Annotated in this window: 47 protein-coding genes and 1 other RNA gene (1 of these 48 running past the window's edge); 22 read left to right on the top strand and 26 right to left on the bottom strand. The window is 55.3% G+C overall.

From position 1 onward, the window contains the following. Positions 1-1,128, bottom strand: the 5' portion of a protein-coding gene (locus tag AC559G_RS22055; RefSeq protein ID WP_498914711.1) for a penicillin-binding protein activator. The gene continues 885 nt to the left of window position 1, outside the view; the window shows 1,128 of its 2,013 coding nt (coding positions 1-1,128); it begins with the start codon at positions 1,126-1,128; its stop codon lies beyond the left edge, outside the window. Positions 1,129-1,190: 62 nt separating this feature from the next. On the opposite strand from AC559G_RS22055, the gene rsmI reads away from it, so the two are divergent. Together rsmI and rnpB are read left to right on the top strand one after the other, a co-directional pair. Next, positions 1,191-2,057, top strand: coding sequence for a 16S rRNA (cytidine(1402)-2'-O)-methyltransferase (rsmI, locus tag AC559G_RS22050; RefSeq protein ID WP_095847117.1), 867 nt, complete (start codon positions 1,191-1,193; stop codon positions 2,055-2,057). 68 nt (positions 2,058-2,125) lie between these two features. Next, positions 2,126-2,503: RNase P RNA component class A (rnpB, locus tag AC559G_RS22045), an RNA gene on the top strand. A 70-nt stretch (positions 2,504-2,573) separates the two neighbouring features. Here rnpB and AC559G_RS22040 read toward each other — a convergent pair. Continuing rightward, positions 2,574-3,275, bottom strand: a complete 702-nt coding sequence (locus tag AC559G_RS22040) for a pirin family protein (protein ID WP_498914709.1) — start codon at positions 3,273-3,275, stop codon at positions 2,574-2,576. Positions 3,276-3,382: 107 nt separating this feature from the next. Between AC559G_RS22040 and AC559G_RS22035 the strand changes: the two genes are divergently transcribed. Further along, complete coding sequence (locus tag AC559G_RS22035) at positions 3,383-4,285, top strand: LysR family transcriptional regulator (protein WP_498914707.1); 903 nt, start codon at positions 3,383-3,385, stop codon at positions 4,283-4,285. An 11-nt stretch (positions 4,286-4,296) separates the two neighbouring features. Here AC559G_RS22035 and AC559G_RS22030 read toward each other — a convergent pair whose 3' ends face one another. The 9 genes from AC559G_RS22030 to AC559G_RS21990 all read right to left on the bottom strand — a co-directional run bounded on the left by AC559G_RS22030 (position 4,297) and on the right by AC559G_RS21990 (position 9,348). Continuing rightward, positions 4,297-5,283, bottom strand: a complete 987-nt coding sequence (locus AC559G_RS22030) for a glutathione S-transferase family protein (RefSeq protein ID WP_498914706.1) — start codon at positions 5,281-5,283, stop codon at positions 4,297-4,299. Positions 5,284-5,342: 59 nt separating this feature from the next. Beyond that, the gene (locus AC559G_RS22025; RefSeq protein ID WP_095847126.1) at positions 5,343-5,738 is read right to left on the bottom strand and encodes a DoxX family protein; all 396 of its coding nucleotides are present in this window, start codon (positions 5,736-5,738) and stop codon (positions 5,343-5,345) included. Positions 5,739-6,012: 274 nt separating this feature from the next. Then, positions 6,013-6,300: a YqjK-like family protein gene (locus AC559G_RS22020; RefSeq protein ID WP_438599028.1), complete on the bottom strand. Its 288-nt coding sequence runs from the start codon at positions 6,298-6,300 to the stop codon at positions 6,013-6,015. Next, a complete protein-coding gene (locus AC559G_RS22015) occupies positions 6,297-6,701 on the bottom strand; it encodes a phage holin family protein (protein WP_438599027.1) in 405 nt (134 codons plus the stop codon). The genes AC559G_RS22020 and AC559G_RS22015 overlap by 4 nt, the downstream gene beginning before the upstream one ends. Next, entirely contained in the window at positions 6,701-7,006 is a 306-nt protein-coding gene (locus tag AC559G_RS22010; RefSeq protein ID WP_095847129.1) for an ElaB/YgaM/YqjD family protein, read from the bottom strand. Before AC559G_RS22010 ends, AC559G_RS22015 begins: the two co-directional genes overlap by 1 nt. A gap of 160 nt (positions 7,007-7,166) precedes the next feature. Then, positions 7,167-7,541: a DUF1090 domain-containing protein gene (locus AC559G_RS22005; RefSeq protein WP_438599026.1), complete on the bottom strand. Its 375-nt coding sequence runs from the start codon at positions 7,539-7,541 to the stop codon at positions 7,167-7,169. Between the two features lie 176 nt (positions 7,542-7,717). Further along, positions 7,718-8,089, bottom strand: coding sequence for an EnvZ/OmpR regulon moderator MzrA (gene mzrA, locus AC559G_RS22000; protein ID WP_438599047.1), 372 nt, complete (start codon positions 8,087-8,089; stop codon positions 7,718-7,720). After that, positions 8,089-8,763 (bottom strand): DedA family protein, encoded by a 675-nt coding sequence (locus tag AC559G_RS21995; protein WP_438599025.1) that lies wholly within the window; start codon positions 8,761-8,763, stop codon positions 8,089-8,091. The genes mzrA and AC559G_RS21995 overlap by 1 nt, the downstream gene beginning before the upstream one ends. 135 nt (positions 8,764-8,898) lie before the next feature. Next, positions 8,899-9,348: a hypothetical protein gene (locus AC559G_RS21990; protein ID WP_498914702.1), complete on the bottom strand. Its 450-nt coding sequence runs from the start codon at positions 9,346-9,348 to the stop codon at positions 8,899-8,901. A 303-nt stretch (positions 9,349-9,651) separates the two neighbouring features. On the opposite strand from AC559G_RS21990, the gene AC559G_RS21985 reads away from it, so the two are divergent. After that, positions 9,652-10,209 (top strand): YgjV family protein, encoded by a 558-nt coding sequence (locus AC559G_RS21985; protein WP_438599022.1) that lies wholly within the window; start codon positions 9,652-9,654, stop codon positions 10,207-10,209. 3 nt (positions 10,210-10,212) lie between these two features. Here AC559G_RS21985 and sstT read toward each other — a convergent pair whose 3' ends face one another. The 5 genes from sstT to AC559G_RS21960 form a co-directional block, all read right to left on the bottom strand. After that, complete coding sequence (sstT, locus tag AC559G_RS21980) at positions 10,213-11,448, bottom strand: serine/threonine transporter SstT (protein WP_498914700.1); 1,236 nt, start codon at positions 11,446-11,448, stop codon at positions 10,213-10,215. A gap of 255 nt (positions 11,449-11,703) precedes the next feature. Beyond that, on the bottom strand, positions 11,704-12,669 hold the full coding sequence (locus AC559G_RS21975; protein ID WP_498914698.1) for a TerC family protein: 966 nt from the start codon (positions 12,667-12,669) through the stop codon (positions 11,704-11,706). A 243-nt stretch (positions 12,670-12,912) separates the two neighbouring features. Continuing rightward, positions 12,913-13,638, bottom strand: a complete 726-nt coding sequence (locus AC559G_RS21970; RefSeq protein WP_498914697.1) for a type 1 glutamine amidotransferase family protein — start codon at positions 13,636-13,638, stop codon at positions 12,913-12,915. After that, positions 13,635-14,621 carry a Gfo/Idh/MocA family protein gene (locus AC559G_RS21965; protein WP_498914695.1) on the bottom strand — a complete coding sequence of 329 codons (987 nt, stop codon included), beginning with the start codon at positions 14,619-14,621 and terminating at the stop codon, positions 13,635-13,637. Before AC559G_RS21965 ends, AC559G_RS21970 begins: the two co-directional genes overlap by 4 nt. 82 nt (positions 14,622-14,703) lie before the next feature. Beyond that, complete coding sequence (locus AC559G_RS21960; RefSeq protein ID WP_462614524.1) at positions 14,704-15,210, bottom strand: M48 metallopeptidase family protein; 507 nt, start codon at positions 15,208-15,210, stop codon at positions 14,704-14,706. A gap of 193 nt (positions 15,211-15,403) precedes the next feature. On the opposite strand from AC559G_RS21960, the gene rlmG reads away from it, so the two are divergent. Further along, positions 15,404-16,546 carry a 23S rRNA (guanine(1835)-N(2))-methyltransferase RlmG gene (gene rlmG / locus AC559G_RS21955; protein ID WP_498914693.1) on the top strand — a complete coding sequence of 381 codons (1,143 nt, stop codon included), beginning with the start codon at positions 15,404-15,406 and terminating at the stop codon, positions 16,544-16,546. Between the two features lies 1 nt (position 16,547). On the opposite strand, the gene AC559G_RS21950 is transcribed toward rlmG, so the two are convergent. Both AC559G_RS21950 and pdxR read right to left on the bottom strand, forming a co-directional pair. Further along, positions 16,548-18,569 (bottom strand): 2,4-dienoyl-CoA reductase FMN-binding domain-containing protein, encoded by a 2,022-nt coding sequence (locus AC559G_RS21950; protein WP_498914691.1) that lies wholly within the window; start codon positions 18,567-18,569, stop codon positions 16,548-16,550. A gap of 162 nt (positions 18,570-18,731) precedes the next feature. After that, entirely contained in the window at positions 18,732-20,198 is a 1,467-nt protein-coding gene (gene pdxR, locus AC559G_RS21945; RefSeq protein WP_498914689.1) for an aminotransferase-like domain-containing protein, read from the bottom strand. A gap of 121 nt (positions 20,199-20,319) precedes the next feature. On the opposite strand from pdxR, the gene AC559G_RS21940 reads away from it, so the two are divergent. Both AC559G_RS21940 and AC559G_RS21935 read left to right on the top strand, forming a co-directional pair. Next, positions 20,320-21,585: an aspartate aminotransferase family protein gene (locus AC559G_RS21940; protein ID WP_498914687.1), complete on the top strand. Its 1,266-nt coding sequence runs from the start codon at positions 20,320-20,322 to the stop codon at positions 21,583-21,585. 12 nt (positions 21,586-21,597) lie between these two features. Beyond that, the gene (locus AC559G_RS21935; protein ID WP_498914685.1) at positions 21,598-23,052 is read left to right on the top strand and encodes an NAD-dependent succinate-semialdehyde dehydrogenase; all 1,455 of its coding nucleotides are present in this window, start codon (positions 21,598-21,600) and stop codon (positions 23,050-23,052) included. A 75-nt stretch (positions 23,053-23,127) separates the two neighbouring features. Here the strand turns inward: AC559G_RS21935 and AC559G_RS21930 are convergent, their stop codons facing one another. Then, a complete protein-coding gene (locus AC559G_RS21930) occupies positions 23,128-23,622 on the bottom strand; it encodes a GNAT family protein (protein WP_498914683.1) in 495 nt (164 codons plus the stop codon). Positions 23,623-23,727: 105 nt separating this feature from the next. On the opposite strand from AC559G_RS21930, the gene AC559G_RS21925 reads away from it, so the two are divergent. Next, complete coding sequence (locus AC559G_RS21925; protein ID WP_498914681.1) at positions 23,728-25,359, top strand: sensor histidine kinase; 1,632 nt, start codon at positions 23,728-23,730, stop codon at positions 25,357-25,359. Further along, the gene (gene dcuR / locus AC559G_RS21920) at positions 25,356-26,075 is read left to right on the top strand and encodes a two-component system response regulator DcuR (RefSeq protein ID WP_095847144.1); all 720 of its coding nucleotides are present in this window, start codon (positions 25,356-25,358) and stop codon (positions 26,073-26,075) included. The genes AC559G_RS21925 and dcuR overlap by 4 nt, the downstream gene beginning before the upstream one ends. Positions 26,076-26,172: 97 nt before the next feature. Here the strand turns inward: dcuR and AC559G_RS21915 are convergent, their stop codons facing one another. Together AC559G_RS21915 and AC559G_RS21910 are read right to left on the bottom strand one after the other, a co-directional pair. Then, positions 26,173-27,138 carry an FAD:protein FMN transferase gene (locus AC559G_RS21915; RefSeq protein WP_498914679.1) on the bottom strand — a complete coding sequence of 322 codons (966 nt, stop codon included), beginning with the start codon at positions 27,136-27,138 and terminating at the stop codon, positions 26,173-26,175. 101 nt (positions 27,139-27,239) lie between these two features. Continuing rightward, complete coding sequence (locus AC559G_RS21910; RefSeq protein WP_498914872.1) at positions 27,240-30,011, bottom strand: flavocytochrome c; 2,772 nt, start codon at positions 30,009-30,011, stop codon at positions 27,240-27,242. 755 nt (positions 30,012-30,766) lie between these two features. On the opposite strand from AC559G_RS21910, the gene AC559G_RS21905 reads away from it, so the two are divergent. The 6 genes from AC559G_RS21905 (at position 30,767) to AC559G_RS21880 (ending at position 39,481) form a co-directional block, all read left to right on the top strand. Further along, positions 30,767-32,278: an anion permease gene (locus tag AC559G_RS21905; RefSeq protein ID WP_498914870.1), complete on the top strand. Its 1,512-nt coding sequence runs from the start codon at positions 30,767-30,769 to the stop codon at positions 32,276-32,278. Positions 32,279-32,398: 120 nt separating this feature from the next. After that, entirely contained in the window at positions 32,399-34,048 is a 1,650-nt protein-coding gene (gene fumA / locus AC559G_RS21900) for a fumarate hydratase (RefSeq protein WP_498914678.1), read from the top strand. Between the two features lie 554 nt (positions 34,049-34,602). Then, positions 34,603-35,124, top strand: coding sequence for a fimbrial protein (locus AC559G_RS21895; protein ID WP_346081468.1), 522 nt, complete (start codon positions 34,603-34,605; stop codon positions 35,122-35,124). A 100-nt stretch (positions 35,125-35,224) separates the two neighbouring features. Next, on the top strand, positions 35,225-35,905 hold the full coding sequence (locus tag AC559G_RS21890) for a fimbrial biogenesis chaperone (RefSeq protein ID WP_498914676.1): 681 nt from the start codon (positions 35,225-35,227) through the stop codon (positions 35,903-35,905). A 32-nt stretch (positions 35,906-35,937) separates the two neighbouring features. After that, on the top strand, positions 35,938-38,490 hold the full coding sequence (locus tag AC559G_RS21885) for a fimbria/pilus outer membrane usher protein (RefSeq protein ID WP_498914674.1): 2,553 nt from the start codon (positions 35,938-35,940) through the stop codon (positions 38,488-38,490). Between the two features lie 10 nt (positions 38,491-38,500). Then, a complete protein-coding gene (locus tag AC559G_RS21880) occupies positions 38,501-39,481 on the top strand; it encodes a fimbrial protein (RefSeq protein ID WP_498914672.1) in 981 nt (326 codons plus the stop codon). Between the two features lie 38 nt (positions 39,482-39,519). Here AC559G_RS21880 and AC559G_RS21875 read toward each other — a convergent pair whose 3' ends face one another. From AC559G_RS21875 to yjjJ, 5 genes are all read right to left on the bottom strand, one after another. Continuing rightward, a complete protein-coding gene (locus tag AC559G_RS21875) occupies positions 39,520-40,542 on the bottom strand; it encodes a FecCD family ABC transporter permease (RefSeq protein WP_498914670.1) in 1,023 nt (340 codons plus the stop codon). 1 nt (position 40,543) lies between these two features. After that, positions 40,544-41,293, bottom strand: a complete 750-nt coding sequence (locus tag AC559G_RS21870) for a class I SAM-dependent methyltransferase (protein WP_498914668.1) — start codon at positions 41,291-41,293, stop codon at positions 40,544-40,546. Then, positions 41,274-42,266 (bottom strand): TroA family protein, encoded by a 993-nt coding sequence (locus tag AC559G_RS21865; RefSeq protein ID WP_498914667.1) that lies wholly within the window; start codon positions 42,264-42,266, stop codon positions 41,274-41,276. Before AC559G_RS21865 ends, AC559G_RS21870 begins: the two co-directional genes overlap by 20 nt. Then, positions 42,266-44,278 (bottom strand): TonB-dependent receptor, encoded by a 2,013-nt coding sequence (locus AC559G_RS21860; RefSeq protein ID WP_498914665.1) that lies wholly within the window; start codon positions 44,276-44,278, stop codon positions 42,266-42,268. Before AC559G_RS21860 ends, AC559G_RS21865 begins: the two co-directional genes overlap by 1 nt. 994 nt (positions 44,279-45,272) lie before the next feature. Beyond that, positions 45,273-46,577 carry a type II toxin-antitoxin system HipA family toxin YjjJ gene (gene yjjJ / locus AC559G_RS21855; protein WP_498914868.1) on the bottom strand — a complete coding sequence of 435 codons (1,305 nt, stop codon included), beginning with the start codon at positions 46,575-46,577 and terminating at the stop codon, positions 45,273-45,275. Positions 46,578-46,812: 235 nt separating this feature from the next. Between yjjJ and AC559G_RS21850 the strand changes: the two genes are divergently transcribed. Genes AC559G_RS21850 through AC559G_RS21820 form a run of 7 tightly spaced genes read left to right on the top strand, consistent with a single transcriptional unit; the run spans position 46,813 to position 57,492 of the window. Then, entirely contained in the window at positions 46,813-49,173 is a 2,361-nt protein-coding gene (locus AC559G_RS21850) for a type I restriction-modification system subunit M (protein ID WP_498914663.1), read from the top strand. Further along, on the top strand, positions 49,173-50,540 hold the full coding sequence (locus AC559G_RS21845; RefSeq protein ID WP_498914662.1) for a restriction endonuclease subunit S: 1,368 nt from the start codon (positions 49,173-49,175) through the stop codon (positions 50,538-50,540). Before AC559G_RS21850 ends, AC559G_RS21845 begins: the two co-directional genes overlap by 1 nt. After that, entirely contained in the window at positions 50,537-53,785 is a 3,249-nt protein-coding gene (locus AC559G_RS21840) for a type I restriction endonuclease subunit R (protein ID WP_498914661.1), read from the top strand. The genes AC559G_RS21845 and AC559G_RS21840 overlap by 4 nt, the downstream gene beginning before the upstream one ends. A gap of 29 nt (positions 53,786-53,814) precedes the next feature. Next, positions 53,815-54,900, top strand: a complete 1,086-nt coding sequence (locus AC559G_RS21835; RefSeq protein ID WP_498914659.1) for a DUF8426 domain-containing protein — start codon at positions 53,815-53,817, stop codon at positions 54,898-54,900. Then, positions 54,875-55,798 (top strand): AAA family ATPase, encoded by a 924-nt coding sequence (locus AC559G_RS21830; protein WP_498914658.1) that lies wholly within the window; start codon positions 54,875-54,877, stop codon positions 55,796-55,798. The genes AC559G_RS21835 and AC559G_RS21830 overlap by 26 nt, the downstream gene beginning before the upstream one ends. After that, complete coding sequence (locus AC559G_RS21825) at positions 55,795-57,159, top strand: McrC family protein (RefSeq protein WP_498914657.1); 1,365 nt, start codon at positions 55,795-55,797, stop codon at positions 57,157-57,159. Before AC559G_RS21830 ends, AC559G_RS21825 begins: the two co-directional genes overlap by 4 nt. 24 nt (positions 57,160-57,183) lie before the next feature. Next, the gene (locus AC559G_RS21820) at positions 57,184-57,492 is read left to right on the top strand and encodes a hypothetical protein (protein ID WP_498914655.1); all 309 of its coding nucleotides are present in this window, start codon (positions 57,184-57,186) and stop codon (positions 57,490-57,492) included. Positions 57,493-57,671 lie beyond the last annotated feature (179 nt).

The raw sequence follows: 57,671 nt of genomic DNA, 5'->3' as shown, positions 1-57,671 counted from the left end.
CGTGGCGCCGTCTTGCTGCGCCTGAGCCAGCAAGGCAGGCAGCGGCTGGCTAGTGGTGTCGTATACTTTCACCTGGGCATTGGCGGCCTGCGGCGGTGTGATTGGCGCTGGGGCGGCGGCCGGTTGGGCCACCGGCGCGGCGGCGTTATCCACCGCCGGCGCAGAAGGGCTCACCGCGCCGTCGGCATTGGCATCGGCCGTGCTGCCCGTCGCCGCCTGCGGGGTTGCCGCCGGCTGTGGCTGTGGTTGGGCCGGCGCAGAAAGGGCCACGCCGTTTTTCCCGTCCTCAAACCCTTGCTGAATGGCGTCGGCAAACACTTTGGCCTGGCCGTTCAGCGGCAGCAGCAGGGCGATTTTTGCCGTTGATGCCTGCGAGAAGTTCATCGCCTGGGTTAATGCGGTCGGCAGGCTCTTTGCCGCCGGGTTTTGCGGATAGCGGTTTTGCCAGTCTTTTATGGCGGCCTTCAGCAGATCCGGATCTTGCCGGTTGTCCTGATAGACGTGCAGCAGATCCAGCCAGCCTTGCAGCACGTTTTCGTCAGCATTGATCACCAGGTTGTTCATCTCTTGCGTGCTTAGCCCCAGCAGCGCCTGCCAGGTTTGATCCAGGTTGTCCTGGTGGGCTTTGTCAGCCAGCAGCGGTTCCTGCGCGATATAGGCGCGGATCAGCGGCAGCGAGGCTTTACCCTGGTTGGCGGCAATCTGCGCCTGATAAAAACGCACGCGCTGGTTGGGGGATAACTTGCTGCTGTCGATGCCGCCCAGCGTGGCGATAGCGGCGGCCTGATCTTTATTGGCCAACTGCAGTTCGGCGGTCAGTAACTGGCGTTCGGTTTGCTGTGAGGCGCTAAGATTTTGCGGCAATGCGCCCAGTTGCGCGTTGGCCTGGGGCAGTTTGCCTTCGCGTAACAATGCGCGAATCGCGAGTAATTGCCAGTCAGCCTTGTTATCATCACTGCTTTGCTGCAGCTGTTGCAGATAATAATCAGAGCTGGCGCTCGCGGCGTCCTGGATATTGGCGGGCGGCGACTGCGGGGCCTGGCCCGGGCAGCCGGCCAGTAAGAAGGCTGCCACGATAACAGGCACAAAACGCCCTGCTTTGGTACGAACGAATGTTGATGAAAGCATACTGTATCCAGTGATGTTTTTTTCAAGATGCTCAATATTAAATCGGCAATCCGGATGAAACAATGAATCAACACCAACAATCAGTCATTTCTGCATCAACGCTGTACGTGGTACCCACGCCCATCGGCAATCTGGGGGATATCACCCATCGTGCATTAGAGGTGCTGAAAAGCGTTGATCTGATTGCGGCGGAAGATACGCGCCACACCGGTTTGTTGCTGCAACATTTCGCGATTAACGCGCGGTTGTTTGCCCTGCACGATCATAATGAACAACAAAAGGCGGATCAGTTACTGGCCAAGCTGCAGCAGGGCCAGAGCATTGCGCTGGTTTCCGATGCCGGCACGCCGCTGATTAACGATCCTGGTTATCACCTGGTGCGGCGCTGCCGTGAGGCCGGCGTGCGCGTGGTGCCGCTGCCGGGTGCCTGCGCGGCGACAACCGCACTGTGCGCCGCCGGGGTGCCTTCCGATCGCTTCTGCTATGAAGGCTTCCTGCCGGCGAAGACCAAGGGGCGCAAGGATACTCTGCTGGCGCTGGCAGAGGAACCTCGCACCCTGATTTTCTATGAATCCACCCATCGCCTGCTGGAAAGTTTACAGGACATGGTCACCGTCTGGGGGCCAGAACGCTACGTGGTGCTGGCGCGTGAGCTGACCAAAACCTGGGAGTCGATCCACGGCGCGCCGGTGGGGGAACTGCTGGCCTGGGTGCAGGAAGATGAAATGCGCCGCCGCGGCGAGATGGTGCTGATTGTTGAAGGCCACAAGGCGGCGGAAGATCAACTGCCGCCGGAGGCGCTGCGCACGCTGGCGCTGTTGCAGCAGGAGCTGCCGTTGAAGAAAGCGGCCCAACTGGCGGCCGAGATCCATGGCGTGAAGAAAAATGCCTTATATAAGCACGCGTTAGCGCAGCAGCCGGATAATTAATCGGCAGACGGCCACAATGCGATAGCGGCAGGTATACAAGCCGCGCCAAACCGCCTATAATCCGCGCCGGAGTTGACCAGACAGTCGCCGCTTCACTGCCGTCCCTTTGGGGGAGACAGGTGGAGGGGAGGAAAGTCCGGGCTCCATAGGGCAGGGTGCCAGGTAACGCCTGGGGGGCGCAAGCCCACGACTAGTGCAACAGAGAGCAAACCGCCGATGGCCCGCGCAAGCGGGATCAGGTAAGGGTGAAAGGGTGCGGTAAGAGCGCACCGCGCGGCTGGCAACAGTTCGTGGCACGGTAAACTCCACCCGGAGCAAGGCCAAATAGGGGTTCACATGGTACGGCCCGTACTGAACCCGGGTAGGCTGCTTGAGCCAGTGAGCGATTGCTGGCCTAGAGGAATGACTGTCCACGACAGAACCCGGCTTACCGGTCAACTCCCTCTATATATAAGTAACCCCGCACGGTTTGCGCCGCGCGGGGTTTTCTTTTTTCAGCGCCGCCGGCAGGCGGTATTACACCGGCAAATCGATCAGCAGCGCGCGCAGGGCGGTTTGTGCATGCAGGGTCAGGCGCGGTTCCTCGCGGATAAATGCCCCGTCGCCGCAGGTCAGGCGGTGGCTGCCATCGCGCGCGCCGGTGGCCTGGATCGTGCCGTGGATCGATTGCAGATAGGCCCGTGGCCCATGCAGCGGCAGCGTGAGTTGTTCGTCCGCCTGCAGCATCAGATGGTGGATCCACACCTGCTGGCGCAGTTGCAGGCTGCCCTGTTCGCTATCCGGCGAGGCCAGCAGCGTGTACCGCCGCTCCCCCAATGACAAGCGCTGGATGCGTTCGTTGCTGCGTTCCGGGCAGGCATCAAGCCACAGCTGCAGCCGCGTCAGCGGCGTTTCGCTGCCTATATTCTGTTCGCTATAGCTAAGCCCCGGTTGGGTGCTCAACAGCAGGGCTTCACCGGCTTTGGCTCGTGTGGCCTCGCCGTTGCTGTCGCGATATTCCGCTTCGCCCTGCAAGATCAGATTGAGGATATCCACGTTGGGATAGGTGCGCGGCTGGAAAGCGGCGCCCGGCGCCAACACTTCCTGGTTCAGCACCCGCAGCGAGGCGTAGCCCATCAGTTTGGGATCAAAATAATGGCCAAAGGAAAAGGTATAGCGAGCCTGCAGCCAGCCGAAGTCAGCTTGCCCGCATTGTTGTGCTGTTCTGCATGTAATCATGGCGATCGGCTCTCTAAAAGGGTGAAGTTAATGGTAAGCATCTGGACGGCGGATTGTTAGCCAGTTAATCTGGTTGGCATATTCAAATTTCCTGACAGAGAGACGCGATGGCCAGAGATCGGGCATTAACGCTGGAAGCATTAAGGGTAATGGACGCCATCGATCGGCGTGGCAGTTTTGCAGCGGCGGCTGACGAGTTGGGGCGTGTGCCCTCGGCGCTCAGCTACACCATGCAAAAATTGGAAGAAGAACTGGACGTGGTGTTGTTCGATCGTTCCGGGCATCGCACCAAATTCACTAACGTTGGCCGCATGTTGCTGGAGCGTGGGCGTGTGCTGCTGGAGGCGGCGGATAAGCTGACGACTGATGCCGAAGCGCTGGCGCGTGGCTGGGAACCGCACCTGACCATCGTTTGTGAGGCGCTGTCGCCGGCCAGCAAGCTGTTTCCGTTAATCGATAAGCTGGCGCAGAAAGCCAATACTCAAGTGTCGATTCTGACCGAAGTGCTGGCCGGCGCCTGGGAACGGCTGGAGCAAGGGAGGGCCGATATCGTGATTGCACCTGATATGCATTTTCGCTCCTCGTCCGAGGTTAACACCCGCAAACTGTATAAGGTGATGAACGTGTATGTCGCGGCGCCGGATCACCCCATCCATCAAGAAGCGGAGCCGTTGTCGGAAACCACGCGCGTGAAGTACCGCGGTATTGCGGTGGCGGACACCGCGCGCGAACGGCCGGTGCTGACGGTGCAACTGTTGGATAAACAGCAGCGCCTGACGGTCAGCAGCATTGAGGATAAACGCCTGGCGCTGTTGGCGGGGCTTGGCGTGGCGACCATGCCGTATGCCATGGTGGAGCAGGATATTGCGCAGGGGCGCCTGCGCGTAGTGAGCCCGGAATACAGCAGCGAAGCCGATATCATCATGGCCTGGCGGCGCGACAGCATGGGCGAAGCCAAGGCCTGGTTTCTGCGTGAAATCCCACGCTTGCTGGCCCGCCAGGAAAGGTAAGCGCCTGCGGTTCAGCGGAAGCGCTGGTCGCGGCCGTGCGGTTCATCCAGGTTTTGGGCCGGCCCAATCGAGATAATCCCGTGCGGGTTGATGGTGCTGTGGCTGCGGTAATAGTGATTGCGGATATGCGCCATATTGACGGTTTCCGCGATACCCGGCATCTGGTAAATATCGCGCAGGAAGCCATACAGGTTCGGGTAATCGCTGATGCGGCGCCGATCGCATTTGAAATGGGTGACGTACACTGGATCAAAACGTACCAGCGTGGTCCACAGCCGCAGATCGGCCTCGGTCAGTTGCGCCCCGGTCAGGTAGCGTTGGCGGTTGAGGATCTGCTCCAGCCGCGCCAGCGCCTCAAATACCCCATTGACCGCTTCGTCATAGGCTTCCTGGCTGGTGGCGAAGCCGGCTTTATATACCCCATTGTTCAGCTTGCTGTAAATCCAGCCGTTGAGTTCTTCGATCTCGCCGCGTAAGGCGCTGGGATAGTAATCGCCGGCGCGTGCGCCCAGGGCGTCGAAGGCGCTGTTGAACATGCGGATAATGTCTGCAGACTCGTTGCTGACGATGGTTTGCTGCTGTTTATCCCACAGCACGGGCACGGTGACGCGGCCGCTGTATTGGCTATCGGCACGCAGATAGATCTGGTAAAGAAAGTCCGCGTGGTACAACGGATCGCCGGTTGCCGCCGGGAAATCACTGGCGAATGTCCAGCCGTTTTCCAGCATCAGCGGGTGCACGACAGAAACCGGGATCAGGTGCTCCAACCCTTTCAGCTTACGCATCAGCAGCGTCCGGTGCGCCCACGGGCAGGCGAGGGAGACGTACAGATGATAACGGTCTTTTTCTGCCTTAAAGCCCCCGGCGCCGTGCTCACCGGGTTGCCCGTCGGCGGTCACCCAGTTACGGAACTGTGCTGTGGAGCGTTTGAAACGGCCCCCGGTTGATTTGGTGTCGTACCATGTGTTTTTCCAAACGCCATCCACTAACTGTCCCATTGGTTCTCCTTCGTCACGTAGGTACTACTACCACGCGTTGTCAGTCATCTGAGTGTAGCTTACCATTTTTTATTCAGCAGCCGATCAAGGCTGAATGCGCCGGGGCCGGCAACCGCCAGCACGATATAGCCGCCGGCAATGGTCAGGTTTTTCATGAACATCAACTGATTAGCACCTTCGGCAAAGTTGGTGTGGAACAACAGCGCGGTCAGCACGGTGAAGCCTGCGGTGAACAGCGCCGTCGTGCGGGTCAGGAAGCCAAAAAGGATGGCAAAGCCGCCGCCAAACTCCAGCAGAATGGTCAGCGGCAGCAAGAATCCCGGCACGCCCATCGACTGCATATATTGCTGGGTGCCGGCATAGGCATCGCCCATTTTGCCGTAACCGGCAACGATAAACAGGATCGGCATCAGAATACGTGCGACCAGCAGGCCGGTATCTTCTAATTTTTTCATCATTCACTCCAAATGTGCTAAGGACTGTTGGTACGGCAATATGCCGTTATTTCCGCCCGATAATGGCTGCGGTTGGTTGATGGAGTGAATGTTAAACGGCAATGTGTTGAGTTGTTAGCAAGTAAAACTGTTGTATTTCTTCAAAAAAAATGGACATGTAGTCTGCTAATGATAATGGCGGCAATCACAGGGGGAATACAGGAGAGGAAGCGGGAACCACCGGCGGCAGGGGGAAAAGCGAAAAGGGCCGGCCATCTGCGACCTGGCCGGCACGTTATTTCGTGGAAAGGGTTTTACGCAGCAGGCGAAGCGTGCCCCAGGCACCGAACGCACGGCGTGACCACAGGATCAGCTTGCTGGGGTGGCGGATACCATAGATAGCCACCACACTGGCGCCGATGGCCATAAATTTGCGCATGCCAAACAAGGCTTGCCAACCGCGATCAATCCGTTCGGTTTTTTCCAGTAGCACGGCGGTGTTCTGCGCCAGATCCACGCGCTGTTGCTGGATCTGGCTCAGCAGCCTTTGCTTTCGCCATTCGCGATACTGGCGGTTGTTCATTCTGCTTTACCTTCAAGCTTGGCGCGATCGAGCTCCAACTGTTTGCGCGTATTGCTCAACAGCGTGGTGCGGCGTGCCTTGACCAAGGTCCAGATAAGACCAACCAAGGCCAGGAACAGCAGCACGGCGGTGGTGGTGCCTAACGCAATCAGGCGGTATTCCGGCTCAACGGCCCAGAATATCAGGATCAGCAGGCTCATCAGGCCAAACGCGGTAAATAACAGGGTTAAGCCCGCCATCAAAATCAACTGGATGAGATTTGCTTTTTCCTCTTCCAGCTCGACGGCGACCAGGCGTAACCGCGTTTCTACCATGCTGACCAGAATGGTAATGATACGCTGGCCAGCGTCCAGGAGCCCTTTAGCGGGCCCCTGAGCACGTTCTTGTGGATACTCAGCCATTAGCGGCGCGCCAGCAGCACACCCAACACCACCCCGACGGCAGCACCGATACCAATGCCCGTCCACGGGTTTTCACGCACGTATTCATCAGCCTGGCCGGCGATCTGTTTGGTTTGATAAGCGATTTTGTCGCTGGCATCGCCCAGACGCGCGCGCGTTTCTTTTAGCGCGCCTTCTGCTTTTGAACGCAGCTTATCAAGCTCAGCTTTCGGTTTATCGGTGGAGGAGTTCAACACTTCTTCCAACGTATCGGCTAAGGATTTCAGTTCAGCGCGTAAGTTTTCTGCATTTGAATCATGTGCCATGTTCGATAACTCCTTTAACTGAGACAGACTTTCAACATAGCGGATTTTATTCGGCGGGGCAAAGGCGTGAGGTGGTTGATCTCTCTAATCAGCCCTTTTATTTTCCCTGAAAATCCCGTGAAATGGGGTTCTCATCGATAAATCCGCTGGAGTAAAAAAATTATTTCGCCTGTGCCTGTTGCAGTTCTTCTTGCGCTTCGGCCAGCTTCTTCTGTTTCTTGGCGATTTTGTCTTTATCGCCCTTTTGCTCCGCTTCTGCCAGCTCACGTTGGCGCTCGCTTACCTTATGCTGTTTGTCTTTGATGTCTTGCTGACGCTCAGCCTGCAAGCCGCTTTCGGTACAGTGAGCCTGCACTTCGCCCAACGCCGTTTTCAGGCCGGCGACGCGATGGGTATTGCCGTGCTGGTTCGCATAATCGATTTGTGTCTGAATGTCCTGCGCTTTCTTGGCACAGCCGCCTTCCAGTGCGGCAAATGACAGAGAAGAGCAGGCAAGTAAAGGGAGCGCTAACAACAGGGAATGACGCAACTGCATGATTTTATTTCCTTATTAAAAAGGTGTGAAACACACACCGGGTTCCTACTGCCATTAGGCAGGGTAGTAAAACTTAGCTCATCGGCCAGGCTAAATTCAGCATAGCCATAAATAGCGCAGACGCCAGCATTTTCATTCTGAATGAGGCGCAGCTTGCAAAATATTGCCGCTGCTTCTTAGCCCAGATTCAGCGGTGCCCGAGCAAACTCGCGCACCCACAGCGGCGGCACCGGCGATTTGCTCAAGGCAATGGTGTAGCCGGGGGGCAGGACGGCCTGCAGTGTTTCACGGGCCAACCCCTGTTGTTCCGGGGAATCCAGGCGCACCACCAGCCCATCCCCCTCCGGCGTAATGCTTTTGATGCGAATGCCGCGTTCGTCCAGGCGCTGATAGACAAAAAAACCATCCGGCAAAGACAGCCCCTGATGGTTGGCGCGAATGTGCAGTTCGCTTTCGGTACGCATCATGCGCGGCAACAGGAAGCCGGCCAGCAGCACCAGGGCTAACGAGATAATCAGCACGTGTTTCCAGCGTGGGCGTTGGCTTATCACACGCCTTTCCCCTGGCTGGCCGCCCGTTTCTTGCGCCACAGCACGAACAGCGAGCCGACCAGGCCGGCTACCAGCAACACCAGCGGCAGCAGCATCAGGCCAAACATCAGTTGATCTTCATACTTGCGGAACATCGGGGTTTTACCCAGCGCAAAACCGCATGAGGTCAGGATCAGAACCCACAGCAGGCCGCTCATCCAGTTGAAGAACTGAAAACGCAGGTTGTCCAGCCCGGAAAGCCCGGCGATGGTCGGCAATAGAGTGCGCACAAACGCCAGGAAGCGGCCGATCAACAGGGCGGAGAGCCCATGGCGATGAAACAATTGGTGCGCCCGCTGGTGGTAGTGGGCTGGCAGGTGAGAGAGCCAGCCCTGCACCGTTCGCGTATTCCCCAGCCATTTCCCCTGTATATAACTGACCCAGCACCCGGTGCTGGCGGCCACGGTTAAAATGAAAATGGTCAACGGGAAGTTCATGGTGCCCTTGGCAACCAGTACGCCAACCAGAATCAGCAGGCTATCGCCGGGCAGGAAGGCCGCGGGCAGCAAGCCGTTTTCCAGAAACAGGATCATGAACAAAATGGCGTAGAGGGTCCACACCAGTGAGGGGTTTGCCAGCGTTTCAAAGTCCTGCTGCCATAAGGCATCCAACAATTGTTTGATGATGTCCATCGGGTGTTCCTAAAACGTCATTATTGGGTCTTTCCCCAGCGAGAACGCGAATGGTCGCAGGCCAAGCGGGTTTTCCAAATTGCTGGGAATGAAGCGTCGGTGTTGTTTTCTAATGGTTCTGTTAGTGCGACACCGTCATGAGTGATACGTCAGCATTCCCCGGTACAGTGTATTACTTTCTTTCCAACCGCCGAGCCTGTTGTTCTGATTGCCGATATGCAGCGTCCAGTCGGCCAGGGCCAACCGGCTGGGCGCCGGGGCGATCTGGCGCGGCACGGCGCCGCACAGGCCCAACTCTGCCGTCAGGCAATAGGCCGGCGTTCGGAACCCGGAAGCGGACAGAGAACTGGGGTAGGAGTGAACCCGTGGTAATAGCAGCGGCAGTTTGCCAGGCGCCTTACGGCGCAAATCCGTATGCGGCGATCGGTAGGCCGGATCGAATGGGGAAAACCCTGCCTCGTTGGCCGCCAGTAAAATACCCAATGCGGCAGGCGCCTGTTTGGTTTGCGTGGTGCATAGCGTTTTGCCGGAAGCCGAACCGGCCCAGCAAAAAACAGCTATTAGCATGGCAAACAACAAACGCATCTATCCGTGTTCCGCCCTAAAGCTAAAAAGGGTAAAAAAAGTGGCCTAACTGTATCAAAATTGCTTGTTTTGCAACAGGGAAATATCAGCGGCCGCCGCAGGAATATTACACGGCAACCGGCGATCCGGGCAGGGATTGCGCCGTTTTTACATTACCTGACATTGGCCGTGGTTTCTTGACCGTTTTTTTTGCACTGGCTGATTTTTATGCGCTGGATCACATTGTAAAGATCTGTGAGCAGGAGTAGCATAAAACGTCCATTCTGTTTCACTTTATTTCCATTTTCCGTTCCAGGGTCGTTCATGGCGTTCTATTGGTTTGCGCAGTCTATTGGCGTGCTGGCCTTTCTGGTGGGCATCACCAGTTTCTTCAATCGTGATGATCGGCGCTTTAAGCTGCAGCTTTCCGCCTATAGCCTGATTATCGGCATCCATTATTTTCTGATGGGCGCCAGCGCCGCCGGTAGCAGCGCCGTGCTTAGCGCCTGCCGCAACCTGGTAGCCATTCGCACCTGCAGCCTGTGGGTAATGTGGATTTTCCTGGCGTTAACGCTGGTGATGGGGCTGTCGCGTTTTCACCACTGGATCGAACTGTTGCCGATTTTCGGCACCTCGATCAGTACCTGGGCGCTCTTTCGTACCCGTGGGCTGACGACGCGTTGCGTGATGTGGTGTTCAACGGCCTGCTGGGTGACCCATAATATTTGGCTGGGTTCCATCGGTGGTTCATTGATTGAGGGCAGTTTCCTGGTGATGAACGCATTTAATATTTTGCGTTTTCGCCGCCTGTTGCGCCGCGGCATCGATCCGTTCGCGATAGAAAAACAGGCGCCGAAGCGGCGCCTGGTATCTGAAAACTAAGCGTTAATTGTTCCGCAGCGGCTCGCGGTTCGCCAGGCGCTGCTCTTCCGCCTGGCAGACGGCCGCCGTGAACACCACGTCGGTGGACGAGTTCAGGGCCGTTTCCGCCGAATCCTGCAACACGCCGATGATAAAGCCAATCGCCACTACCTGCATCGCCACGTCGTTAGGGATACCGAACATGCCGCAGGCCAGCGGGATCAGCAGCAGCGATCCTCCAGCCACGCCCGAAGCCCCGCAGGCGCACAGTGACGCCACCACGCTTAACAACAGCGCAGTAGGAATATCCACCGGGATACCCAACGTATTGACCGCCGCCAGCGTCAGCACGGTGATGGTGATCGCTGCGCCTGCCATGTTGATGGTCGCGCCCAGCGGGATAGACACCGAATAAGTATCTTCATCCAGGCCGAGCTTTTTGCACAATTGCATGTTCACCGGAATATTCGCCGCCGAACTGCGGGTGAAGAACGCGGTAATGCCGCTTTCACGCAGGCAGGTGAATACCAACGGGTAGGGGTTGCGGCGAATTTTCCAATACACCAGCAGTGGGTTGAGCAGCAGCGTGACCAGCAGCATGCCGCCAATCAGCACCATAAGCAGGTGAGCAAAGCCCCAAAGCGCGCCAAAGCCGGTTTCCGCCAGCGTTGAGGCGACCAGGCCGAAAATGCCGATTGGCGCACAGCGGATCACCGCGCGCACGATCAGCGTCACGGCGTTTGAGACGTCGTTGACCAGCACTTTGGTGCTTTCCGCCGCCTGCCGCAGCGCTATCCCTAACCCGACAGCCCAGGCCAGAATGCCGATGTAATTGGCATTAATCAGCGCATGGAAGGGGTTCGCCACCACGCTCATCAGCAACCCTTCCAACACCTCAACAATGCCGCCCGGCGGGTTGACATCCACGCCGCTGCTCGCCAGCGCCAGCGTGGAGGGGAAAATAAAGCTGATAATCACCGCCACCAGCGCTGCGGAAAAGGTGCCCAGCAGATAGAGCAGCAGAATCGGGCGAATATTGGTTTTCTGGCCGTGTTTATGGTTAGTGATGGAGGCGGTAACCAGCACCAGAACCAGCAGCGGTGCGACGGCTTTCAATGCGCCGACGAACAGCGTGCCCAGTAGGCCGGCCGCGCTGGCGGCGGCGGGGGATAACCAAGCCAGTACGATCCCGCAGGCCAAGCCGATGATGATTTGCTTTACCAGGCTGCCCTGGGAAATCCGTTTGAGTAATTTTTGCATAATACTTTCCGGTGATGTTGTGCATTAATCCCGTATTCCCGGCAGAAACGCCGGCGGATGTTTTTATGGTGATTTGTAACTAAATATTTTTCCGGGCAAGTATTCAGCAAATGGGAAAGCTTGGAAAGAGGGGCGAGAAAATTTTGCGCTCTGTCGGCGGCATCAACGGTGAGTCACGGGGGATTTTGTGATCGTGCTAACAGAGCGCCGGGAGAGTGGGGCGGCGTGAACCGCCCCGGCATACGTTGGCTGTGCTTATTGGTTCAGGCGGGCATTACGCTGGTTTACCCAGGCATTCACCAGCAGCGTGATCGCCAGGATACCGCCGACCACGCCCAGTGAAATGGCGATGGGAATATGGAAGAAATCCATAATCAGCATCTTGACGCCGATAAATACCAGGATCACCGACAGGCCGTATTTCAGCATTGAGAAACGTTCCGCAACGCTGGCCAGCAGGAAGTACATGGCGCGCAGCCCCATGATGGCGAACAGGTTGGAGGTCAGGACGATGAACGGATCTGTGGTGATGGCAAAAATCGCCGGGATACTGTCAACGGCGAAGATAACGTCGCTCAATTCCACCAGGATCAAGACTAAAACCAGCGGGGTGGCGAACAGTATGCCGTTGCGGCGCACGAAGAAACGCTCGCCTTCCAGGTTGTCGGTCATGCGCAAGTGCCCACGCAGCCACTTCACTAACGGCTTATCGCCGATAGCCGCATCGTCTTCCTTCGCCAGCGCCATTTTGATACCGGTGAACAGCAGGAATGCGCCGAACAGGTACAACAGCCAGTCGAACTGGGTAACCAGCCAACTGCCGGCGAAGATCATGATGGTACGCAGCACAATCGCGCCCAACACGCCGAAGATCAGCACGCGACGCTGCAGATTGGCCGGCACGGCGAAGTAGCTGAACAGCATCAGCCAGACAAAAACGTTATCCACCGCCAGGGCTTTTTCAATCAAATAGCCGGTGAGGAAGGCGAGCGCCTGGGTATCGGCCACCGCCCGCCCGGCGGTTTCATTCAGGTAGTACCAGAAGCCGAGGTTAAACAACAGCGCCAGGCTAACCCACACCAGCGACCAACAGGCGGCTTGTTTCAGCGTCATGGTCTGCGCGCCGCGGCGGCCCTGCAACAGTAAATCAATGGCGAGCATCACAACGATAATGGCGGCAAAGCTGCCCCACAACCACGGCGTGCCTACGGTATTCATCATCAGTGTATCCTTAAAAAACAAAAACGGCCGGCGTCGGAAGACGCGAGCCGCTATGTGACGCTGCAAGCAAACCTCGCCTTCCGGCAAGGTCTCACTTACAACATTGATGAAGGTAGACACCTTGAACACCAAGTTGCCCGGTAACCGGGTGCCTAAGCACCGTAATGACGATTAACCGGCAATGAAGTTACTCCCCTTTGCTTAACAGAAAGTAATGCAAAATATGTCGGCGGTCAACTTTTGCTAACACTTAAGCTGCGCGCCCAACCCGGCGACAAACCCCTGCAGCAACTGCTGGCTAAAGGGGGTATCACCGGCCTGGCGTAGCTTGTGCTGATATGCTGCCTGGCGCTGCGGATGGCTTTCCGCCAGCAAGTTGAGGTAGCTCTGCATGGTGGCGCCGTCGAACTCGGGGTGGAATTGGGTGGTTAACGCATAGGGCCCGTAACGCAGGATCTGGTAGGGATCCTGCGCCGAGTGCGCCAGCACCTCCGCGCTGTCTGGCGGCTCCAACACGCTTTGCGAATGAATCAGGTTGGCTTTAAAACGCGTCGGCAGGCCCGCCAGGCGCGGATCGTGGGCGGCGGCTGGCAGCAACGTGACGTCCAGCGTGCCGACTTCCATCCCTTGCGGGTGATAGTCCACTTTGCCGCCCAGTGCATGGGCCAGCAGCTGGTGGCCGTAGCACACGCCGAAAATCGGCAGGGAAATGCGCATCGCCTGGCGCAGCCATTCGGCCGCCTGTTCACTCCACGGCAAGCGTTCAGAGACCATGGCCTCCGAGCCGGTGATGATCACGCCGCAGTATGCTTCGGGCGGCAGCGGTTGCTCGCCAGCGGGCAGAAAAACCGTTTGCAGGCGCTCGGTGGCGATATGGCCTTGTTGTACAAACATCTGCGTGAAGTTAGCGCGTTCACGCTGAACGGCTTCCGGCGCATCGCCGGTTTGCATCAGTAACAGTGGCTTCATGCTATTTCCTTGTCGGCAGGGAATGCGACGCCGGTCTGGCGGCGGATCTCCGTCAGCAGCGTGGCAACTATCCGTGAATGATCAAGCCAGGCGTGTTCTACCTGGCGCTGTTCCACCAGGCTGGCGAAGACTTCCGCTTCGTACAGCATGGTATTGATATGCTGCGGTTGAGCCAGATCCTGTTTATTCCCGCCGCGCGGCGCCAGCACCACCCCTTGGCACTCGGCGATTTTATCAATAATCAGGTTGCCTGCCTCACCCTGGATTTCGCTTGGGATCGCCGAATCGCTAACTTTGGAATGGCTGATGATCACGTCGAAATCGCCGTAGTTGAGGCCGGCGGTGCCATGTGCGTCTACGCCGCTGGCGAGCAATGTCGCACTGGCGATCACCGACTGCGGGGCGCCAAACAGCGCGACGGCGCTGGCGACGCAGTAATAACCGATGTCCATGATCGAGCCATTGGAAAACTGCGGGTTGAAGGTGTTGGGGTTTTCACCGGCCAGGTAGCGCGGGTAACGCGAGGAATACTGGCAATAGTTGATAAAGGCTTTGCGCAGTTGGCCCACCTTTGGCAACGCTTGCTGCAGCGCTAAAAAATTGGGCAAGTGGGCGCTTTTGAACGCCTCGAACAGCACCACCTGGTTTTCCCGCGCGCAGGCCAGGAGTTGTTCCACCTCGTTCAGATTGGAGGCCAGCGGTTTCTCGCAGATAACGTGTTTTTTATGGCGCAGAAACAACAGGGACTGGCTGCAGTGCAGGGCGTTGGGGCTGGCGATATACACGGCGTCGATCGTGTCGGATTGCGCCAGCGCCGCCAGCGAGTCGAAACACGCAGCGCCGGGGTAATTGGCGCCGAACGCCTGCGCCTGTTCCAGCCGGCGTGAATAGATGGCCGTCAGTTTCATTTTGCCGCACTCGTGGGCGGCGTCGATAAAGCGTTCCGTGATCCAATTGGTGCCGACAACGGCAAAGCGAATCATAGATAACTCCGGTTCCCAAGCCATGAAGATAGCAGATTATCATGCGATGGCCGCCAGGCGAACCGTGATGAGAACGTGGTTGTTATATATAGAGTTCGCCGAACAGCGACAGGTGCGTCAGGTACAGGCGCGTGTCGAACTCCAACTGGTGATAGCTGGGCTCCATGTGGCAGCACAGGCTGTAAAACGCCTTGTTGTGCTCTTTCTCTTTCAAGTGCGCCAGCTCATGCACCACGATCATCCGCAGAAAGTCTTCCGGCGCGTTTTTGAACACCGTCGCCACGCGGATTTCCGCTTTGGCTTTCAGTTTGCCCCCCTGCACGCGTGAGATAGCGGTATGCAGCCCCAACGCATGTTTCATCACCTGGATCTTGCCGTCATAGGCGACTTTGCTCAGCGGCTGGGCGTTGCGCAGATACTGGTTTTTCAGTTCGACGGTGAACTGGTAGAGCGATTTGTCGGTCGTGCAGGTGTGGACGTCCGGGTAACGCTGTAGCAGCACTTCCCCCAGCCGTTGCTGGTAAATCAACTGGCGCACCTGGCTTTGCAGATGTTCCGGGTAGCCTTGCAGGTAAGCGAGTTCGGGCATGCGTATCGGCTCTTGGCGGGCAATCAGGCGGATTATTGTAGGCGGTTTTCTCATGCAAGTCCCGCCCTGGGCGGTTGATTTCATGCTGGTGGGGGCCAACAAGCGCAAAGATGCGCGGGAATTGACGAAAAACATTTACTGCCGGGCGTTTTTAGGGGATAAACAGCCCAAATTTTATCAGTCAGGAGGGGCAATGAGCCAACTCGATCTGGGAACACGGCAACTTGAGCTGGAGCGTTATCCCCAACAGGAAGAAGCAACCCAGTTGCAGGCATGGGAAGCTGCGGATGAATACCTGCTGCAACAGGTTGATAGCCACAGCGCCGGCGATCGGCCCGTGCTGATTTTTAACGATGCTTTCGGCACGCTGACCTGTGCGTTGCACGAGCGCCAGCCTTACAGCATCAGCGATTCCTACATGAGCCAATTGGCCACTCAGCACAACCTGCAGCTTAACGGCCTGGATCCGCAGCGGGTTACGTTGCTTAGCAGCCTGGCGGCGCTGCCGGCCACCCCGGCTCTGGTGATCATCAAGATCCCCAAAGCCCTGGCGCTGCTGGAGCAGCAACTGCGGGCGTTGCGCAATGTGGTGGAGGCCGATACCGTGATCGTCGCCGGCGCCAAAGCGCGCGATGTTCATACTTCTACCCTGCAGCTGTTTGAGCGCGTGCTCGGGCCAACGCGCACCAGCCTGGCGTGGAAAAAAGCGCGGCTGATTCACTGCGACGTGGCGGATATTGTGCCGCCGGCAGCAGCGCAAACCACCGACTGGCTGCTGGACGGCACCGATATGCTGATCCACAACCACGCCAACGTATTTTCGCGCGGTGGGCTGGATATTGGCGCTCGCTTGTTTATGGCCCACCTGCCGAGCGATCTGGACGGCGAGATTATCGATCTGGGCTGCGGCAACGGCATTATCGGCCTGACGGCGCTGGCGCAAAACCCGCAGGCGCAGGTGACCTTTGTTGATGAATCCTATATGGCGGTGGCGTCGAGCGAGTTGAACGTGGCCCACAACCTGCCGCAGGATTTGGTGCGCTGCCAGTTCAATGTGAACAATGGCCTGGCCGGGGTTGACGGCGGCAGCGCACAGGCGGTGTTGTGCAACCCGCCGTTCCATCAGCAACATGCCATTACCGATCACACCGCTTGGCAAATGTTCCTGGATGCCAAGCGCTGCCTGAAGGTGGGCGGTGAACTGCGCATCGTCGGTAACCGCCATCTGGACTACTACCAGAAGCTTAAACGCCTGTTCGGCAACTGCACCACGGTGGCCTCTAACCAGAAATTCCTGGTGCTGAAATCTGTGAAAACCGGCGCACGGCGTTACTAGGCTATAGGGCCAACGCCAGCCGGGTGCCCTGTTCGATGGCGCGGCGCGCATCAAGCTCGGCGGCAACGTCTGCGCCGCCGATCAGGTGCACGGTTTTCCCCATCGCCAGCAAGGGCTGCTGCAACTCGCGGCGCGACTCTTGCCCGGCGCAGATCACCACGCTATCCACCGGCAGGCAGCTTGCCTGGCCGGCGTGGAGAATGTGCAGGCCGCGATCGTCAATCTGCTGATAGCTGACGCCGCTCAGCATGGTTACGCCGTGCTTTGCCAGGCTGGCGCGGTGGATCCAGCCGGTGGTTTTGCCCAGCCCTTCGCCCACCTTGCTGGCTTTGCGTTGCAGTAGCCAAATCTCACGCGTCGGCGGCATGTTTATCGGCCCGTCGGCCGCCAGCCCGCCGCGGTGGCGGTACTGCTCATCAATGCCCCATTCACGGTTAAACGCCGCGCGGGACTGGCCGCCGGCGCTATCCTGTTGGCTCAGGTATTCCGCAGTATCAAAGCCAATGCCGCCGGCGCCGATAATCGCCACGCGCCGGCCTGCCGGTTGTTTATCACGTAGCACGTCCAGGTAGCTCAGCACTTTGGGGTGGTGGATGCCGGGGATCGCCGGGGTGCGCGGCACGATGCCGCACGCCAGGATCACTTCGTCAAATGCCGCCAAATCCGGTGCTTGCACCTGCCGGCCCAATTGCAGCGTAACGCCCAACAGCGCCAACTGCCGGCGGAAATAGCGCAGCGTTTCATTAAATTCTTCCTTGCCGGGGATTTGCCTGGCGATGGTGAACTGGCCGCCGATCTCGCCGGCGGCGTCAAACAGCGTAATCCGGTGCCCACGCCGCGCCGCAGCGGTGGCGAATGCCAGCCCGGCCGGCCCAGCGCCCACCACGGCCAGCCGCTTTGGCGCGGCCGCAGGGTGAAGCGGCAGCTCGGTTTCCCGGCCGGCGCGCGGGTTGACCAGGCAAGAGGCGGGCTGGCCGACGAACACCTGATCCAGGCAGGCCTGGTTGCAGCCGATGCAGGTGTTGATCTCATCGGCACGGCCTTCGGCGGCTTTGCGGACGAATTCGGCATCGGCCAGGAATGGCCGCGCCATTGAGACCATATCGGCGCAGCCTTGCGCCAGTACTTGCTCCGCCACCGCCGGCTGATTGAGGCGGTTGGTAGCGATCAGCGGAATGCGGACCTTGCCCATCAGCCGCTGTGTAACCCAACTGAAGCCCGCGCGCGGCACGCGCGTGGCGATGGTGGGAATACGCGCTTCATGCCAGCCGATGCCGGTGTTGATCAGCGTCGCGCCCGCCTGTTCCACCCTCTGCGCCAGCAGTTCGATCTCGTGCCAATTGGCGCCGTTCTCCACCAGATCAAGCATCGATAGCCGATAGATCAGGATAAATTCCCGGCCGACGGTTTGACGCACGGCGCGGACGATCTCAATGGCAAAGCGCATGCGCTTTTCGATGTCGCCGCCCCAGGCATCATCGCGCTGATTGGTGCGCGCCACCAGGAACTGATTAATTAGATACCCCTCAGATCCCATCACTTCCACCCCGTCGTAGCCCGCCAGTTGGGCCAGGGCGGCGCAGTTGGCGAAGTCTGCGATGGTCTGCTTGATTTCGCGTTCGCTCATGGCGCTCGGCATAAACGGGCTGATCGGCGCCTGCAATGCGGAGGGGGCGACGGGATGCGGTTGGGCGCTGTAGCGCCCAGCATGCAGGATTTGCAGCGCGATTTTTCCCCCGGCCTGGTGCACCGCGTCGGTGATAACCCGGTGGTGCGCCACCTGCTCTGGCAGGCACAGGGTGGCGGCGCCGCGGTAGACCACGCCCTGCTCATTGGGAGCGATGCCGCCGGTGACGATCAGCGCAACGCCGGCCGCTGCGCGTTCGGCATAAAACGCCGCCATACGCTGCGGCCCGTCAGGCAATGTTTCCAGGCCGATATGCATCGATCCCATCAGCACCCGGTTTTTCAGGGTGGTAAAGCCAAGATCCAGCGGTGCCAGCAGGTGGGGATATGCGCTCATGGTTGCCTCCAGCGGGTGAAAAAAGTGCGCTTGTTGTTGTTATATACGGCCATAGCTAAGTGGTCGGATGAGATAAATCTAGCCGTTGTGGGCGGGGTTAGGCACGGCGCTTGCGCTGAATGTGATGGGGGTCATGAATCTGTGGCGCCGTTGATGAGCGATCTAGGCGCGGATACATTCCAGCAGGATGGCGAACGCTGCCGCCATTTGCTGCTCCGGCACGCAGGCGAAGCCCATCAGCAGGCCGCGGCGGCGGTTCGGCAGCATGTAATAACGCGAGAGCGGGCGTACCAGCACGCCGCGCGCGCCGGCGGTGCTGGCGATGGCGACGTCGTCGGCTTCGTCCGGCAGGTTGAGCACCAGGTGCAGCCCGGCGTTGCTGTTGAACGCATTCAACGCGTGCGGGCCCAGGTGCTGTTCGATCAGGTTGGTGAGGAATGCGCGCCGCCTGGCGTACAGCAGGCGCATGCGGCGGATGTGCGCCGTGTAATGGCCCTCGTCGATAAACTGCGCCAGCGCCGCCTGAATCAGCAGGTGCCCGCCGCGGTACAGTTCGGCGTGGGCGGTTTTCAGTTCGTGCATCAGTGGCTTGGGCAACACCACGTAGCCCAGCCGCAGCGCGGGATAGATGGTTTTGCTGAAGGTGCCGATGTAAATCACCGGCGCATCCGCCTCTAGCCCTTGCAGCGCCGGAATGGGCTGGCCGGAGAAGCGGAATTCGCTGTCGTAATCGTCCTCGACGATCCAACTGCCGCTGTTGCGCGCCAGCGCCAGCAACCGTTGGCGGCGCGCCAGGTTCATCACCGAACCGAGCGGGTATTGGTGCGATGGGGTAACGAAGATCAGCCGCGGCGCCGTAGTCGGCTGTTCGGGGGGCACCATGCCGGCTTCATCCACCGGCAGCGGGCAGAGATTGACCGCGTTCATGCGCAGGATATTGCGGATCCCCCAGTAGCCCGGTTCTTCTATCCAGGCGCCGTCGCCGGGGTTGCACAACATGCGTGTGACCAAATCGATCGCCTGATGGATGCCTTCGGTGATCAGGATCTGTTCGGGCTGGCAACGCACCGAACGTGCAACCCGCAGGTAATCCACCAGCGCCTGCTGCAGTTCCGGGCTGCCGCCCTGATTGCTGTAGGTGAGGCGTTGCGGCGTGGGGCGGCGGCTGGCGCGGGCCTGGATCTTGCTGAACAATTGATGCGGGAACACGTTGACGTCGGGCACGCCGGGGATAAAGGCGCCCCACTGTTTGGGACTGGCGCTGGCGTGTTCCAGCAGGTTGGCGCCGCGCGTGGAAAATTCGACCGGGCGTTCGGCGCCGTCTTCGCCCACCGGCATGCTGATGGCGGACAGGTAGCTGTCCGGCACGGTTTCGGCCACGAAGGTCCCGCTGCCCTGACGTGAAAACACATAACCTTCGGCCAGCAGTTGTTCATAGACGGTTAACACCGTGTTGCGGGACAGGCGCAGCTGCTGCGCCAGATCGCGTGTGGGCGGCAGGCGGCTGGACGGCGGCAGGCTGCCATCCAAAATGGAGGTGCGGATCGCATTATATAACTGCTTGTGCAGCTTATCATCGGGCTGTTCGCCCAGACGCTGCAACAACAGGTCACCACACAGAGAGCGCAATTGGATCCCTAAATTATTCGTAACTGGCACTCGATTATAGGGCCACATCCCGTGTACATAAAGGGTATTGGGCCCCGCATGTGGGCAAATCGTACAGATGGCAGTAAGCGGAGAGAACACCATGAAAAATGCAGAGTTGGATCAACGTCGTCAGGATGCTACCCCGCGCGGGGTGGGGGTTATGTGCGGTTTTTACGCCGAGCGTGCGGAAAACGCCACCCTGTGGGATGTGGAAGGGCGAGAGGTGATTGACTTTGCTGCCGGGATTGCCGTGCTCAATACCGGCCACCGCCACCCAAAAGTTATCGCTGCCGTTGAAAAACAACTGCGGGCATTTACCCATACCGCTTACCAGATCGTCCCTTATGAAAGCTATGTGGCGCTGGCCGAGCGTATCAACCAAGTGGCGCCGATTGAAGGGCCGTGTAAAACCACCTTTTTCACCACCGGTGCAGAAGCCGTTGAAAACGCGGTTAAAATCGCCCGTTCTTATACCAGCCGCCCTGGCATCATCACCTTTGGCGGCGGCTTCCATGGCCGTACCTACATGACCATGGCGCTGACCGGCAAAGTGGCGCCGTACAAGCTGGGCTTCGGTCCGTTCCCTGGCTCCGTCTTCCACGCCCAGTACCCGAACGCGCTGTATGGCGTCAGCACCGAAGATGCGATGCACAGCCTGGAGCGGATCTTTAAAGCGGATATCGATCCAAAACAAGTGGCGGCCATCGTGCTGGAACCGGTTCAGGGCGAGGGCGGCTTTAACGTTGCCCCGGCCGAATTTATGCAGGCGCTGCGCGAACTGTGCGACACGCATGGCATCCTGTTGGTGACGGATGAAGTGCAGAGCGGCTTTGCCCGTACCGGTAAGCTGTTTGCCATGGATTATTACAGCGTCAAGCCGGATCTGATCACCATGGCGAAAAGCCTGGCGGGCGGTATTCCGCTCTCTGCGGTTGCCGGCCGTGCCGAAGTGATGGATGCGCCAGGGCCTGGCGGGCTGGGCGGCACCTATGCCGGTAACCCATTAGCGGTGGCCGCTGCGCACGCCGTGTTGGATGTGATTGAAGAAGAACAACTGTGCCAGCGGGCGCAGCGCCTGGGGCAACACCTGGTGGAATTCCTGCAGCAGGCGCGCAACACCTGCCCGGCGATTGCCGATATTCGCGCTTTAGGTTCGATGGTAGCGGTTGAATTTAACGATCCGCAAACCGGCAAGCCTTCCGCCGCCTATACTCACAAGGTGCAACAAAAAGCGTTGGAAGAGGGCTTGCTGCTGTTGACCTGTGGTGTGAACGGCAACGTGATCCGCTTCCTGTACCCGCTGACTATTCCTGACGACCAGTTCAACAAGGCTCTGGGTATCCTGGGCCGAGCGCTGACCAACTGAGGAGCGATGTGCATGAAACTGAACAATGCCGACCTGCTGCGTAGCCAGTGCCTGATTAACGGCGAATGGCGCGATGCGCTGAGCGGCAAACGTGAAGCGGTAATCAATCCGGCAACCGGGGTCACGCTGACCACGGTGCCGCTGGTGAGCAGCGAAGAAACGCAACAGGCCATTGACGCGGCGCAGCAGGCGCAAAACGGCTGGAAGCAGTTGACCGCCAAAGCGCGTTCCGCGCTGCTGCAACGCTGGGCAGACAACATCATGGCGGCGCAGGAGGATCTGGCGCAGTTGATGACTGCCGAGCAGGGTAAATCGCTGGCGGAATCCCGTGGCGAGGTGGCTTATGCCGCTTCGTTTATCACTTGGTTTGCCGAAGAGGCGAAACGGGTGGACGGCGCCGTATTGCAGGCGCCGCAGGCTAACCAGCGCCTGGTGGTGTTGAAACAGCCGATCGGCGTTTGTGCGGCCATTACGCCGTGGAACTTCCCGGCGGCGATGATTACCCGTAAAGCGGCGCCGGCGCTGGCCGCCGGCTGCACGATGATTGTGAAACCGGCGGAGCAAACGCCGTTGACCGCGCTGGCGCTGGGAAAACTGGCGCAGGATGCCGGCATCCCGGACGGCGTACTGCAAATCGTTACCGGCGAAGCCGCGCAGGTGGGCAAAGTGCTGTGCGACAGCCCGGTGGTGCGCAAGCTGAGCTTTACCGGTTCCACCGAGGTGGGGCGTATTCTGATGGCGCAATGCGCGCCTACGATTAAAAAGCTGTCGCTGGAACTGGGCGGCAATGCGCCGGTGATCGTGTTCGACGATGCCGATCTGGATACGGCAGTGGCGGGCATCATGGCCTCCAAATTCCGCAACAGCGGCCAAACCTGCGTGTGCGCCAACCGGATTTATGTACAGGACGGTATCTACGATCGTCTGGTGGAAAAGCTGGTGCCGGCGGTTGAAAAGCTCAAGGTGGGCGACGGCACGGCGGAAGGCACCACGCAAGGGCCGCTGATCGATGAAGCGGCGGTCGATAAGGTGCAAAGCCACATTGCCAATGCGTTGGAAAATGGGGCTAAGATCGCCACCGGCGGGCAACTGCACGCGCTGGGCCGCACTTTCTTCCAGCCGACGGTAGTCACCGACGTGACGCAGCAGATGCGTTTCGCCAAAGAAGAGACTTTCGGCCCGGTTGCGCCGCTGTTCCGTTTCCAGGACGAAGCCGAAGCCGTTGCCCTGGCGAACGACACCGAGTTTGGCCTGGCGGCTTATGTGTTCACCCAGAATGCGGCGCGCCAATGGCGGGTGCCGGAAGCGCTGGAATACGGCATGGTGGGCGTGAATACCGGCTTGATTTCTAACGAAGTGGCGCCGTTCGGCGGCGTGAAGCAGTCTGGGCTGGGGCGTGAAGGTTCGCGCTACGGCATCGAAGAGTATGTCGAGATGAAGTACCTGTGTATCGACGTGGGTAAATAATCCCTACCGTCAGCCATACGCCGACCCATTACGCCCCCTCTTTGGGGGCGTAATGTTATTAAGGTGTGGAGGCCGCTAACGTTCAGCGGCTAGCGTTTTTACCATGCGGAAGTTGGTCAATGACTGGCCATGACGCGCGACCTGCTGTTGTTCCAGCAGTTGGAAACCGCGTCTGGCGAAAAAGGGCCGGGCGGTGATGCTGGCTTCGGTGAACAGTTGCGTTGCCCCGCCGGTAGCGGCCGCCCGCTCGGTGCAAGCCAATAAGCGTGTGGCGATCCCCCTCCCTTGCCAGGCCGGATGAACAAACAGCATATCCAGATGGTTTTGCGGTTCAAGGTGGGTAAAGCCGACAAGGGTGTGCCCACTTACTGCCACCCAGGTTACCGGGTTGAGGCAGCGTTGCCCGAAGGCGTGGCGATCCACCTGCACCCAGGCATTAATTTGTGGCGGCGTATAGTCCCTGGCGGCCACTTCGCGCACGGCGCCGGTAAATACGTTCAGCACCGCGTCCAAATCCGTGCGCTGATAGGGCCGCAGTGTATAGCGTGAATGCCTGCTATCCGTAGTCATGGTGGTGCTCCTTGCTGGTTGGTGCGGCACATTTTACGCTCTGTCTTTAACAAATGCGCGGCATCGGTGATAATAGCCGCTTGGCCTTCACTGTATTGGGCACTAATGAGCGACTCGCAAGAACTTCTGCCGGTGCGTAAGCGCCCGATGAAATTTAGCCTCTTTGTCACGCTGATGGTCAGTGCCGTGATCGTCTCGGTGTTGCTGGTGGTTCATACGCTGTATTTCTTTCAAATAAGCCATGTGACCCGCGACGGCGTCAAGGATGTGGCGCTGGCGTTCGCCCGCACCCTGGCGGACTCGCCGGAAATACAGCGCGGGCTGACGCAGCCTGTCGACAGCAACATTATTCAACCGATCGCCAGTGCGGTGCGAAAACGTAATGGCCTGTTGTTTGTGGTTGTCACCAACATGGACGGCGTTCGCTACTCCCATCCCAACCCCAACCTGATTAATCGCCGTTTTATCGGCAGTGATATTGATTCTGCGTTGCGGGGGCGTGAGAACGTGGCGGTGAACCACGGGGTGCTGGTGGAGGCGCTGCGGGTTTTCACCCCGGTTTATGATAGCCAGAAGCGGCAGATCGGTGTGGTGGTGGTCGGTATCTCGCTAAGCCAGGTCAGCCAGCAGATTAACACCAGCCGCTGGAGCATCCTTTGGACGGTATTATTCGGCGCTCTGGTCGGCAGCCTGGGCATTTGGGCGATTGTGCTGGTGCTCAAGCGGATCCTCTTCGGCTTAGAGCCCTATGATATTTCGCAGCTTTTTGAGCAGCATGAGGCGATGCTGCTGTCGATAAAAGAGGGGGTGATTGCGGTGGACGAGAGTGCGCGCGTCACCCTGACCAACCAGGCGGCCCGGCAGATGCTGTTGGGCAGCAGCAGCGCCCCTGGCACACTGGCCGACGGCAGCGGCGATTCCGCCGGCCTGCTCGCTTCGCTGCGTGAGGTGTTGCGCACCGGCCAACCAGTACAAGATGAGGAAATCAATTTTAAGGAGCGGCTGCTGTTGATTAACACCGTCCCGGTGCGCAGCGGCAACAAGATTATCGGCGCGATCTGTACCTTCAGGGATAAGACGGAGGTCAGCGAACTGATGCAGCGCCTGAGCGGCATGGTAAACTACGTGGATGCGCTGCGTGAACGCTCGCATGAATTCATGAACAAGCTGCATGTGATTCTTGGCCTGCTGCATATGAAAAGCTACGCCCAGCTTGAAGATTACATCATTAAAACCGCCAATAACTACCAGGCAGAAATCGGCTCCCTGCAGTTAAAAATCAAGTCCCCCGTGATCGCCGGCTTCTTGTTAGGCAAGATCAACCGGGCCCGGGATAGCGGGCTGCACTTAACCCTCATGGAAGATTCCCACCTGCCGGATAACGACAATGAAAAGCAGGTGGCGGTGCTGATTACCGCACTGGGGAATTTGACCGAGAACGCACTGGATGCCATGCAGGGGCAGGCCGATGGCGAAGTGAGCGTGCTGTTGCATTATCAGAACGGATGGCTCACCTGTGAGGTGAGCGATGATGGGCCAGGGATCCCGGCGGCACACCTGCAGGCCATCTTTGAAAAGGACTTCTCGTCGAAAGGCGAAAACCGCGGCGTGGGTCTTTTTCTGGCCAAGCAGCAAGTAGAGAGCCTGGGCGGTTCCATTACCGTGGAATCTGAACCGGGCGTGTATACCCAATTTTATATACAACTCCCCTGGGATAGTGAGAGGACAGGCACGTGATCAATGTTTTAATAGTCGATGATGATGCGATGGTCGCAGAGCTTAACCGCTGCTATGTCGCTCAGATCCCCAGGTTCAAATGCTGTGGTATCGCCTCAACGCTTGAGCAGGCCAAGGCGATGGTGTTAAACCCGCAACACCCGATTGATCTGATTTTGCTGGATGTGTATATGCAGCAGGATAACGGCTTGGATCTGCTGCCGGTGCTGCGCAGTTCTCGCCGCCCGATTGATGTGATTATGATTTCCTCCGCGGCGGACGTGGAGACGATCAAAAAGTCGCTGCACTATGGGGTGGTTGACTACCTGATTAAGCCGTTCCAGTTTGCCCGCTTTGAAGAGGCGCTAACCGCCTGGAAGCAAAAAAGGGCGTTGATGGATAACCAGCAGTACTATGAGCAATCGGATCTGGACCGGTTGATCCACGGTAACCAGCCGGCGGCGCCGGATACCAAGCGGTTGCCGAAAGGTTTAACGCCGCAAACCCTGCGCACCATCTGCCTGTGGATTGATGCGCACCCGGGGATTGAGTTTTCCACGGATGAACTGGCAGCGGCGGTGAATATCTCGCGTGTTTCCTGCCGTAAATACCTGATCTGGCTTACAGAAATCAATATTCTGTTCACCAGTATCCACTATGGCGCCACCGGCCGGCCGGTATACCGCTACCGTGTGCAGGCGGAACACATCGCATTATTACAGCAGTACTGCCAGTAACCGCCGGTTAAGCCGGTTTAGAGAGCCGTAGCGGATAACGCTGCGGCTTTTTTGTTGGCCGCTGGATATTACGCGCCTGACGGCGCGTTTGCGCGGTTTACGCCAGCGTGTAGCTGTCGTCAAGCAGGGTAAAATGGAACTGCCGCTGCGAGGAGAGGTGCACACGCTTCGTCTTGGTGACAAAGATCGCTTCAATGTGCGGCAGGCTTGCCGCGTAGGCCAGCCCCTGTTCAACCCCCATGCCGTACAGCAGGGTGGTGTAAATATCCCCGTCGATCGAGTCTTCTGAAATGATGGTGACGCTCAGCAACTCGTTATCAAGCGGATAGCCGGTGCGTGGATCGAGGATATGGTGATACAACCGCCCATCCAGCTCAAAGTAACGTTCGTAAATGCCCGATGTCACCACCGATTTACCGGCCACATTGATCACGCCAATCATCGACTCCGCGTCGGCGAAAGGTTTTTTCAGGCCAATCGCCCAGGCGTTTTGCTCGCCGTGCGGCGGCGCGCCGAGAGTTTGTACATTGCCGCCCAGGTTGATCAGCGCATGCCGGATCTGCTGGCGTTGTAATAAATCCCGCACCAAATCGGCAATGTAGCCTTTGGCGATGGCGCCAAGATCGATTTCCATGCCGGGTTTTTCGAGCAACACCGAGCATTCGTTGGCATTGAGGATCACGTTGGCCGGGTTGGTCAGCGCCAGCAGCGCCTGCAGTTCGTGCTGTGGCGGCACGCTGTTGCCTTGAAAGCCGATTTTCCAGCGCTTCACCAGCGGGCCGATGGTGAAGTTAAAGCTGCTGTTTTCCAGCAGGCTGACCGCCCTGGCGCGCTGAATCAGGCGAAAAACCGGCGGGCTGACCACGACCGGATGCCGGCCAGCGGCCTGATTGATGCTCATGATCTGGGAGTGCGCGCGGTTTACCGTCAGCAGATCTTCCTGCTGTTTAATCAGCCGGAAAACGGCGGCGGCAACCGGTTGGTTATCTTCGAACAGTTTGAGCAGGATGGGAGAGCCCATCAAAACGGCAGAATAGGAATAGACGCGGGCTTCAGATGGCATAGCGGGATCCTGGCTGGTTGACGGCGTAAAGAGCCTGACCCATTTTGGCGTAGGGAGAGGTGCGAAGCCAGCGCCCCTGGCGGGGCGCTGGCGGCCTGTGATTAACGGCGCGCCCAGGAAGCGGCGTTACGGCCAGCCATAGTACCGAAAATAATGATATCGGCGACGGCGTTGCCGCCGATACGGTTACCACCGTGGATACCGCCGACCACTTCACCGGCGGCGTAAGCGCCAGGGATCACCCGTTGGTTGGCATCCAGCACCTCGGTGTTGGTGTTAATCGTTACCCCGCCCATGGTGTGGTGCACGCCCGGGGCGATGCGGATGGCGTAGAACGGCCCCTGATTGATCGGGTGGCGCAATGCGGTTTTACGGCCGAAGTCTTCGTCATCCTGTTTTTCAACAAACAGGTTGTAGCGCTCCAGCGTCGCCAGGAAGGCGTGCATATCCATCCCCAACTTGTCCGCCAGTGCGCGTGGGTTGTCTGCGCTGATCACAAACCCGCGGCTGATGTATTCGTCTGCGGCCTTGTTGTTCATCCGCACCTGCTCATCAAAGACGATATAGGCGTATTTTTCCGGCAGCCCGATGATTTGCGCGGAGACTTTGTCGCGGGTTTCCATTTCATTGAAGAAACGCTCGCCCTTCTGGTTGACCAGGATGGCGCCACCGCCGCGTATTGCTTCGGAGATCAGGTATGAGGTGGTTTGTTCCACGGTCGGGTGGATCTGGATTTCCCCCATATCCACGGTGCCAGCGCCGATGTGCTCCAGCAGGGCGATGCCGCTACCGGTCGCACCTGGGTGGTTTGTGGTCACGAAGCCTGCCAGATCCGGGCGGTATTTCACCACCATTTCCTGGTTGGCGCTGAAACCGCCGGACGCCATGACGATGCTTTTGGTGTAAACCGTTTGGGTTTCGTTCTCATCGTTCACCACGCGCAGGCCGCTGACAGCGCCGTTTTCCATCAGGATCTCGCTTACGTCGGTATCCATCATCACGTCGATTTCACGCTGGTTGATATTGCGTACCAGGCCGCTAATCAGGAAGCCGCCCACCGCAGAGCGATCCGCCGGGCGGTGCGTACGATCGATGCTCATTCCCCCGGTGATGGTGATGTCGTTCAGCACAATGCCGCGGTCTGCCAGCCATTCAATGGCTTCCGGCGCGTTTTCAACGAAGCGGTGCAGCAGTGCCGGGTTGTTTTTGTTTTTGCCGCCTTTCAGGGTTTCCTGATAGAACAGCTCTTTGCTGTCAGCGATGCCTTTGAGTTTCTGGAAGCGGGTTTCCGCTGCGTTCATCCCCACCGAGGCCTTGATGGTGTTGCCGCCGATGGTCGGCATTTTCTCGATAATCAGCACGCTGGCGTCGTGGTCGCTGGCCTGAATGGCTGCCGCCAGGCCGGCGCCGCCGCTGCCAATCACCACCACGTCGTAGCGTGGCGGCTCCAGGGTGCCTTCTTCCAGCGCCATGGCTTTGCAGGATTTGGCGATGGCCTTGGTGACGGCTTTTTTCACCGCTTCGCTCTGGGTGGTGGCGCCGCTGACCGCGTCTACGTGCGGGCTGTTGGCGTCAAGAATGCGTGAGCGGATCACTTCGAAGCTGGAAACGAAGGACACATCCAGCTCTGGCTGTTCGGCCAGTTCGATATCGGCGATGCGATCGGTTTCCAGGCTGACGTTGATCAGCAGTTCGTTGGCTTCATCTTGGACTTTTTCCTGGAACACACCGCTTTTGAATTTACCGGTCGGCATGCTCATATCGCGGATCATCGCGTCCACCAGCGAGAAACGCCACAGCGGTTCCGGGATGGTCAGCGCTTCACGTTGGGTGCTGTCGATGAACAGTTCCAGCGTTTCGCCGTGGCTGATGCGATCGGTCCAATCTGGGTAGGCGATGCAGGCTTTACCCACGGCCACCAGATCGTAACCGTGTTCAATAGCTTCTTCCGCATCGGTGCTGTTGACCACGCCGCCGACGCCCATGATCGGTACCTGCGCCAGTTTTTCTGAACGCATGGCCACGTATTTTTTAATCAGCGGCGTTGCGTCGTTGGTATCGACGATGGACGGGCGCAGGGTGTAACCCATTGAGAAGTGCAGGTAGTGCAGCCCCAGTTCCACCAGCTGTTCCAGCAGGTACAGGGTGTCGTCGAAGCGGATGCCCGGTACTTCGATTTCTTCTGGTGAGAAGCGGTAACCGATGATGAAGGAAGGATCGGCATACTGGCGCACCATTTTATGGGTGGCTTCCAGCACCGCCAGTGGGAATCTGGCGCGTTTCTCACGGCTGCCGCCCCATTCATCGTCACGCTGGTTGGAGTTCGGAGAGAAGAACTGCTGAATCAGGTAGGTGTTGGCGCCGTGGATTTCCACGCCGTCAAAGCCGGCCTTGATGGCGCGACGTACCGCCTCGCCAAATTTACCGACCATCTCTTCCACTTCCTGCGTGGTCAAAGCGCTGGGCGTTGCGGCGCCGTCACGCGGGGCGGCGATGGCGCTTGGGCCAACCGGCGTGCGGCCGCCGATCAGAGAAGGTTCCACCATACGGCCGCCGTGATAGATCTGCAGCACGGCTTTGGAGCCTTTGGCCTGAATCGCTTGGGCGATTTTACGCAGCCCCGCGATTTTGTCGTCGCTGTCGATGCCGATGGCGCCTGGGAATGCCAGTCCTTTATCATCAACAAAGGCGCACTCGACGATGACTGTCCCAATGCTGCCGGCGCGTTCGCGGTAGTATCCCACCAGTTCACTGGTGACACTACCGTCAAAATACCCGGTGCAGGTCGTCATTGGCGCCATTAAAATACGGTTTTTAAGCTGAGTACCGTTGGGAAGGGTAAATGGGCTCAGTAATTGATCGTGACTGTTCATACTCATCAACTCCAAAATTTAAAAATTAGAATTCTTTAAATTCGTTATCGGACGCCTATTTTTCGTTTTATTTCTCGTCGATTTCATACAACTAATAGTATTGTGTTTTTAGTTTCAAAATTGATTACATTAGTTAAATAACTATTTACGGAGGATGATTCACGCGGTGAGATTGGTTATTATCAGTTTTAAAATAAAAAGGTTACATATTTAATAACGATTAACATTTTAATTACTTATCCAAAAACGGGCTAAATGTATTTTGTCTGAAGGCGCGAAACCGCATCATTACTGGGTTTGTCAGCATTTTATGTAATGTGTTTAGATGATCGAAATGTGTCATCCCCACTGTTTTCGGCACTTTTAGCCACAATGGTTACTTTGATGTAACGAAAAATATCTCGGTGATGACAGCCCACTTAAAAAAGGCCATCATATTTTCAAGTTAACTAATTTTTATTTTATACCGTTGTTTCTTGATCAAGATCAACTGCTGTAAATATCGAAAAATGGTTATACTAATAAATAACATTCAGATCATTTATTTCTTCCGATAGCAAAATATGCGCGTCGGGGATAATTAATTTGTCAGCATTAAAAAACTAAAAAAAGTAAAAAAATTAAAGAAGTCACAGAATGTATTCCCCCAGGGCACGGTGCCTGATGCTTTATCAAAGCAAACCGCCAAAACGCGCTGGGCAGAAAAAAAGATTCTTAACTACTTGTAGATAATGACCATGACTATTTCAATGACGATGAAATCGAAAAGCAAAACGGCCGATCCTAACGCGGCCAACAAAGCATCAAGCGGCAAGAAAAACCGCCTGATCTTTACACTGTTGCCGATAGTGGTTGCCGTGCTGCTGTTGCTGGTGCCGGTTCCTTCCGGGCTGGCGCCGCATGCGTGGTATTTTTTCGCTATTTTCGTGGGCGTCATTATCGGCCTGATCTTTGAGCCGCAGCCTGGCGCCGTGATTGGCCTGAGCGGTGTGGTGATCATCGCACTGGCCAGCCAATGGGTGCTGTTTAGCCCCGAACAAATGGCCGCGCCCAACTTTAAGTTGGCGACGCAATCTTTCAAATGGGCGGTGAGCGGCTTTAGCAACTCTACCGTGTGGTTGATCTTCGGCGCCTTCATGTTTGCCGCCGGCTACGATAAAACCCGTTTCGGCCGCCGCCTGGCGCTGATCCTGGTGAAATATCTCGGCCGCCGTAGCCTGACGCTGGGTTATGCCATCACCTTTGCGGATCTGCTGCTGGCGCCGTTCACGCCATCCAACACCGCGCGCAGCGGTGGGACGATTTACCCGATTATCGCCAACCTGCCGCCGCTGTACGGTTCCAAACCGAACGATCCGAGCGCCCGCAAGATTGGTTCTTACCTGATGTGGGTGGCTATTACCTCGGCTTGTATCACCAGCTCCATGTTCCTGTCTGCGCTGGCGCCGAACCTGTTGGCGCTGGCGTTGGTGAAAAGCATTGTCGGCATCACCATTTCCTGGGGCACCTGGTTCCTGGCCTTCCTGCCGCTGGGCGTGATCCTGATCCTGGGTATGCCGCTGCTGGCTTACTGGCTCTATCCGCCGGAAGTAAAATTTAACGACGAAGTGCCGCGCTGGGCGCAACAGGAACTGATCAAACTGGGCAAGCTGACCCGCAATGAAATCCTGCTGTTGGTGTTCGTGTGCTGTGCGCTGGTGATGTGGATCTTCGCTGCCAATTGGATTGAGCCGGCGATGGCAGCATTGCTGATCGTCAGCCTGATGCTGTGGACCGGGGTACTGGAGTGGAGCGACATTACCGGCAACAAAGCCGCCTGGAATACCTTTGTGTGGTTCGCCACCCTGGTGGCGTTGGCTGATGGCCTGTCGTCGACCGGCTTTATCTCCTGGCTGGGCAAAGAGGGCGGCGCGCTGCTGAGCGGTATTGCCCCTGGAACGGCGTGCATCGTATTGGTGGTGGCCTTCTATCTGCTGCACTACCTGTTTGCTAGCAACACTGCACACACCACGGCATTGCTGCCGGCCGTACTGACCATCGGCGCGACTATCCCTGGCATGAATATGCCGGTGTTCTGCCTGATGATGGTGACGTCGCTGGGGATTATGGGGATCATCACCCCGTACGGCACCGGCCCAAGCCCGATTTACTACGGCAGCGGTTACCTGCCGACCGGCGACTACTGGCGGCTGGGCACTATCTTTGGCGCAATCTTCCTGATTGGCCTGCTGGTGATCGGTTATCCGTGGATGACGATGATGTTCTGAATTAATGCGGCTAGCCCGGTGATGGGCTGGCCGCTAAGCTATCCAAACTTGATGCCGCCGGCGTGCTTCCCGGTGAATAAGCCAAGCCACGGCGGCCACTGATAATAAAGTGAGAGCACAATGTCAAATAAACCATTCCATTACCAGGCGCCGTTCCCCCTCGCGAAAGATGAAACGGAATACTACCTGCTGAGCCGCGAACACGTATCGCTGGGTGAGTTTGAAGGGCAGCCGATTTTGAAAGTTGAACCTGAAGCGCTCACCCTGCTGGCGCAACAGGCCTTCCACGATGCCGCCTTTATGCTGCGCCCTTCCCACCAGCAGCAGGTCGCTGCGATTCTTGACGATCCCGAAGCCAGCGAAAACGACAAGTACGTGGCGCTGCAGTTCCTGCGCAACTCTGAAATCGCCGCCAAAGGCATTCTGCCTACCTGCCAGGATACCGGCACGGCGATCATCATGGGTAAAAAAGGCCAGCGCGTCTGGACCGGCGGTGGCGATGAAGAAGCGCTGACCCGCGGTGTGTACAACACCTACACCGAAGATAACCTGCGCTATTCGCAAAACGCCGCGCTGGACATGTATAAAGAAGTGAACACCGGCACCAACCTGCCGGCGCAGATCGATCTCTACAGCGTGGATGGTGACGAGTACAAGTTCCTGTGCATGGCGAAGGGCGGCGGCTCCGCCAACAAAACCTACCTGTACCAGGAAACCAAAGCGCTGCTTTCGCCGGGCAAACTGAAAAACTACCTGGTGGATAAAATGCGCACGCTGGGCACCGCGGCTTGCCCGCCATACCATATTGCCTTCGTGATCGGCGGTACGTCGGCAGAGGCCACGCTGAAAACCGTCAAGCTGGCTTCCACCCGTTATTATGATGGGCTGCCAACCGAAGGCAACGAACATGGCCAGGCGTTCCGCGACGTGCAACTGGAGCAGGAACTGCTGGAAGAAGCGAAGAACCTGGGGTTAGGCGCGCAGTTCGGCGGCAAATATTTCGCCCACGATATCCGCGTAATCCGCCTGCCGCGCCACGGTGCCTCTTGCCCGCTCGGCATGGGGGTGTCCTGTTCGGCTGACCGTAATATCAAAGCGAAGATCAACCGCGAAGGGATCTGGATCGAAAAACTGGAAAGCAACCCGGCACGCTATATTCCAGAAGCGTTGCGCCAGGCGGGCGAGGGGGATGCCATCAAGGTGGATCTGAACCGCCCGATGAGCGAGATCCTCAAGCAACTTTCGCAATACCCGGTTTCCACCCGCCTGTCGCTGAGCGGCACCATTATCGTGGGGCGTGATATTGCCCATGCGAAGCTGAAAGAGCGCTTGGATAACGGTGAAGGGCTGCCGCAGTATGTGAAAGATCACCCGATCTACTACGCCGGCCCGGCCAAAACGCCGGAGGGTTATGCTTCAGGTTCTCTGGGGCCAACCACCGCCGGGCGTATGGATTCCTACGTTGACCTGTTGCAGGCCAACGGCGGCAGCATGATCATGCTGGCGAAAGGCAACCGCAGCCAGCAGGTGACCGATGCCTGCCACAAACACGGTGGCTTCTACCTGGGCAGCATCGGCGGCCCAGCGGCGGTGCTGGCGCAGCAGAGCATCAAGAGCCTGGAATGTGTGGAATATCCGGAGCTGGGTATGGAAGCCATTTGGAAAATTGAAGTTGAGAACTTCCCGGCGTTTATTCTGGTGGATGATAAAGGCAATGACTTTTTCCAACAGATCCAAAATGATAAATGCGCCGGTTGCGGCATCAAGTAATCCCACGATGTGAAGCATAAGTCAATAAGCCGCCTTGGTGACCAGGCGGCTTTTTATCACCTGCAACTCGAATTATTTTGGGTGTAATAATAAACCTTCATCGCCCCACTGCTTTTTACTTTTATTGATAATTATATGATGCGATAAATAAACCATTTAATGGGGATATGTTTCACTTTTATATCTTTATGCATGTTAAGTTCTTTTAGGATATTTACCATAAATAAAGTATGATGGATTTTATTTATTAAGAATATTACCCATGATTATTTTTTTATTTTTCACATTGACAATGATGCTTTGACGTTTTTTCTAAGATATTGTTTTCGGATTGTTGACTAAATTTGAATTTTTCATTTGTTTGTTTTTAGTTATTGGCCTTATCATTCTGAATATTTCACTTTTCCTCTATTGATGAACATATCTTTATCGTGTCGGCTAAGCTATTAATCGATGCGGATTGTGATGCAATATTTATTGGGGCATAAATCGCATCGCTTCAGGAAATACTCACCTCATGGCTATGAATAAGATCGTTATCAAGGAGATATATTGTGAAAATTAAATTTACAGCAGCGGCCATTGCTAGCGCGGCGTTATTATTCAACATCGCACAAGCTGCAGACGGGACGATTAATTTCACCGGTAATATTACCGATCAGGCATGTACTGTAGATACTGCATCAGCAAATCAGACCGTAAACCTGGGCAATGTAAGCGCCAAGGCTTTTGCTGCTGCGGGTGACGTTGCCGCCCCAACCAAATTCTCTATTAATTTGACCAACTGCCCGCAGACCGTTACCCAGGCCAGCGTTAAATTTGACGGCACCACCAACGCCACCAATCAGTCCATCCTAGCGCTGAGTAGCGGCCAAACCGCGACCAACGTCGGGGTTGCCCTGTATGAAGCCGACAGCACCACGCAAATCCCGGTTGCTTCTGCTTCTGCATCACAAACTATCACCACTGAAGGCCCGAATGTGCTGAACTTTGTTGCTAAATACATGGCAACGGCTTCGTCTGTCGGTACCGGTACGGCAAACTCGGTAACTAACTTCACCGTTAATTATAACTAAGTATTATTTGTAGCCTAAGCAGTTGGCTGATTACGCCAACTGCTTAGTTAAGAATATAAAATTAGGCTGGTTAATTAATGGCTAGGATAGGGAGAGTCTCGTGAGCCTCTGGAAAAAGAACCTTATTATTATGATCGGCCTGTTAGGCGTTGCCCAGGCACAGGCTGGCATCGTCGTTGGGGGAACGCGGGTTGTTTACGATGCAAGTAAAAGAGAAGCATCCTTATCAATCAGCAACCCTGATAAAAGTAAACCTTACCTGATTCAATCTTGGTTTGATAATGTTGATGACAATGATAAAAGCCAGGTCCCTTTCATTATCACACCGCCTTTATTTCGTCTGGATGCCGGGCAGGAAAATATCGTCAGGATCGTCCGCGTCGGCGGTGCTATACCGGACGATAAAGAATCAGCATATATCGTCAATGTGAAATCTATCCCCTCATCCGATCCGCACGCAGTGAACCAGCTGCAAATTACGGTCAATACACGCATTAAGATGTTTTATCGCCCGGCGAAATTACCTGGCAATGCCGATGAGGCTTTTAAAGAACTGAAGTTCAGTTCGGCCCAGGGGAAACTGCAGGCTCGCAATGATACGCCGTATTACATCTCCTTTTATAGCCTGAAAATAAACGGCAGGGAAATCGCTGAACCTGGAATGATCGCGCCTAAATCAACCCGGCAATGGCATGAGAACGCCGCGGCCAACGGCAAAGTGAGTTGGCGTGCGATCAACGACTTTGGCGGGATTTCGTCCGTCGCTGAAGCGGGTATTTAATTTTTTGAACAGAATTTCATAAGGAGCAGGTGATGCAGCGCAAAGGAGGGTGTTTCAAGAACAAAGATAAAAATTTGTACCGAATCCGGCCGATAGCCCTGATTGTTTCAGTAGCACTAAGTGCTTACGCCGCGGATTCTTTCTCTCAAGATTATTTTAACCCCGATGCTTTGCACAGCGATCACCCCGGCGTGCAAAACGTCAGCCTCGATCATTTTAGCCAGGAAGGGGAACAGGCGCCCGGTACTTACCGCGTTGATATCTATCTCAACGGGGAAATTATGGATGTGGCGGATGTGACGTTCGTTGACACCGATAAGGGATTGAAGCCTGTACTCACACCGGACCGATTAAAACAGCTGGGGGTACGCACCTCGGCTTCCGATAAGTTGCTGGGGTTGGCCGGCGGCGAGCAAATCACCGACCTTGGCGCCTATATTCCCGATGCCAATGCCAAGCTGAATTTCGGGCAGCAACGTTTGGACATCACCGTTCCCCAGATTTTTATGGATCAGCAGGCCCGTGGCTATGTTGACGCCAAACTCTGGGATCAGGGGATTAATGCGTTAATGCTGAACTATGCCTTCACCGGGGCGAATAGCCGTTACGATAAGAAAAACCGCGGTGAAGAGAATAATAGTACCAACAACTATTATCTTAACCTGCGCAGCGGCCTGAACCTGGGGGGATGGCGCCTGCGCAATTACTCGACCTATATCAATAGCGACAATTCCGGCTCACAGTGGAAAAGTATCAATACCTATGTGCAGCATGACGTTGAGCGCGTGAAAGGGCAGTTTACCGCCGGCGATGCCTACACGCCGAGCGATGTCTTCGACAGCGTGCAATTTCGCGGCGTGCAGTTGGCCTCGGATGACAATATGCAGCCTGACAGCCTGCGTGGCTTTGCACCGGTGGTGCGTGGGATTGCCCAAAGCAATGCGCAGGTGACGATACGGCAAAATGGCTATGTCATCTATCAGACTTACGTGACGCCCGGCGCTTTTGCTATCAGCGATCTTTACCCCACTTCCTCGAGCGGCAACCTTGAAGTCACGGTGAAAGAAGCCAACGGCCAAGAAAGAAAATTCATTCAACCCTATTCCGCAGTGCCGATCATGCAGCGTGAAGGCCGGTTGAAATATGGCGTGAGCGTGGGGAAATACCGTTCGCTGTTGAACGGCGCCCGTGAACCCAACTTTACCCAGGCCAGCCTGATCTACGGGCTACCGGGCGACACTTCGGTGTATGCCGGGCAGATATCCTCCAAAGACTATCTTTCTTTCTTGCTTGGCGTGGGCCACGGCTTTGGCGATCTGGGGTCATTGTCTTTCGATGTCACCGAGGCGCGCACCCGGCTGGAGCACGAAGGCAATCACCAGGGGCAATCGCTGCGTTTTCAATATTCCAAAGATATTGCTGAAAGCGGCACCTCGTTTACTCTGGCGGGCTATCGCTATTCGACCAGTGGTTATTATGACTTCACCGAAGCCAATGAGCTGGAAGCGACGAAAGGTGAAGCCTGGCGGGTAAATTACAATAAAAGAAGCCGTGTGCAGCTTAACGTCAGCCAGTCCATTGGCGACGCGGGGAATATTTATATTTCCGGCTATCAGCAGGATTTCTGGCGGCAGAGCGGTTATGAACGCAACCTGGGCGCCGGGTATAACTTCGGCCATGACGGCATCAACTACAGCCTCAGCTATAGCTATACGCAAGCGCCGAGCGGCGACGGTAACGATCAGATCTTTTCCTTCGCGGTGCAGATCCCATTAAGCAAGTGGTTGCCAAACAGCTGGGCAACTTCAACCACCAACGTCGATAAACACGGCAAAGCCGAGCAGTCGGTTGGGCTAAGCGGCACCGCGCTGGCGGATAACAACCTGAGCTATAACGTGCAGCAAAGCTATGGCAACCGCGGTGCGGGCGCCAGCGGCCTGGCATCCGCCAGCTATAAGAGTACCTATGGTGAAGTCAACGCCGGTTACAACTACAACAAGTACTCACAGCAAATCAACTATGGCTTGCAAGGTGGGCTGTTGGTTCACCCGTATGGCGTAACCCTGTCCCAGGCATTAGGCGAAACGCTGTCACTGGTCAGGGCGCCGGGCGCTGCCGGCGTACACGTGCAAAATAATACCGGGGTATACACCGACTGGCGTGGCTATACCGTGGTGCCGTATGTGACCACCTACCGCAAAAACCGTATTGCGATTGATACCGAGACATTAGCGGAAGATGTTGATATCGATACCAATACGCGCACGGTGATCCCAACGCAGGGGGCCGTTGTGCTGGCTGATTTCCAAACGCGTTTGGGTAGCCGAATTATGCTGACCTTAAAACACGATGGCGGAAATATCCCCTTTGGCGCCATGGTCAGCCTGATCGCGCCGGAGGATAGCACCAGCAGCGGTATCGTGGATGCCAATAGCCAGGTTTATTTAAGCGGGATGCCGGAAAAGAGCAAGTTGAAAGTCATTTGGGGAGAAGGCGAAAGCCAGCGGTGTATTGCCGATATTGTGTTGCCTACGGAGAAAGAGAACGCCTCATCCGTACAACGTCTAACCGCTACGTGCAAATAGGATAGGGATAATGCGTCATTTTAAAGCTTTGGGTTTGTTGCGTTGTTTATTACCGCTTTCTCTGTTTTTAGGTTACGCCGCCGATAGCCTGGCAGCGAACTGCACGACAGGGAGCGCAACCCCGCTCAATCAGTCCGTCAATTTTGGCAGCGTTTTGGTACAGCGCGATGCGGCCGTCGGCTCGGTTATCGCCACGGCGAACACTACAAATACGGCCCAGCAAGTGGCGGTGTGTACTGCCTCAACCTATGTACGTAAATTTGTGCTGGCTTATGGTTCCGGCACCGCGCTGGGCAACAATATCTATCCCACTAACCTCGCCGGGGTGGGTATCAGGATAAGCCGCGCGGGCACCTACTATGCCAACCCGGCCCAGCCGATAAACTATTCGGCTTCGGTGACGACATCGATTGTTGACTCCGCCACCGTGACGCTTGAGTTGATAAAAACCGGGCCGATCACCTCCGGTGCGCTGACAACCGGGACGGCGGGTAAAATGCAGTTTATGACCAGTTCCGGCAGCTACTTCGACGGCCTGGTCACCAACATTACCGGGGGGAGCGTAAAAGCCGTTGCCTGCTCGGTTAACAACACCAATATCACGGTCAACATGGGCGATGTTAAGAAGCAATTGTTTACCGGGGTCGGCTCAACGCCTGCGGAAGGGAGCAAGAACTTCAGCGTCGATCTGAACTGCGACGCCAGCACCAAAGTGAATATTCAAATCGATGGCACCAATGATGCGAGCAATGCGCAGGGGGTTCTTGCGCTGTCTTCCGCGGCGGGTTCCAGCAGTGCGGCAACTGGCGTGGGTATCCAGCTTTTATACAACAGCAGCCCGATAACCCTGGGGACGGCGTTCAGTGCCGGTACGGTGACGGCTGACGGTGCGTTCAGCATACCGATGGTGGCGCGCTATTACCAAACCCTGGCGACGATTACGCCTGGGGTGGCAAACGGGAATGCGACCTTTACCATGACGTATCGCTAAGCGGTATCGCCGGGCATTCAGCCCGGCGCCAGGGGGCATTATCTGGGTTGGCTACGGGCGATCAGCAACAGGAACACCGGCACGCCCAGCAATGCTGTTAAAATGCCAACTGGCAGTTCCCGCGGTGCAAAGAGCGTGCGCGCCAGGGTATCCGCCATCACGGCTACGATGGCCCCGCAAAGCATCGCACCCGGCAGCAGCCAGCGATGGCGGTGGCCGATGACGATGCGCGCGATATGCGGCACCGTCAGCCCAATAAACCCGATGGCGCCGCAGCAGGAAACAATCACGGCGGTCAGCAGCGTTGTCAGGCAGTACATCAGCAGCTTGAGCGGCCCCACCGCCACCCCCAGCGACTGCGCCGTGGCGCTGCCGAAAGACAGCACATCCAGCGCGATCGCGTGCCAGCCGCACAGCAGAAAAACCGCAACCAGCACCAGTGCGCAAAGGCCGACCTGCAGCCAGTCGGCCTGAGCAAACGATCCCAATAGCCAGAACATCACACCCCGCGTGGTATCCGCGTCGGTTTTCCAGAGCGTGATTAATGACGTGAACGCCGAAAGCAATTGTGTTACGGCCACGCCGGTTAAGACGACCTGGCTCGATGGGCCAGACAGGGAACGGCGTGCCAACAGCAGCACCAGCGCAAAGGCCACCATGGCGCCGCAGAAGGCGCCGGCGGGAACCGCCGCCCAGCCAATGCTCCAGCCGGCTGCGATGACCACGACGGCTCCCGCGCCAGCCCCCGAAGAGATCCCCAGCACCCAGGGATCGGTCAGTGCGTTGCGCGTCAGCGATTGCAATACCGTGCCTGTGAGCGCCAGCGCGGCGCCCGCCAGCGCCGCTAGTAAGGTTCTGGGCAACCGTAAAGACCAGACAATGCGCTGATGCAACGTGCCTTCCGTATCGCTCTGCCAATATCCGGCCAGCACTGCCTTCACCACCTCTTTTAGCGAAAAGACGACCGGGCCATGCATCACCGCCAAACAAAGCGCCAGCAGCAGGCAGAACGCCAGGCAACACAGGCGCAGGGCGAGGGAGTGCAACCATTGGCGCTTCACGCTACTTCCAGCCGGCAATCACGTAGTCATCAAGGAACTGCCAGACGGTACCCGTCTCGGCAAAGCCCGCCTGTTGCAGGATGGCAAGCTGGAAGTTAATGCCGGTCGGCACCGGCATTGGCCTGCCGGCAAACGCCTGCTCGCGCTCCGAGCGCAACGCCTGTAGCGGGGCGTATTTCAGCGCATCATCAAACCAGGTGTCCCAGTCTGGCGTCCCCTGTTGCCAGGCCTGTTGCTGGGTGTGTTCGTCGTGCATTTCAGCCAGGGCCTTCTGGCGGGGGCTACGTGTATCAAAGCGCTGATGATCGGCATTCATGAAGACGCCGCCTTCGACCAGCACATGGGCGATGGCGCGGTAAAGCACGGTCTGCTGCTCCGGCATCAGCCAGTGAATGGCGGTGCTGGAGACCACGGCTTGCGGCTTATCGGTGATGGCGCTGAAGCAGGCCGGCGATGCAATATCCGCGTGGATGAAATCAATGCGCTGGCGATGTTCGCTCAAGGCTTCTTCGGCCACCTTCAGCAGCAGCGGATCGAGATCTATCGCCGTTACGCGCGCCTGTGGGAAGCGGTTCAGTAAACGCAGGCTGAAGGAGCCTGGGCCGCAGCCAATATCCATGACGTGGAAATCATCGCCAAACGTCATGGCCAATACGTCAAGCACCGCGGCAAAACGCGCCTCACGATGTGCAATATAAGCGCTTTGTTGCGCGTCCCAATTGTTCAGTAACTCACGGGCTGGAAAAGCCATTTTCATCTTCCTCTGTTAATGATCGCATCTGCGATACCAGGCGTTTAAGGGCCAGAATGGATCTGACGGAGGGATCCATGTCGTAGCCCGGTAAAATGATGTAGCGTTTCTCCCGCACGGCCTTCATGCCTGCGGTTAACGGGTTGTTTTCAAGAAAGGCGATTTTTTCTTGCGCGCTGTCGCCCGGTTGGGCCCGGCGCAGATCGCCAATGATCAGCAGATCGGGATCCCGCTCGGCGATAACCTCCCAGGACATGGCGGGCCAAAGCGCCGGGCTGTCGGCGAAGACGTTCCGGCTGCCGATGGCATCGGTGAGCAGCGCTGGCGCACCGTGGCTGCCCGCGACAAAAGGAGTGCCGATACCGGAATACCACCAGAGGATGCGTTGGGCGGGCAGTTGGCGGGCCTTTTGCAGCTCGGCGTCTACCTGCCGTTGCAGTTGTTGGATCAGGTTTTCAGCGCGTGGCTGAACGCCATAGATGCGGGCGATGTTGCGCACTTCCGCAAAAATGCCGGCGAAGGTCAGTGGCGTTTGAAGCCCGCTTTGCAGCCCGTGGCAGACGCTCTCGCTAAGCCAGGTTGCAATCCCCCAGCCGGCAAGGCGATGCCGGTTGGGGGTTTCTGGGCTGTTGAACCAATAGAAGCTGCCGGAATAGATGAAATCCGGCCGTGCGGCCAGCAAGGCTTCGCCCGACCAGGGCGCACTGTCAAAGCGTGCTTTCAGCTTTGCCGCCGTCGTCCAAGGAGAAGGCGCAATGTCCTGCTCTTTGCTGTACCCGACCACGCTGATAATGGATGAGCCCAACTCCAGAGCCAACAGGTTCTCCAGTGTGGAATGGGAGTAAACAATCGTTCTCTCGGGCACACGGTCAAAGTGCCATTGCTGGCCGCAATTTGTCAGCACCAGAGAACGTGCCGGGCTGACAGCGCTTGCTGCCAGCAACGCCATGCACAAGATCAGATGCCGCATCATTAAAAGCGCATATTGACGAATGCTTCATAGCTGCGGCCCGGTGCGATCAGCATCTGCGTGGAATACGTGCGTTGCCAGCTATAGAAGCGATCGGTGAGGTTACGTACCCGTGCGCCCACAGTAACGCCCGGCAGCAGTGCGTAGTCCGTTGCCAAATCAGCCGTGATGTATTCGCCCATTTTGTTGCTGTTGGCATCGTCGTTATAGCTGCTGCCCACGTAGTGGAGCTGTGCGCCAAGGCCCAGGCGTTGCGTCGCCATGTAGCGGCCCGACAGGTTTGCCGTCCATTGCGGCACATAGCGCGGCGTTTTGCCGGAAAGGTTTTGCGTGCCTTGCTGATACTCATCAAAACGGGCATGGGTATAGGCCAGGTTGCCCGCCAGCGTTAAGCCGCTAAGTGGCTGAAGTGAACCGCTTAGCTCGATGCCTTTAGATGTCTGTTTGCCGACTGCGTGCCAGACATCGGTCTGCAGCGCATCCTGTTGATACAGGTTCTTTTTCTGCAGGTTATACACCGCCAGCTTGACTTCGCCGCGTTTGGCCCAAAAGCTGCCCTTCACGCCGGCCTCATATTGTTGCACGGCGGTAAGCGGCAGCGCGGTTTGCGCCGCGCTGATAAAAAACAGATCGCTGCCCGGTTCTTTACCCGTGGCGTAGTTGGCGTACAACGTGATGTTTTCGGTGATGTCCCAGCTTGGGCCGATAGCCGCGGTGAGAAAGCTGTAGCGATGATTAACGCTCTGGTTTTGCTGTTGGAAATTCCAGTCCATGTCCAGGTGGGTATAACGGGCCTGGCCTAGCAGGGCGAAGGCTTCCGTGAGGTACAGCTTATCCTCAATAAACAGCGCATACTGATTTTGCGTGATATGGCGGGTAGGGGCGCGGCCCGGGGCATTGCCGCTGCTAAACGGGGTTTTCGGCGGGTTGACGAGCGGCACGGTATCTTCGCCAGCAAAGCCGTTAGAGTAATATTGAAACTCGCGTTTGTTGAAATCCACGCCGGCCACCACACGGTTTTCCATGGCGCCGAGGGGCCTGGCAAGAGTAACCGTGGTGCGGTTGCCCGTTAGCTTGTCATCATGGGCGATATCCCCGAAGGAATCACGGGTGATATAGCCCGGCTGCGCCGCTGACGGATAATAACGTTCGGCGTTATGCCATTCACGAAACCCTTTGTAATAATAGAATTTATTTTCAAACGACAGTTCCGGCGTGGCGAACCATGACTGTGTTGCCTGGAACGATGTTGCCTGGCTGCGGATCCAGGCGTCTTCCAGGTTGTTGTAGTTGGTGTGGCGTAAGCTCTTATCAACCTTGCCATCGATCAGCGGCGTGCCGAAATAGGGGTCATGTGTGTCACTCAGCATGCGATCAAGGTTAAACGCCAACTGGATATTGTCGGTCGGCGTTAGCAGCAGGGCGGCGGTTACCCGCTGCGGGCGCTGGCGCTCGCCTTCAACCTGGCTACCCATGCTGGCTGCGCTGATATCCACGAGGCCGGCCGCCAGTTTATCTATCAGCGCACCGCCCGCCCCGAGATGGGCGCGATGGCTGGCGAAACTCGACCAGGCGTAATCCAGCTCGACGGGCTGCGCACTGAATGATGCCCGGCGGGGGATCAGGTTAATGCTGCCGCCGGCCGAACTCAGGCCGTTGATGACCGAACCCGTGCCGTACAGCACATCGATATTTTCATAATGCACCGGATCGCCGCCCTGGATGGTGCTGCCAGGGACTTCCACGCCATCATAAAGCCAGGAAACCGGCATAAACCCCCGCAGGGAAACGCTGTTTGACTGGGTGGGGGAGGTGGTGCCGGATAACCCTGGGGCGGTTTCGACAACCTCCGTCAGCGTGCGTTTACCTTTCGCCGCGAAGGTTTTTTGGCTGATGGTTTCGGTATGGCGCGGTATTTCTTTATCGGTTAATTCCAGCCTGGAGCTGGACCCCACGGCCAGCATGCCTGAATCAGAAGCGGCGGGATAGCTGCTTGCCTCTGTACTGGTGACCACCAGTGTTTCTGTGGCTGTGGTAGCAAAAGCATTCGGTGCCAGGCTGATTGCAACAGTAACTGCCACCAAAAATAGGGGTAATTTCATCGTTGTCGTTTCCCGAGGTAAAAATAAATTGTGCAATGCCATCGATCCGTGGAGTAATACGGAACATAGCAAGACTAACGCCAGTGCAGGAATAACCATTTGGTGTTTTTTTATATTTAAATTGAAATTTATTGGTGTGGTAAAAATAAATATCCCTCACCAATTTCTTTATTATTATGTTGTTTTTATTGTGTTTTTTTTGATTAACTTAATGCTTTTAGCGTTGTTATACTCGTCAATAAACCGTTAGATTAATATCTTGCTCACTTTTCTTCAGGCATGAATATATTTCTTGGTATACTGATATAACCGCAAGTTATCATGAATGAAAATCTGTTTTAATGGCAGATGTATACGCAGATCAGTAAACATAATCTTTTATTCTTAAGTGAGGAAAATATTACCCTGCTGGGGCGAATTCTGGAATTCGCTCACCGTTTTTTTTCAGTCATAAATACCATAAATGTTTTTTCGTGGGCGTAATTAACCCGTTTATTTATATGGCTTATTTTCCTCATTTCCGCGCCAGATAAATGTTGCTGTTTTTAGGCTCTGCCTGGCTGCGCTGATGTCTACGCGTACTCTATCGTGCAGCGTACTACTTGCCTGGGCCTCGGTCCCTGGCAACATTGGGTTTGGGTAGCCGTTATCTCGCCCGGCCTGCGATAGGCATCGACGGAGGAGATGATTTTGTTATGTTATATAGTAACGCAATAGCGAGTGTATCAAGATACGCTCGAATACGGGAATACCTCATTTGGGGTATTTGGTTGTGAGTAAGACAGCGGTGGTGGGTTGAACCGCAATCTCACCACTTGCTCATCAATGGACTGATATACCTTTCATACTTCAAGTTGCAGGTGATAAGTCTGAAAAATGTGAGAATACGTAAAGCTGAATATGTCTTTTATTCCAGGCGGGCGATGCGCGATCTGGCCTCGTCAAGGTGGCGATGTAATGCCTCAAGGCATGGGGCGAACCTGGCGGAGAAGCGGTCGCAACCGCTGGCTATCGCAAAGAAGTTCTCAGCCAAGTTTAGCGCTTCCCGCCAGGTATCCCCGCTGATCACGTCCGGCAGTGACGCCGGCCGAAGCTCGTTTACGATTGCGCCACCCGTTCTGGGAGCAAACCCCATAGGCAGAATGTCGTAGGCCGGCGCGAGGTGATATGGGCGACCGTGGCGACTGATGAACGACAGGTTACCGTGGTGCATGTCGGTATTGCCGATCAGCGCTCCGAATGCCCAAAGCCGAGCGCTGCCGGCGGCGGCCTCTGGCTGGACATGCCTTTGCGTGACAAGGTTCTTGACCAGAACAGGCCAGGAGGCTCTGGCATTGCCGACAAACTCTGCATCAAGCGCCCGCAGCGAGAAGACGCCGATACGCCCCAGTTGGCCAACGCGATCGAAGCGGGGCACCTCAAGGAATCGCTGGCCACCAAAATCAAATACCTCTGTTTCTACACCAAGCACCCTCAGCGCCAGGTGTTCGGCCTGCAGAAGGTCGCGCCAGCGTTCGCTAACCGGGTTATCGTCCGGGGCCGAGAATTTCACTAACACATGACCACGTTCTGTATAGGTGCAGAATTTCGGCTGTTCACCTCCTGCCGATGATCCTGGCGCCTCACCGGCACCAGCCGCCAGCGCCAGCGCGGGGTACGTTGTGGCGCGCTCAACTGGGGTAGGTTCCGGCATCGCCAGGAAACGCTCTCGTGCCTGCTCCCCTATCAGTAGGTTGCCGATAGCATCATGACCCTGTGTGAGCAACGCCCTAACCACGTCTGCGTCTGCCCATTCATCTGGATTTGCCGGCAGGCCTAGCTCGGCCGCATACGTCGATGCGTAGGCTCGCCCGAGATACCCCTGTGGCCGCATGTCAAACAGCCACCACGGCAGCCCGTCGCTATAGAGACTCACGTTGTCGGTCTGCATCATGACAAATCCGTTCGGACGAACCGGAATGAGCTCGCCAAGAGACGTAATACGCCCTTCATCGGTGATGCGGTAAATAGGTGCAGACCTGAATCCGCGATAGGTATCACGTAAGGCGTATTGAATAGATGGACCCGCCCCGATTCGAACGACGTCATCGCCAAGAACCTTCAATGCACGGGACATCGTTGGCTGACTAATATTTAATATTTCAATGAGTTGCCTGGTTGGCATCGGCCCCTGGCTGAGCAACTGGCGTATCGTGTCGGAGCGAGTAGGCATCATGTTGAATCACTTAATGAATAGATAGGTGAATACATACTCTATCAGTTGAATTGTAGCCAGTCACCCGCGGGAGGGCGCAGATCAGGCGATCATTCAACCCACGGTTCATTTCTTTGCCCTGTATCGTTTGCGATAGCCCTGCTTGCGGGTATTATTTTGCGTACTGCATTCTAAAATTGAATTTTTGCCTGTGCACATTTGCACTATGGCGGCGATCTCTTCCGAGGGCTTCATGACTAACACTAACTTCTCTCAAACGGCTGCGTTTATCTGGTCGGTGGCTGACTTGCTGCGCGGTGATTTCAAACAGTCTCAGTACGGGCGCGTGATCCTTCCCTTTACGCTTTTGCGTCGTCTTGAGTGTGTGTTGGCGGAGACCAAAGACGCGGTGGTGGCGAAATATGATGAATTAAAAACCAGCCCACTGCCTGAAGATGCCAAAGAGAAGTTTCTGCTGCGCGCCAGCGGGCTTTCCTTCTTCAACACCTCGAAGATGGATCTGGGCAAGATGGGGCAGAACGACATCAAAGCCAACCTGGAGAATTACGTCCAGTCGTTCTCACCGGACGCGCGGGAAATCTTCGAGCACTTCAAATTCAGTGAGTTCGTCGGCCTGCTGGAAGACGCTAACCTGCTGTTTAAAGTGGTGAAGAAATTTGCCACTACCGACCTAAGCCCGAAAGCGATTTCCAACTATGAAATGGGCCTGGTGTTTGAAGAGCTGATTCGTCGTTTCGCGGAAAGCTCCAACGAGACCGCCGGTGAGCACTTTACCCCACGCGATATTGTGGATTTAACGACGTCACTGGTATTCAGGGATGATGATGATGCGCTTTCCAAAGACGGCATCATTCGTACCATTTACGACCCGACGGCCGGGACCGGCGGCTTTCTCTCTTCGGGCATGGAATACGTTTATAAGCAAAACCCAAATGCGGTGATGCGCGCCTTTGGTCAGGAGCTGAACCCGGAATCCTACGCTATCTGTAAAGCCGATATGCTGATCAAAGGTCAGGACGTCAGCCGTATTAAGCTGGGTAACACCCTCTCGAACGACCAGTTGCCGTTGGATCAGTTCGACTACATGCTCTCTAACCCGCCGTTTGGCGTGGATTGGAAAAAGATTGAAGGTGAGATTAACGACGAACACACGCAGAAAGGCTTTAACGGCCGCTTTGGCCCGGGCCTGCCGCGTGTTTCCGACGGCTCGCTGCTGTTCCTGATGCACCTGATCAGCAAAATGCGCGACAACCACAACGTGGATGGCACCGTGAGCAACGGCGGGCGTATCGGGATTATCCTTAACGGCTCGCCACTGTTTACCGGCGGGGCGGGCAGCGGTGAGAGCGAAATCCGTCGCTATATCCTCGAGGCCGACCTGCTGGAAGGCATCGTCGCGCTGCCAACGGACATGTTCTACAACACCGGCATTGCCACCTACGTTTGGATCCTCTCCAACAAGAAAGCCGCTGTGCGTAAAGGCAAAGTGCAACTGATTGATGGCACCAACCTGTGCGGCAAAATGCGTAAATCGCTGGGTTCGAAGCGTAACCTGATGGGCGAGGACGATATCAAGCTGATCACCCAGACCTTCGGTGATTTTGAAGCGGTGGATGCCACAACCCTGGAAGAACTGGGTCTGGAAAAGGCTGCCGAGCAAAAATCTAACCGTGGCCGTCAGCCTGCCACCGCTAAAACCGAAGTACCGAAAACCTTCGCCAGCAAAATCTTTAACAGCACCGACTTTGGCTATCGCCGCCTGACCATTGAGCGCCCGCTGCGGTTGTCCGCCCAGTTGACGGATGAAGCTGTTGCCAGCCTGCGCTTTGCGCCGAAGCCGTTTAATGCGCCGATGGAACGCCTGTATGACGAGTTCGCATCCCAATGGCAGGAGGAAAACTACGGTGACTTCTCCGGGCTGGAAGCCGAAGCCCGCGCCATCATCAAAGCCGAGTTTGCCGAGCTGAAAGAGAAACAGATTAAAGACCTGCTCGACAGCAAGCTGTGGCTGGCGCAGCGCGGGTTGATGGAAAAAGCGCAGCAGATTCAGACGGCTCTGGGTACGCAGGCGGGTGGTAAAACGCGGGTGAGCAATGACTTCAACCAGTTCCTGCTGACCCTGAAAGGGGCCATCAAAACCGCTGGCGTGAAGCTGGACGCCAAAGAAAACAAGCAGTTTGTCGACGCCATCACCACCAAAAACCCGGATGCCGAACCGGTGGTGAAGAAGGTGCTGAAAGAAACTGCCCAGCCGCTCTATGGCGCGTTTGAATACAAGGGCAAGGTTGTTGAGTTTGAACAGGACGGCGAGCTGCGCGATAACGAGAACGTGCCGTTGAACCCGGCAGTGTCCACCAGCGATCTGATTGAAAACTACTTCAAAGCGGAAGTGCTGCCACATGTGAATGACGCGTGGATCAACGCCGATAAGCGCGATGTGAAAGATGGTGAAGTGGGGATTGTTGGTTATGAGATCCCGTTTAACCGTCATTTCTATGTCTATCAGCCACCGCGCCCGTTAGAAGAAATTGATGCTGATCTGGATGCTGTCAGCGCCGAAATTATGAAGCTGCTGCAGGAGGTACATTCCTGATGGCTAAGTATAAGGCGTATCCGGAGTATAGGGATTCTGGGGTTGAGTGGTTGGGAGATATTCCGGGTCACTGGAAAACCATATCTATATCCAGGTTGTTTTCCCGAATTAAGCGAACCGGATATACAGAGAAAGAATTGCTCTCTGTATACCGGGACTATGGTGTCATACCAAAATCTAGCAGGGATGATAACAATAATAAGCCCTCAGAAGATTTATCCCCTTATCAGTTGGTTCAACCAAATGATTTGGTCATGAATAAAATGAAAGCCTGGCAGGGATCAATCGCAATTTCAGAGTATGAAGGAATAGTTAGTCCTGCGTACTTTGTTTACCAACCCAATAACTCTCTTTTTGAGTTAGCGCATCCAAAATATGTGCATTATCTGCTTCGTAACCCCATCTATGTCACCCAATATTTGAGTCGTTCCAAAGGCATACGAGTAAATCAGTGGGATTTAGATCCTGATGAGTTTAGAAATATTGAACTTCTGCTTCCTGGCAAGGTTGAGCAGGAAAAAATATACAGCTTCCTAGATCACGAAACCGCAAAAATCGATAACCTGATCGAGAAGCAACAGCAACTGATTGAACTGCTGAAAGAAAAACGACAGGCGGTGATTAGCCATGCCGTCACCAAAGGGCTAAACCCTGATGTGCCGATGAAAGATTCTGGTGTTGAGTGGTTGGGGGAAGTGCCGGAACATTGGGAACTCGTACCACTTAAATACTTATGCAATTTTAGTGGGGGGGGCACTCCTACAAAAGATAACTTATCTTATTGGCAAGGGGGGACTGTTCCATGGGTTTCGCCAAAAGATATGAAGTCTTTTTGGATTTCAGAAACTCAAGATCATGTTACACCAAAAGCAGTAAGTGAATCTTCAACAAACTATGTTGAAGAAGGTTCATTGCTCATGGTCGTTCGTTCTGGAATTCTTCAACGAAATATTCCTGTGGCTATAAATATCGTAAAAGTTACGATGAATCAGGATATGAAAGCGTTAAAATTCAATGAAAGAATGAAAGCTCATTATGCTGCGTATTTTATCAACGGAAACGTCAATTCTTTGTTGTTAGAATGGACAAAAGAAGGTGCTACAGTAGAAAGTATTGAGCATGAGTATCTTGCCAATGGCTTGATCCCGGTTCCCCCTATTGATGAGCAGCATTCGATAATTAAGAGCGTTTCAGATCAAATGAAACGCTTTGAGACATTGGAAGAAAATGCGTTAAAAGGTATCCGTCTCCTCCAAGAACGCCGCACCGCCCTGATCTCCGCCGCCGTCACCGGAAAAATCGACGTCCGCGATTGGGTTGCCCCCGACACGCAGGGCGTTGAGGAGCCACAGGAGGCCACCGCATGAGCATGGACAGCACCAAAGAGTTGATTTTCCAGGATGAAATCATCGCGCAGATGATCGATCGAGGCTGGGTTCGTGGCAAAACGGACGGCTACGATCGCGAACGTGCGCTGTACTCGCAGGATGCGCTGACCTTTGTGCAAACCACCCAGCCGCAGGAGTGGGAGAAGTTTGCCAAAATTTACCCTACCGATACCGAGCGTCATTTCCTCGATGCGCTGGTGGCGCAGCTTAAAAAAGCGGATATCAACGCCACCGACATGCTGTCGCGCACCTACGGCACCCTCGGCGTACTGCGTCATGGCATCAAAAGCCATAACGCCCGTTTTTCCCTGTGCCAGTTCAAACCGGAGCATAACCTCAACCCGGAAACCCTTGCGTGCTATCAGCAGAATATCTGCCGCATTGTGCCGGAGCTGGTTTACAGCCCGCACGCCTCGAAAGATGTGTTTGAAGAGTCGGGCATAAAAACCAAAAAATGGCGTATCGACCTAGTGCTGTTCGTCAATGGCCTGCCGGTGGCAACGCTGGAGCTGAAGTCTGAATTTAAGCAGACGGTGCAAAACGCCATCACGCAATATAAGAAAACGCGTTTGCCGAAGGACCCCGGCACCAATAAGCCTGAACCGCTGCTGACTTTTAAACGCGGTGCGCTGGTGCACTTTGCTGTCAGCCAGTACGAAGTGTTTATGGCGACCAAACTCGAGGGCGATAAAACCATCTTCCTGCCGTTTAACAAAGGCACCCATGACGGCGGCGCGGGGAATGATATCCCGGAAGATGCCAACGACTACGCCACCAGCTACCTGTGGAATGAGGTGCTGCTGCCGGACAATCTGCTGAAAATTCTCGCCAGTTTTGTGCATCTGCAAATCGTCGAAAAAGAAAACGCTATTGGCCTGAAGTACAAAAGCGAGAGCCTGATTTTCCCGCGCTATCACCAGTGGGACGTAGTGAATAAACTGATCACCGCCGCAACAGCAGAAGGGACCGGCAATAAATACCTGATTCAGCACAGCGCCGGGTCGGGCAAATCGAACTCTATCGCCTGGACGGCCCATCAGCTTTCCCGCCTGTACGATGAAAATGGCGAGAAGCAGTTCCACTCGGTGATTGTGGTGACGGACCGCACCGTGCTGGACGATCAGTTGCAGGACACCATCTATCAGTTTGAACATCAGGACGGCGTGGTCGGGCGTATCAATAATAAAGAGGGCGACGGCTCTAAATCGGAGAAGCTGGCGAGCGCGCTGGAAAACTCGCAGCCGATTATCATCGTCACCATCCAGACTTTTCCGTTTGTCCTGAAGGCGATTGAAAACAGCGTCAGCCTCAAGCAGCGTAAATATGCGGTGATTGCCGATGAAGCGCACTCCTCGCAGAGCGGTTCTACGGCGCGTCAGCTGAAAGAAGTGCTGATGACCGAAGAGACGGATGACGATGTGGAGATGTCTTCCGAAGATATTCTGGATGCCACCGTCGCCGCGCGTAAAGGCAGCAACAATCTCAACTATTACGCCTTCACCGCCACGCCGAAAGCCAAAACCCTGGAGCTGTTTGGCCGTCGTCCTAATCCGCTGGAACCGGCGTCAAAAACCAACAAGCCGGAGGCGTTCCACGTTTACTCCATGCGGCAGGCCATCGAAGAGGGCTTTATTCTTGATGTGCTGAAGAACTACACCAACTATAAAGTGGCGTACAAGCTGCTGCAAAAGCTGAACGACCCTGACCGGGAAGTGGACAGCAAAAAAGCGAAAATCAAACTGAACCAGTGGGTCTCGCTGCACGATCATAACGTATCGCAGAAAGTGAAGGTGATTGTTGAGCACTTCCGCAAGCATGTGATGCACTTACTGGCCGGCCAGGCGAAAGCGATGGTAGTGACCAGTTCGCGTAAGGCGGCGGTGCGCTACAAGCTGGCGTTTGATAAATACATCGCCGAGCAAAAGTACGACAAGATAAGCGCAATGGTGGCGTTCTCCGGGGAAGTTGAATTCCATGAAGATGACTACAACAGCCTTGCGCTGCTTAATCAGAAGTTTACCGAAATCAACATGAACCCTGGCCTGAAAGGCCGGGATATGCGTAAAGCGTTTGATACCGACGACTACCAGGTGATGCTGGTGGCCAACAAATTCCAGACCGGTTTTGACCAGCCCAAGCTGTGCGCCATGTATGTGGATAAAAAACTGGGCGGCGTGGAGTGCGTACAGACGTTGTCACGCCTGAACCGTACCTATCCGGGGAAGGCACAGTCCGGCACGTTTGTGCTCGATTTCTACAACGAACCCGATGAAATTTTGGGGGCTTTTCAGCCGTACTACCAGACAGCCGAACTGACGGATGTCAGCGATCCACAGCTTGTTTTTGAGCTTTATGAAAAGCTGCGGACCAGCGGCATTTTCCTGTGGAACGAAGTGGAGCAGTTCTGCGAGGCGTTCTTCAGCAAAAACAAATCCAACGCCGCCATTAGCAATATTTGCAAACCTGCGGTGGAGCGCTGGAAGCATCGGTACACCTCGGCGATTGATGCTTACGTGCTGGCTAAAGAGATGTTTGAACGCACCAAGAAAACCGGCGATGTTGTGCTGATCACTAATGCGGAAAACAACTTCAAAGAGTGCGAGAAAGAAAAAAGTAAGCTGGATATCTTCAAGAAAGATCTCGGCAGCTTTGTCCGCTTTTACGAGTTTATGTCGCAAATCGTCGATTACGACGACAAGAACCTGGAAAAGCTGAGCCTGTTTGCCCGCCACCTGCGTCCGTTGCTGCATGAGCAGCACATCGAAGACGATGAGATTGATTTAAGCAACGTGGAGATGAGCCATTATCGCCTGTCGAAGCTCCACGAGCAGCATCTGAAGCTGCAAGAGGATGCAGAAGATTACAAAATCAAACCGGGTAATGATGTCGGAACGGCGAAGCCGAAGGACAAGAAAGAAGAGTTTCTGTCAAACATCCTGTCCCGTCTTAATGAGCTGTTCGTTACCGATAATCTGACCGATAAAGACATGATCAATTACGCCTTCGCGGTGCGCGACAAGCTGTCAGAAAACCAGGCGGTGATGACCCAGATTGCGAACAATACGCGCGAACAGGCGATGCTGGGCGATTTCCCGAAAGCCATTGATGATGCCGTCATGGACAGCAACGACGCCCAGCAGGATATGATGATGCAGTATCTCTCTAATCCTGAACTGGCGAAAGGCTTTGCCCGTGTGGTGTTTGATATGTTGAAAGGGGCTTAACACTTTTTCATCAAGGAGTGGTGTAGGAAATGCTGAATTCTCTGGAGATATACCAGGCGTTGAATGAATTGGGTTACCGGCTTGAGGCTGGAAAATTCGAGCCAAGCTATGCCTCCGAGCATGCGCTTGGCAACGGAAAGTATCTGTATGTCAAACGTAAGCAGGATGGCGTTGTTAGTAAAAGCCCATTGGTTCTTGCGCCAGAAACCCTTGCCTTACGGGCGGAAGTCGATCGTATTGCTGGGATTCACTGCCTTTGGGAAAAAGTAAAAAGCACCAGTTACCGCCGTTACCCGAAAGACAATGGGATGTCGCAATATGGTTTTGCGGCCGATGTTGAATCGCCTGAGGCTCTGCAAAAACTAGTGACATTACTGTGCGGCGCTCGGTCGTCAGCAGCCTTTTCCGACATGACGCAAGATAACGAAAATAAGGAACAGCCCATGATATTTCCTTTAAACCAGATCCTCTTTGGCCCACCAGGCACAGGTAAAACCTACGCTACCACCGAAATGGCGGTCAGAATTGCGGATAATGCGTGGTATCAACAAGCGACGCAGGAACATCATGGCAGTGACCTACGGGAGCGGGTGAAAGAGCGCTATCAGAAGTTGGTAGAAAAGCAGCGCATTATGTTTACTACTTTCCACCAGAGCTTCTCTTATGAAGACTTTATTGAAGGGATCCGCGCTACCACTGATGAAAGCTCGGGTACGCTTCGCTACGAAGTTGTCGATGGTATTTTTAAACAGCTGTGCCTGAATGCCAGGGTAAAGGTTCAGGGGAGTGCAACGCAACCTATCTCCCTCGAAGGGCGACGTATCTGGAAAATGTCTTTGGGAAATACCATGGAGGGAGAAGGGGATGTTTATGAGGAGTGTCTGGCGAACAATTATGTCCTGTTAGGTTGGGGAGAGGATATTGATTTCAGTAATTGCTCAACCTATAAATCAGTTAAAGCACGAATAGTATCAGAGCAAAAATCATCGGAAGGCACCAGTAATTATATGGGTACTGCCGTGAATACGTTTAAAAATATCATTAAGAACGGCGATGTAATTATTGTATCTGATGGGAATCATAAGTTTCGTGCGATTGCTGAAATTACGGGGTAAGTATAGTTACTTACCTAATGATGAGCGTAAATATTATCATCAAATGCGTTCGGTTAAATGGTTAAGAACATACACCCCAAGCCTTCCTAAAGAGCAAATCTTCACTAAGTCGTTATCTCAGATGACACTGTATGAGCTGCAGGATACAACGATTGATCGTGAAAAATTGACTCAACTGTTAGCCCCTGTTGACGATGCCGATAGTCAGGATCTTCCACATGTTCTGATTGTAGACGAAATCAATCGCGGCAATATTGCCCGGATCTTTGGTGAGCTGATTACGCTTCTGGAGCCAGACAAACGGCAAGGGGCAGACGATGAACGATCGCTGATGCTTCCCTATTCGAAACAAACATTTTTAGTACCGAAAAATGTTTTTATCATTGGAACGATGAATACTGCTGATAAATCGCTCATTCAAATGGACCTGGCGTTAAGACGGCGTTTTAGCTTTACAGAAATGCCTGCGCGGCCGGATTTGCTGGCTGGGATTAGCGCATTTGGAGTCGACGTCGAACAGTTATTAACACGTATTAATCAACGTATTGAAGCGCTGCTGGATAGTGAGCATATGATTGGCCACGCTTACTTTATGCCTTTAAAAAATATAGAAGGCAACGCTGAGCGCGAGGCTTGTCTTGCTAGCATATTTCAAGGAAAAATCATTCCATTGCTGCGAGAGTATTTCTTTGATGACTATGAACGCATGGGTTGGGTGCTTAATGATTCTGTGAAAGCTAAAGAAAACCGTTTTATCCTGTTACAACGGGCAGCGCAATTACCGTCATTTTCTGAACTATTCCCGAAAGATATTGCAGGCAGTTTATCTGACAGGCGTTTTCGCATCAATGAACGTGCATTTGTGTCGGCGGAAGCTTATCAGGGTATCGTCGCATGATGATTCAGGTTCGGGAATATGCTTTGTTAACCTGTGATACTTCTCAACCAGCCAGTATGGATTTGGGGATTGTCTCTGAGGCAACCTTTTCCTGGCTTGAGCAATTGCAACAGAAGTGGGGTGGCAGCGCTCAAATACTCAGCCGTGAAGGGAAGCAGTTTTTGCGCCTGGGGAGCTATGTCGGTTATCTACAATCTCCGAATGGCGAGTCCATCGAAATCCTGCCAAAAACCACGGTTGAAGCCCCAGTAGAGCCAGAATCTCTGCGTGTGCTTTTACGGCGAATGCTCAGCGCCTCTTTGGGGATCACACCCCGAGAGGCTAATCAGGCTGCATTACAACGAAGCAACCAGCCTTTACATGAGTGGATTATCAGCGAGTTTTTGCGGCATCTTACCGACTTGGTGCGCAAAGGGTTACGTTTCGACTATCATCTTGTTGAAGACGAACACAGCGCTTTTATCCGTGGTCAATTGAATGTAACGGCACAAATGAGACAGCCGCCGGGTAGCGGTGCTCATTTTCATGTACGCTATGCGGAGTTTTCCCCCCAGCGTATCGAAAACCGTCTGCTACGTACGGCGCTGGATTGGGTGCTTAAAATGACTAAAGAGGGTCAAAGTTGGCGGCAGGCGAATATACTTAGCCATCAACTGGACGACATAGCGCCGATTTATGGTAGTGCAACGCAGCCAATGGGGCAGTGGAGCGACGGTAAATATCTCTATGGCTATCGTGCCATTAAGCCATGGTGCCAACTTATTCTGGAAAAACTGAATCCAGATTTTCAGTATGGGCCGCATCAGGGGATTTCTCTGCTGTTCCCGATGGAAAAATTATATGAATGCTGGGTGGGAAGTTGTTTGGCTTTAGCTTTGCATCGCGATTATCAGTTCACTAAACAGGCAAAACGTCATTATTTGTTAAAGCATGTGCCAACTGGCGAAAGGACATCCCAACAATGGTTCATGCTTAAACCTGACTTTCTTATCACAGGTGAGCAGGTGATAGTGCTGGATGCCAAATGGAAGCTATTAGACAGCCGGGCTGATGATAGTCTGAGAAAATATGAAATCAGCCAGAATGATCTGTATCAGATGTTCGCCTATGGGCAAAAGTATCTGCAAGGGAAAGGGAATATGATGCTGATTTATCCACGTCATCAGTACTTTGATACTCCGCTGCCGGTATTCCGTTTTGATGAACATTTATCTCTTTGGTGTGTGCCCTTTGATCTTGAATCTGGTGGATTAGTGAAAGGTGAATGGCAAGTTTCTTTCCACTGTTTCCCTAGTAATGAGGCTATAACGGCTCATAATGATCAACCGGATAATCAACTGCATCATGCATTTCTTGAATGATAAAGCGGTAAGGGAGCAGTAATCATGGTTTATAAAGATTTCTATCATTTAATGTTGGAGTGTTTTTACCAACCAGTTGAGTTGTTTACAGGGGCGAGGAAGTTGCCTTTTACTCTGTATGCTGAAGAGCAAAAGCTGTTTGTTCGAAACGGAAAAGATAATATTAGCCTTATCACTCCCAAAGAAGTCGCAGCATTTATTGAACGGTTTGAAGAGAATGAGAGTTTGTTGCCCAAGGATTATCAGGATGTGACTTTCAAAGCCTCCTATTTGCTGGCAGCGATGGAATATACTACTAAGCAGAATTTTACTGATGCATCCGTCGTACGGTAATCCCCCCGAAAAACGGGTGTGTTCATAAGTAGAATTTTCTCGTAACCTGAACTGAAGTGGTCAACTAAAACTGGCCACCGCTTTAGAGTTTTTCCAGTATCGGTTTTCCGATTCGTTTGGTGGTAACCCACCGTTATATTCGTGTGGCCTGAGTGCACTGTAATACCCAACGATATAGT

The sequence above is a fragment of the Gibbsiella greigii genome (assembly GCF_039540155.1).
In the GTDB taxonomy this organism is placed as follows: domain Bacteria; phylum Pseudomonadota; class Gammaproteobacteria; order Enterobacterales; family Enterobacteriaceae; genus Gibbsiella; species Gibbsiella quercinecans.
This window is presented reverse-complemented; position numbering and strand designations above follow the sequence as displayed.

Bases quoted from the DNA above. Each gene is read 5' to 3' on its own strand.
- rsmI (WP_095847117.1), top strand. From the start codon at position 1,191: ATGAATCAACACCAACAATCAGTCATTTCTGCATCAACGCTGTACGTG.
- AC559G_RS22040 (WP_498914709.1), bottom strand. From the start codon at position 3,275: ATGATTACATGCAGAACAGCACAACAATGCGGGCAAGCTGACTTCGGC.
- AC559G_RS22035 (WP_498914707.1), top strand. From the start codon at position 3,383: ATGGCCAGAGATCGGGCATTAACGCTGGAAGCATTAAGGGTAATGGAC.
- AC559G_RS22030 (WP_498914706.1), bottom strand. From the start codon at position 5,283: ATGGGACAGTTAGTGGATGGCGTTTGGAAAAACACATGGTACGACACC.
- AC559G_RS22025 (WP_095847126.1), bottom strand. From the start codon at position 5,738: ATGAAAAAATTAGAAGATACCGGCCTGCTGGTCGCACGTATTCTGATG.
- AC559G_RS22020 (WP_438599028.1), bottom strand. From the start codon at position 6,300: ATGAACAACCGCCAGTATCGCGAATGGCGAAAGCAAAGGCTGCTGAGC.
- AC559G_RS22015 (WP_438599027.1), bottom strand. From the start codon at position 6,701: ATGGCTGAGTATCCACAAGAACGTGCTCAGGGGCCCGCTAAAGGGCTC.
- AC559G_RS22010 (WP_095847129.1), bottom strand. From the start codon at position 7,006: ATGGCACATGATTCAAATGCAGAAAACTTACGCGCTGAACTGAAATCC.
- AC559G_RS22005 (WP_438599026.1), bottom strand. From the start codon at position 7,541: ATGCAGTTGCGTCATTCCCTGTTGTTAGCGCTCCCTTTACTTGCCTGC.
- AC559G_RS21995 (WP_438599025.1), bottom strand. From the start codon at position 8,763: ATGGACATCATCAAACAATTGTTGGATGCCTTATGGCAGCAGGACTTT.
- AC559G_RS21990 (WP_498914702.1), bottom strand. From the start codon at position 9,348: ATGCGTTTGTTGTTTGCCATGCTAATAGCTGTTTTTTGCTGGGCCGGT.
- AC559G_RS21985 (WP_438599022.1), top strand. From the start codon at position 9,652: ATGGCGTTCTATTGGTTTGCGCAGTCTATTGGCGTGCTGGCCTTTCTG.
- sstT (WP_498914700.1), bottom strand. From the start codon at position 11,448: ATGCAAAAATTACTCAAACGGATTTCCCAGGGCAGCCTGGTAAAGCAA.
- AC559G_RS21975 (WP_498914698.1), bottom strand. From the start codon at position 12,669: ATGATGAATACCGTAGGCACGCCGTGGTTGTGGGGCAGCTTTGCCGCC.
- AC559G_RS21970 (WP_498914697.1), bottom strand. From the start codon at position 13,638: ATGAAGCCACTGTTACTGATGCAAACCGGCGATGCGCCGGAAGCCGTT.
- AC559G_RS21965 (WP_498914695.1), bottom strand. From the start codon at position 14,621: ATGATTCGCTTTGCCGTTGTCGGCACCAATTGGATCACGGAACGCTTT.
- AC559G_RS21960 (WP_462614524.1), bottom strand. From the start codon at position 15,210: ATGCCCGAACTCGCTTACCTGCAAGGCTACCCGGAACATCTGCAAAGC.
- rlmG (WP_498914693.1), top strand. From the start codon at position 15,404: ATGAGCCAACTCGATCTGGGAACACGGCAACTTGAGCTGGAGCGTTAT.
- AC559G_RS21950 (WP_498914691.1), bottom strand. From the start codon at position 18,569: ATGAGCGCATATCCCCACCTGCTGGCACCGCTGGATCTTGGCTTTACC.
- AC559G_RS21940 (WP_498914687.1), top strand. From the start codon at position 20,320: ATGAAAAATGCAGAGTTGGATCAACGTCGTCAGGATGCTACCCCGCGC.
- AC559G_RS21935 (WP_498914685.1), top strand. From the start codon at position 21,598: ATGAAACTGAACAATGCCGACCTGCTGCGTAGCCAGTGCCTGATTAAC.
- AC559G_RS21930 (WP_498914683.1), bottom strand. From the start codon at position 23,622: ATGACTACGGATAGCAGGCATTCACGCTATACACTGCGGCCCTATCAG.
- AC559G_RS21925 (WP_498914681.1), top strand. From the start codon at position 23,728: ATGAGCGACTCGCAAGAACTTCTGCCGGTGCGTAAGCGCCCGATGAAA.
- AC559G_RS21915 (WP_498914679.1), bottom strand. From the start codon at position 27,138: ATGCCATCTGAAGCCCGCGTCTATTCCTATTCTGCCGTTTTGATGGGC.
- AC559G_RS21910 (WP_498914872.1), bottom strand. From the start codon at position 30,011: ATGAACAGTCACGATCAATTACTGAGCCCATTTACCCTTCCCAACGGT.
- AC559G_RS21905 (WP_498914870.1), top strand. From the start codon at position 30,767: ATGAAATCGAAAAGCAAAACGGCCGATCCTAACGCGGCCAACAAAGCA.
- fumA (WP_498914678.1), top strand. From the start codon at position 32,399: ATGTCAAATAAACCATTCCATTACCAGGCGCCGTTCCCCCTCGCGAAA.
- AC559G_RS21885 (WP_498914674.1), top strand. From the start codon at position 35,938: ATGCAGCGCAAAGGAGGGTGTTTCAAGAACAAAGATAAAAATTTGTAC.
- AC559G_RS21880 (WP_498914672.1), top strand. From the start codon at position 38,501: ATGCGTCATTTTAAAGCTTTGGGTTTGTTGCGTTGTTTATTACCGCTT.
- AC559G_RS21870 (WP_498914668.1), bottom strand. From the start codon at position 41,293: ATGGCTTTTCCAGCCCGTGAGTTACTGAACAATTGGGACGCGCAACAA.
- AC559G_RS21865 (WP_498914667.1), bottom strand. From the start codon at position 42,266: ATGATGCGGCATCTGATCTTGTGCATGGCGTTGCTGGCAGCAAGCGCT.
- yjjJ (WP_498914868.1), bottom strand. From the start codon at position 46,577: ATGCCTACTCGCTCCGACACGATACGCCAGTTGCTCAGCCAGGGGCCG.
- AC559G_RS21850 (WP_498914663.1), top strand. From the start codon at position 46,813: ATGACTAACACTAACTTCTCTCAAACGGCTGCGTTTATCTGGTCGGTG.
- AC559G_RS21845 (WP_498914662.1), top strand. From the start codon at position 49,173: ATGGCTAAGTATAAGGCGTATCCGGAGTATAGGGATTCTGGGGTTGAG.
- AC559G_RS21840 (WP_498914661.1), top strand. From the start codon at position 50,537: ATGAGCATGGACAGCACCAAAGAGTTGATTTTCCAGGATGAAATCATC.
- AC559G_RS21835 (WP_498914659.1), top strand. From the start codon at position 53,815: ATGCTGAATTCTCTGGAGATATACCAGGCGTTGAATGAATTGGGTTAC.
- AC559G_RS21825 (WP_498914657.1), top strand. From the start codon at position 55,795: ATGATGATTCAGGTTCGGGAATATGCTTTGTTAACCTGTGATACTTCT.
- AC559G_RS21820 (WP_498914655.1), top strand. From the start codon at position 57,184: ATGGTTTATAAAGATTTCTATCATTTAATGTTGGAGTGTTTTTACCAA.